At 67.2% G+C, this 57671-nt stretch carries 52 protein-coding genes and 5 pseudogenes (1 of these 57 running past the window's edge); 26 read left to right on the forward strand and 31 right to left on the reverse strand.

Going from position 1 to position 57671, the window contains the following annotated elements; translation table 11 throughout:
* Positions 1-843, reverse strand: a pseudogene (locus ACQR3U_RS20170) (sugar transferase); the annotation flags it as partial.
* A gap of 495 nt (positions 844-1338) precedes the next feature.
* On the opposite strand from ACQR3U_RS20170, the pseudogene ACQR3U_RS20175 reads away from it, so the two are divergent.
* Positions 1339-1521, forward strand: a pseudogene (locus tag ACQR3U_RS20175) (MFS transporter); the annotation flags it as partial.
* Here the strand turns inward: ACQR3U_RS20175 and ACQR3U_RS20180 are convergent.
* Positions 1515-2945 (reverse strand): sensor histidine kinase, encoded by a 1431-nt coding sequence (locus ACQR3U_RS20180; protein WP_230811343.1) that lies wholly within the window; start codon positions 2943-2945, stop codon positions 1515-1517. The pseudogene ACQR3U_RS20175 and the gene ACQR3U_RS20180 overlap by 7 nt on opposite strands.
* Positions 2942-3649 carry a response regulator transcription factor gene (locus tag ACQR3U_RS20185; RefSeq protein ID WP_230811342.1) on the reverse strand — a complete coding sequence of 236 codons (708 nt, stop codon included), beginning with the start codon at positions 3647-3649 and terminating at the stop codon, positions 2942-2944. Before ACQR3U_RS20185 ends, ACQR3U_RS20180 begins: the two co-directional genes overlap by 4 nt.
* Before the next feature lie 133 nt (positions 3650-3782).
* On the opposite strand from ACQR3U_RS20185, the gene ACQR3U_RS20190 reads away from it, so the two are divergent.
* The 4 genes from ACQR3U_RS20190 to ACQR3U_RS20205 are packed head-to-tail and all read left to right on the forward strand — an operon-like array spanning position 3783 to position 7639.
* Positions 3783-4625 (forward strand): polyphosphate polymerase domain-containing protein, encoded by an 843-nt coding sequence (locus ACQR3U_RS20190; protein WP_019290963.1) that lies wholly within the window; start codon positions 3783-3785, stop codon positions 4623-4625.
* 28 nt (positions 4626-4653) lie between these two features.
* The gene (locus ACQR3U_RS20195; protein WP_006553093.1) at positions 4654-5331 is read left to right on the forward strand and encodes a DUF4956 domain-containing protein; all 678 of its coding nucleotides are present in this window, start codon (positions 4654-4656) and stop codon (positions 5329-5331) included.
* Positions 5331-6800, forward strand: coding sequence for a CotH kinase family protein (locus ACQR3U_RS20200; RefSeq protein WP_230811341.1), 1470 nt, complete (start codon positions 5331-5333; stop codon positions 6798-6800). Before ACQR3U_RS20195 ends, ACQR3U_RS20200 begins: the two co-directional genes overlap by 1 nt.
* Before the next feature lie 41 nt (positions 6801-6841).
* Positions 6842-7639 carry an enoyl-CoA hydratase gene (locus tag ACQR3U_RS20205; RefSeq protein ID WP_033096272.1) on the forward strand — a complete coding sequence of 266 codons (798 nt, stop codon included), beginning with the start codon at positions 6842-6844 and terminating at the stop codon, positions 7637-7639.
* Positions 7640-7888: 249 nt separating this feature from the next.
* On the opposite strand, the gene ACQR3U_RS20210 is transcribed toward ACQR3U_RS20205, so the two are convergent.
* Both ACQR3U_RS20210 and ACQR3U_RS20215 read right to left on the reverse strand, forming a co-directional pair.
* Positions 7889-8176, reverse strand: coding sequence for a hypothetical protein (locus tag ACQR3U_RS20210; protein WP_230811340.1), 288 nt, complete (start codon positions 8174-8176; stop codon positions 7889-7891).
* Between the two features lie 44 nt (positions 8177-8220).
* Positions 8221-8382 (reverse strand): annotated as a pseudogene (locus ACQR3U_RS20215) (PaaI family thioesterase); the annotation flags it as partial.
* Between the two features lie 583 nt (positions 8383-8965).
* Between ACQR3U_RS20215 and ACQR3U_RS20220 the strand changes: the two are divergent.
* From ACQR3U_RS20220 to ACQR3U_RS20230, 3 genes are all read left to right on the forward strand, one after another.
* On the forward strand, positions 8966-9838 hold the full coding sequence (locus ACQR3U_RS20220) for an alpha/beta fold hydrolase (RefSeq protein WP_219129464.1): 873 nt from the start codon (positions 8966-8968) through the stop codon (positions 9836-9838).
* 53 nt (positions 9839-9891) lie between these two features.
* The gene (locus ACQR3U_RS20225) at positions 9892-10653 is read left to right on the forward strand and encodes a DUF899 family protein (RefSeq protein WP_033096275.1); all 762 of its coding nucleotides are present in this window, start codon (positions 9892-9894) and stop codon (positions 10651-10653) included.
* Between the two features lie 82 nt (positions 10654-10735).
* The gene (locus ACQR3U_RS20230) at positions 10736-11263 is read left to right on the forward strand and encodes a hypothetical protein (protein ID WP_230811339.1); all 528 of its coding nucleotides are present in this window, start codon (positions 10736-10738) and stop codon (positions 11261-11263) included.
* 22 nt (positions 11264-11285) lie between these two features.
* Here ACQR3U_RS20230 and ACQR3U_RS20235 read toward each other — a convergent pair whose 3' ends face one another.
* The gene (locus ACQR3U_RS20235) at positions 11286-11765 is read right to left on the reverse strand and encodes a DUF6194 family protein (protein ID WP_230811338.1); all 480 of its coding nucleotides are present in this window, start codon (positions 11763-11765) and stop codon (positions 11286-11288) included.
* 54 nt (positions 11766-11819) lie between these two features.
* Between ACQR3U_RS20235 and ACQR3U_RS20240 the strand changes: the two genes are divergently transcribed.
* Positions 11820-12605, forward strand: coding sequence for a MerR family transcriptional regulator (locus tag ACQR3U_RS20240; RefSeq protein WP_230811337.1), 786 nt, complete (start codon positions 11820-11822; stop codon positions 12603-12605).
* On the opposite strand, the gene ACQR3U_RS20245 is transcribed toward ACQR3U_RS20240, so the two are convergent.
* On the reverse strand, positions 12526-14472 hold the full coding sequence (locus tag ACQR3U_RS20245; protein WP_230811336.1) for an APC family permease: 1947 nt from the start codon (positions 14470-14472) through the stop codon (positions 12526-12528). The two genes, ACQR3U_RS20240 and ACQR3U_RS20245, sit on opposite strands and share 80 nt — an antisense overlap.
* A 423-nt stretch (positions 14473-14895) precedes the next feature.
* Between ACQR3U_RS20245 and ACQR3U_RS20250 the strand changes: the two genes are divergently transcribed.
* Together ACQR3U_RS20250 and ACQR3U_RS20255 are read left to right on the forward strand one after the other, a co-directional pair.
* Complete coding sequence (locus ACQR3U_RS20250; protein ID WP_039584961.1) at positions 14896-15570, forward strand: PaaI family thioesterase; 675 nt, start codon at positions 14896-14898, stop codon at positions 15568-15570.
* A 223-nt stretch (positions 15571-15793) separates the two neighbouring features.
* Entirely contained in the window at positions 15794-16183 is a 390-nt protein-coding gene (locus ACQR3U_RS20255) for a hypothetical protein (RefSeq protein WP_230811335.1), read from the forward strand.
* A 427-nt stretch (positions 16184-16610) separates the two neighbouring features.
* Here ACQR3U_RS20255 and ACQR3U_RS20260 read toward each other — a convergent pair whose 3' ends face one another.
* Both ACQR3U_RS20260 and ACQR3U_RS20265 read right to left on the reverse strand, forming a co-directional pair.
* Positions 16611-16760 (reverse strand): hypothetical protein, encoded by a 150-nt coding sequence (locus ACQR3U_RS20260; protein ID WP_006553103.1) that lies wholly within the window; start codon positions 16758-16760, stop codon positions 16611-16613.
* Between the two features lie 105 nt (positions 16761-16865).
* On the reverse strand, positions 16866-18401 hold the full coding sequence (locus tag ACQR3U_RS20265) for an amino acid permease (RefSeq protein ID WP_006553104.1): 1536 nt from the start codon (positions 18399-18401) through the stop codon (positions 16866-16868).
* Between the two features lie 219 nt (positions 18402-18620).
* Here ACQR3U_RS20265 and ACQR3U_RS20270 point away from each other — a divergent pair, with 219 nt between their 5' ends.
* Positions 18621-19127, forward strand: coding sequence for an Lrp/AsnC family transcriptional regulator (locus ACQR3U_RS20270; protein ID WP_006553105.1), 507 nt, complete (start codon positions 18621-18623; stop codon positions 19125-19127).
* Positions 19128-19217: 90 nt separating this feature from the next.
* Here ACQR3U_RS20270 and ACQR3U_RS20275 read toward each other — a convergent pair whose 3' ends face one another.
* The 7 genes and pseudogenes from ACQR3U_RS20275 to ACQR3U_RS20305 all read right to left on the reverse strand — a co-directional run bounded on the left by ACQR3U_RS20275 (position 19218) and on the right by ACQR3U_RS20305 (position 26593).
* A complete protein-coding gene (locus tag ACQR3U_RS20275; protein ID WP_230811334.1) occupies positions 19218-20303 on the reverse strand; it encodes a Glu/Leu/Phe/Val family dehydrogenase in 1086 nt (361 codons plus the stop codon).
* 35 nt (positions 20304-20338) lie between these two features.
* Entirely contained in the window at positions 20339-23797 is a 3459-nt protein-coding gene (locus ACQR3U_RS20280; protein WP_230811333.1) for an indolepyruvate ferredoxin oxidoreductase family protein, read from the reverse strand.
* Positions 23798-24014: 217 nt separating this feature from the next.
* Positions 24015-24186, reverse strand: a pseudogene (locus tag ACQR3U_RS20285) (ANTAR domain-containing protein); the annotation flags it as partial.
* Positions 24187-24513: 327 nt separating this feature from the next.
* Positions 24514-24927 (reverse strand): SPW repeat protein, encoded by a 414-nt coding sequence (locus ACQR3U_RS20290; RefSeq protein ID WP_024101985.1) that lies wholly within the window; start codon positions 24925-24927, stop codon positions 24514-24516.
* A 172-nt stretch (positions 24928-25099) separates the two neighbouring features.
* Positions 25100-26098: a zinc-binding alcohol dehydrogenase family protein gene (locus ACQR3U_RS20295; protein WP_039584970.1), complete on the reverse strand. Its 999-nt coding sequence runs from the start codon at positions 26096-26098 to the stop codon at positions 25100-25102.
* Between the two features lie 4 nt (positions 26099-26102).
* Positions 26103-26345 carry a hypothetical protein gene (locus ACQR3U_RS20300; RefSeq protein ID WP_230811331.1) on the reverse strand — a complete coding sequence of 81 codons (243 nt, stop codon included), beginning with the start codon at positions 26343-26345 and terminating at the stop codon, positions 26103-26105.
* Between the two features lie 50 nt (positions 26346-26395).
* Positions 26396-26593 carry a hypothetical protein gene (locus ACQR3U_RS20305; protein ID WP_006552608.1) on the reverse strand — a complete coding sequence of 66 codons (198 nt, stop codon included), beginning with the start codon at positions 26591-26593 and terminating at the stop codon, positions 26396-26398.
* Between the two features lie 148 nt (positions 26594-26741).
* Between ACQR3U_RS20305 and ACQR3U_RS20310 the strand changes: the two genes are divergently transcribed.
* Positions 26742-26894, forward strand: a complete 153-nt coding sequence (locus ACQR3U_RS20310) for a hypothetical protein (RefSeq protein WP_019290944.1) — start codon at positions 26742-26744, stop codon at positions 26892-26894.
* A gap of 19 nt (positions 26895-26913) precedes the next feature.
* The gene (locus ACQR3U_RS20315) at positions 26914-27288 is read left to right on the forward strand and encodes a hemerythrin domain-containing protein (protein ID WP_230811330.1); all 375 of its coding nucleotides are present in this window, start codon (positions 26914-26916) and stop codon (positions 27286-27288) included.
* 41 nt (positions 27289-27329) lie between these two features.
* Here the strand turns inward: ACQR3U_RS20315 and ACQR3U_RS20320 are convergent, their stop codons facing one another.
* The gene (locus ACQR3U_RS20320; RefSeq protein ID WP_024101989.1) at positions 27330-27809 is read right to left on the reverse strand and encodes a DUF421 domain-containing protein; all 480 of its coding nucleotides are present in this window, start codon (positions 27807-27809) and stop codon (positions 27330-27332) included.
* A complete protein-coding gene (locus ACQR3U_RS20325; RefSeq protein ID WP_230811329.1) occupies positions 27809-28330 on the reverse strand; it encodes a hypothetical protein in 522 nt (173 codons plus the stop codon). The genes ACQR3U_RS20320 and ACQR3U_RS20325 overlap by 1 nt, the downstream gene beginning before the upstream one ends.
* A 194-nt stretch (positions 28331-28524) precedes the next feature.
* Between ACQR3U_RS20325 and ACQR3U_RS20330 the strand changes: the two are divergent.
* The 3 genes and pseudogenes from ACQR3U_RS20330 (at position 28525) to ACQR3U_RS20340 (ending at position 32908) form a co-directional block, all read left to right on the forward strand.
* Positions 28525-29438: pseudogene (locus ACQR3U_RS20330) on the forward strand (manganese catalase family protein).
* A gap of 122 nt (positions 29439-29560) precedes the next feature.
* Positions 29561-30853: an ATP-grasp domain-containing protein gene (locus ACQR3U_RS20335; RefSeq protein WP_230811328.1), complete on the forward strand. Its 1293-nt coding sequence runs from the start codon at positions 29561-29563 to the stop codon at positions 30851-30853.
* A gap of 12 nt (positions 30854-30865) precedes the next feature.
* On the forward strand, positions 30866-32908 hold the full coding sequence (locus tag ACQR3U_RS20340; protein WP_230811327.1) for a CocE/NonD family hydrolase: 2043 nt from the start codon (positions 30866-30868) through the stop codon (positions 32906-32908).
* Between the two features lie 89 nt (positions 32909-32997).
* Here the strand turns inward: ACQR3U_RS20340 and ACQR3U_RS20345 are convergent, their stop codons facing one another.
* The 3 genes from ACQR3U_RS20345 to ACQR3U_RS20355 form a co-directional block, all read right to left on the reverse strand.
* The gene (locus tag ACQR3U_RS20345) at positions 32998-33456 is read right to left on the reverse strand and encodes a DUF6098 family protein (RefSeq protein ID WP_230811326.1); all 459 of its coding nucleotides are present in this window, start codon (positions 33454-33456) and stop codon (positions 32998-33000) included.
* An 81-nt stretch (positions 33457-33537) separates the two neighbouring features.
* Positions 33538-35058: a sugar transferase gene (locus tag ACQR3U_RS20350; protein ID WP_230811325.1), complete on the reverse strand. Its 1521-nt coding sequence runs from the start codon at positions 35056-35058 to the stop codon at positions 33538-33540.
* A 356-nt stretch (positions 35059-35414) separates the two neighbouring features.
* Complete coding sequence (locus ACQR3U_RS20355; RefSeq protein ID WP_269601402.1) at positions 35415-36509, reverse strand: glycosyltransferase; 1095 nt, start codon at positions 36507-36509, stop codon at positions 35415-35417.
* Between the two features lie 198 nt (positions 36510-36707).
* On the opposite strand from ACQR3U_RS20355, the gene ACQR3U_RS20360 reads away from it, so the two are divergent.
* The 5 genes from ACQR3U_RS20360 to ACQR3U_RS20380 are packed head-to-tail and all read left to right on the forward strand — an operon-like array spanning position 36708 to position 43540.
* Complete coding sequence (locus tag ACQR3U_RS20360) at positions 36708-38504, forward strand: alpha/beta fold hydrolase (protein ID WP_230811323.1); 1797 nt, start codon at positions 36708-36710, stop codon at positions 38502-38504.
* A complete protein-coding gene (locus ACQR3U_RS20365; RefSeq protein WP_230811322.1) occupies positions 38501-39898 on the forward strand; it encodes an O-antigen ligase family protein in 1398 nt (465 codons plus the stop codon). Before ACQR3U_RS20360 ends, ACQR3U_RS20365 begins: the two co-directional genes overlap by 4 nt.
* The gene (locus ACQR3U_RS20370; protein ID WP_230811321.1) at positions 39781-40863 is read left to right on the forward strand and encodes a glycosyltransferase family 4 protein; all 1083 of its coding nucleotides are present in this window, start codon (positions 39781-39783) and stop codon (positions 40861-40863) included. The genes ACQR3U_RS20365 and ACQR3U_RS20370 overlap by 118 nt, the downstream gene beginning before the upstream one ends.
* Before the next feature lie 12 nt (positions 40864-40875).
* Positions 40876-42423 carry a flippase gene (locus ACQR3U_RS20375; RefSeq protein ID WP_230811320.1) on the forward strand — a complete coding sequence of 516 codons (1548 nt, stop codon included), beginning with the start codon at positions 40876-40878 and terminating at the stop codon, positions 42421-42423.
* A 7-nt stretch (positions 42424-42430) separates the two neighbouring features.
* Complete coding sequence (locus tag ACQR3U_RS20380; protein ID WP_269601404.1) at positions 42431-43540, forward strand: GH39 family glycosyl hydrolase; 1110 nt, start codon at positions 42431-42433, stop codon at positions 43538-43540.
* Here the strand turns inward: ACQR3U_RS20380 and ACQR3U_RS20385 are convergent, their stop codons facing one another.
* A complete protein-coding gene (locus ACQR3U_RS20385) occupies positions 43541-44623 on the reverse strand; it encodes a GNAT family N-acetyltransferase (RefSeq protein WP_230811318.1) in 1083 nt (360 codons plus the stop codon).
* Between the two features lie 165 nt (positions 44624-44788).
* Between ACQR3U_RS20385 and ACQR3U_RS20390 the strand changes: the two genes are divergently transcribed.
* Entirely contained in the window at positions 44789-45910 is a 1122-nt protein-coding gene (locus ACQR3U_RS20390) for a GH39 family glycosyl hydrolase (RefSeq protein WP_230811317.1), read from the forward strand.
* A 16-nt stretch (positions 45911-45926) separates the two neighbouring features.
* On the opposite strand, the gene ACQR3U_RS20395 is transcribed toward ACQR3U_RS20390, so the two are convergent.
* From ACQR3U_RS20395 to ACQR3U_RS20435, 9 genes are all read right to left on the reverse strand, one after another.
* On the reverse strand, positions 45927-47126 hold the full coding sequence (locus ACQR3U_RS20395) for a MalY/PatB family protein (protein WP_230811316.1): 1200 nt from the start codon (positions 47124-47126) through the stop codon (positions 45927-45929).
* A 42-nt stretch (positions 47127-47168) separates the two neighbouring features.
* On the reverse strand, positions 47169-47816 hold the full coding sequence (locus ACQR3U_RS20400; RefSeq protein ID WP_230811315.1) for a phosphate signaling complex PhoU family protein: 648 nt from the start codon (positions 47814-47816) through the stop codon (positions 47169-47171).
* A 73-nt stretch (positions 47817-47889) separates the two neighbouring features.
* Positions 47890-48048, reverse strand: coding sequence for a hypothetical protein (locus ACQR3U_RS20405; protein ID WP_019290929.1), 159 nt, complete (start codon positions 48046-48048; stop codon positions 47890-47892).
* Positions 48049-48166: 118 nt separating this feature from the next.
* Positions 48167-49663, reverse strand: coding sequence for a hypothetical protein (locus ACQR3U_RS20410; protein ID WP_230811314.1), 1497 nt, complete (start codon positions 49661-49663; stop codon positions 48167-48169).
* Between the two features lie 92 nt (positions 49664-49755).
* Positions 49756-50550, reverse strand: a complete 795-nt coding sequence (locus ACQR3U_RS20415; RefSeq protein ID WP_230811313.1) for an N-acetyltransferase — start codon at positions 50548-50550, stop codon at positions 49756-49758.
* 129 nt (positions 50551-50679) lie between these two features.
* Positions 50680-51336 (reverse strand): hypothetical protein, encoded by a 657-nt coding sequence (locus ACQR3U_RS20420; RefSeq protein ID WP_019290928.1) that lies wholly within the window; start codon positions 51334-51336, stop codon positions 50680-50682.
* Between the two features lie 108 nt (positions 51337-51444).
* Complete coding sequence (locus tag ACQR3U_RS20425) at positions 51445-51771, reverse strand: SelT/SelW/SelH family protein (RefSeq protein ID WP_193902629.1); 327 nt, start codon at positions 51769-51771, stop codon at positions 51445-51447.
* Positions 51772-51988: 217 nt separating this feature from the next.
* Positions 51989-52150 (reverse strand): hypothetical protein, encoded by a 162-nt coding sequence (locus ACQR3U_RS20430; protein ID WP_019290926.1) that lies wholly within the window; start codon positions 52148-52150, stop codon positions 51989-51991.
* An 83-nt stretch (positions 52151-52233) separates the two neighbouring features.
* On the reverse strand, positions 52234-53361 hold the full coding sequence (locus ACQR3U_RS20435) for a glycosyltransferase family 4 protein (protein WP_230811312.1): 1128 nt from the start codon (positions 53359-53361) through the stop codon (positions 52234-52236).
* A gap of 176 nt (positions 53362-53537) precedes the next feature.
* Between ACQR3U_RS20435 and ACQR3U_RS20440 the strand changes: the two genes are divergently transcribed.
* The 3 genes in view from ACQR3U_RS20440 to ACQR3U_RS20450 are tightly spaced (at most 5 nt apart) and all read left to right on the forward strand, a layout consistent with a single transcriptional unit that may run on beyond the window.
* Complete coding sequence (locus ACQR3U_RS20440) at positions 53538-55526, forward strand: hypothetical protein (RefSeq protein WP_230811311.1); 1989 nt, start codon at positions 53538-53540, stop codon at positions 55524-55526.
* Positions 55527-55531: 5 nt separating this feature from the next.
* Complete coding sequence (locus tag ACQR3U_RS20445; RefSeq protein ID WP_230811310.1) at positions 55532-57016, forward strand: archaeosortase/exosortase family protein; 1485 nt, start codon at positions 55532-55534, stop codon at positions 57014-57016.
* Positions 57001-57671 carry the 5' end (the start) of a glycosyltransferase gene (locus ACQR3U_RS20450; RefSeq protein WP_230811309.1) on the forward strand. 805 nt of this gene lie beyond the right edge of the window, so 671 of the gene's 1476 nt are visible here — the first part of the coding sequence; it begins with the start codon at positions 57001-57003; its stop codon lies off the right edge, out of view. The genes ACQR3U_RS20445 and ACQR3U_RS20450 overlap by 16 nt, the downstream gene beginning before the upstream one ends.

Raw genomic sequence — 57671 nt, forward strand, 5'->3', positions numbered from 1 at the left:
CCCCGTCGCGACCACCAGATCCGTCTCGAGCGGTTCGAGCTGCCAGACCAGATCGTGCAAACCGTCGCTGCCCAGGGTTTCGGTGGCGGTGACCACCACCGTGTCCGCCCCCGACAACTCGAGCGCTTCGACGACGGAGTGCTCGTCGCCGTAGACGGTGATCTCCCGGCCGTCGACATCGATCACATCACCGGGCGCACCCGAATAACGCGGCACGCAGACACCGACAACGCAATAGCCCTCTCCGTCCTGACGGGAGAAGGTGCGGGTCATGTGCCGCACCGCCCGGGCACCGCCCACAACGAGTACCGACGTCTGGAACTCACCCCGAGCACGCTTGCGCGCGATCACTTTCCGCCACACCCACCGCGACAACAGCAGACCGGCAAGACCCACCGGCAGAGCGATAGCAAGGAAGCCACGCGCGATCTGCTGGTTGGTGATGAGCGCGATGATGGCGATGGTGCCGAACACGGCGAGCGTCGCCGAGATGACCCGCTGATACTCGTCGTAGCCGGCACCGATCACGCGACGCGACCGCGTACGGAAGACGCTCAGCGCGCCCAGCCAGGCCACGATGAGGACGGCAGATACCACCGTGTAATCGAGCTGACCGCCACCTCCGGCGCGGAGTAGATCCTCGTAGCCGAAGCGGACGGTCTGCGCCAGGATCACGGAGAGGACCACGGTGATCGCGTCCGTGAGGCACAGCCTCTTCACGTACACGTTCTGCCACTTCCACCGGTTGACACCGGTGCCGGGCGACGCGTCCGCGGGCGCACGGTCAGGTGCGCGCCGCGGAGCGTCGGACGGGTCGAGCCCTCGATCATCGACCGTCGTCATCCCGCAGTCCTCCCCATGAATGTGTCTCCTCCCCGAGACAAAACTATTTCCCGACGAATCCGGCCCCGGCGCTGGAACCGGACTCGAGCGAGCGTTACCCGAACTATCCCTGAGAAATAGCTGAGCGTTACGTGTGAATCGAAGTCTTGTCGCAGATCAGCCGGGAAATCCAGACCCTGTTCGGTAGCCGGTCATGGGATCGTGTCGTGTGTTCGGTTGAATCCCTTGGTCTTCGAGTGCATCTACCTGGTCGTAGTCCGAACGATGGGAATACGAGAAGTGATGATAATCACGTTTATGTGACGTTCTTTCCAACCCGGGACCCGATCGATTTCCCGAGATCGACGAGAGCCGGGCGCCGAATAGTGTTACTTCGAGTTTCCGAAACATCAAGCGCCCCCTGCCAGGTGGTGAGGACACCACGCGGCCCGCGCAACCCGACCGCCATGCCGATAGCCGGAGATGTGGCCGGGATAGGCTTCGGTATCGCTAGCGAGAGGCTCGTCGATCATCGCCGGGGCTCCTGCCCCGTTCATCGCGGTGTGGCTGGTCGACCGCTTCAGTGCCACCGCAGTCATCGTCTATCTGGTGATCACCATGTCGATCACCGTGATCGCCGTGGCCACCAGTCGCGAGACGAAGGGCGTCGATCTCGACAAGCTCGACGATCTCTACTGAGCACGCCTCATCGAGAAGTGGCGTGGAAGTAGGCGGGGGATGCGTACACGGAAGGTAGAGCCGACACCTTTCTCGGACTCCACCTCCACCTTCCCGCCGTGCGCCGCGACCAGCGCAGCAACGATCGACAGGCCCAGACCACTCCCACCCGACGCGCGGGTGCGGGAGGCGTCGGCGCGGTAGAAGCGTTCGAAGACGCGCTCGCGGTCGTCGGGATCGAGACCGGGGCCGGTGTCGGCGACTTCCAAGATCGCATCGGAGTCCGAGGTACCCACCCGCACTGTGACATCGGCGTCTGGTGGGGTGTGGGTCAGGGCGTTTGTGACGAGATTGCTCAACACCTGACGCAGACGGGCGTCGTCGCCGAGAACCTCGGGAGTGCCTGGGCCGTCGATGATGTCGAGGGTAACGGTCCGTTCGGGTGCGACGGCGCGCGCGTTGTGCACCGCGTCGGCGGCGACCGCGAGCAGATCCACCGGGGAACGGTCGAGCGGACGTTGTTCGTCGAGTCGCGCAAGCATCAGCAGGTCTTCGACGAGCAGACCCATACGGCGGGCCTCGCGTTCGATGCGGTCCATGAGCATGACGGTGTCGGTACTCGCGCCCTGCCGGTACAACTCGGCGAAACCGCCGATGGTGGTGAGCGGGGTGCGGAGTTCGTGGCTGGCATCGGCGACGAAGCGACGCATCTTCTCCTCCGAGCGTCGCGCCGACTCCTCGGATGCTGCGGTTGCTGCGAAGGCTGATTCGATCCTGCCGAGCATGGCGTTGAAGGTCACCGACAACCGCCCGATCTCGGTTCGGGGATCGCCCTCGGGCACCCGCTCGCTGAGGTCGCCTTCAGCGATCGCGGCGGCGGTGCGCTCGACCTCGTCGAGGGGACGCAGGCTCATCCGCACGACGACACCGCCGCCCACCGCCAGTGCGACCAGCACGACCGCACCGATCACCGTCTGCAGCAGGACGAGGCTGTCCACCGTCTCGTCGGCCTCGGCCAGGCTCATCCCGACGGTGGTCACGACACCCGACGTGTTCTCGGTGCTCATCACCCGCCAGTGCGGACCGTCGTCGCCCACGGATCCGACGGTGACGGGCCTACCGGTCGGATCCTCAGGCACATCCGGTGCGGTCGACTCGTCGTTGACGACGAACAGCACTTGTCCGTCGGCGTCGACGACCTGCACGTAGAAGGGGCTCGGTGGTCGCCGGGAGGTGGGGGCGTCCAGCGGTGGCGTCGGTGGCGGCTTGTCGGGTCGCGCCCAGGTCCGTGCGGCCTCCTCGAGGTCCCGGTCGACGCGCGACAGCAGAGAGTTCTGCAGAGCCGAGGTGACGGCAACACCCGACGCGAGCAGACCGATGCCGGCCAGGAGCACCAGGGCGGCCACCAGCGTCCAACGGAGTGGCAGCGCCCGCAGCCGGTTCATGTGCGGGGTTCCCGCATCACGTAGCCCACCCCGCGAACGGTGTGGATGAGGGGGACGTCGCCGATGTCCACCTTGCGTCGCAGATACGACACGTACGACTCGACAACCCCGACCTCACCGCCGAAGTCGTAGTTCCACACGTGCTCGAGGATGCGGGGCTTGCTCAGCACCGTCCCGGCGTTGAGCATGAAGTACCGCAGCAGCGTGAACTCGGTCGGCGACAGCGACACGGGCTTGCCGGCCTTGAACACCTCGTGGGTGTCTTCGTCGAGTTCGAGGTCGGCGAAGGTGATGCGGGAGCTGCGTTCGGTCTCGGACACCTTGCCGGCGCGGCGCAGGATCGTGCGCAGCCGGGCGATGACCTCTTCGAGGCTGAACGGTTTGGTGACGTAGTCGTCGGCGCCGAGCGTCAGGCCCGCGACCTTGTCCTCCACCGCGTCTTTCGCGGTCAGGAACAGCACGGGCGCGTCGATGCCATCGGCGCGCAGGCGACGCAGCATGCCCATGCCGTCCATGCCGGGCATCATCACGTCGAGGATCACCGCGTCGGGCCGGAAGCGACGCGCCTTGTCGAGTCCTTCGGCGCCGTTGCTCGCGGTCTCCACCTCGAAGCCCTGGAACTTCAGGCTCACGGACAGCAGTTCGACGATGCTCGGCTCGTCGTCGACGACGAGCACGCGCGCTTCGGGAATCCGGTCGGTCACGACTTCGATTGTCGCGGGTAGGGCTGGCACCGCGCTCGAGATTTCCTGGCAGGTTCCTGTGAGCTTTCCGATTGTCAGGAAGTTGCCAGGAGAACTCCACGGAACCTCGAGATCACGAGTGTGTGCTGTGGGGGTGAACAACGGCTATCAACAGACCGCGAGCAGACTGCACGCGTTCAACCGGTACGAGATCAAGTATTTCGTCGACGAGATGAAGGTGCCCGAACTACGGCGCGAGCTCGCCGCCCGGATGGACACCGATCCGTACTCCCCACACGGGGGCTATCCGGTGACGTCGCTGTACTACGACACCCCGGATCTGCGGTTCTACTGGGAGAAGATCGAAGGCTTGAAGTTCCGCCGCAAGGTACGCATGCGGCTGTACGGCGACCCGGCCGCATGCACCGACGACTCTCCCGTGCAGGTCGAGATCAAGCAGCGCGTCAACCGGGTGACCCAGAAGCGTCGCACTGCCCTCCCGTACGGCGTCGCCCTGCGATGGCTGAACGGACGCGAGGACATCGAGTGCGACGACTCGCAGCGGCCGTTCGTCGACGAGGTCTCCGGTCTCGTGGGGAATCTGGATCTGCGACCGATCGTGACCACCGGCTATCTGCGCGAGGCGTTCGTCGGACGCGACGCCGACCTCGGCCTGCGCGTGACGATCGACCACAAGGTGCACGGCCGCGACCGCGACTTCCACTTCGCGTCCGGCGCAGAGAACCGCTTCATCATCCCGCCGAAGCTGGCCGTCGTAGAGCTCAAGGCCAACGAACGGGTGCCCTACTGGGCGACCGATTTGACGGCCCGGCTGGACATGTCGGTGATCCGGGTGTCGAAGTACTGCCAGTCGGTCGAGGCGTTCGGGCTCGCACCCCGGTCCCGTTTCGGTGCACCGGAACTGGTGTCGCCGGACGGCTCCGACGCGCGGGTACCCACCGATCTTCTGTCCACCGAACCGATTCCGGCTCGCTGACCTTCCCTTCTCCGAAACAAGGACGGATATGAACTTCGATTTCCAAGATCTCAGTGGCACGTTCACGACCTTCGACATCGTGGTGTCGCTGGCGTTGTCGTTCGTGCTGTCGAGCGTCATTGCGTGGGTCTACCGCTACACGCACAAGAACGTCTCCTACAGCCAGTCCTACGTGCAGACGCTGGTGCTGGTCGGTATGGTCATCGCGCTCATCATGCTGGTGGTCGGATCGAACATCGCCCGGGCGTTCGCTCTCGTCGGCGCGCTCTCGGTGGTGCGATTCCGCAACGCCATCAAAGAAACTCGCGATGTCGGGTTCATCTTCCTGGTGATGGCCATCGGCATGACCACCGGTACCCGCTTCTACGTGCTCGCCATCGCAGCGACCGTCGCGATCTGCCTCGTACTGCTGATCATGAACAAGTTCAACTGGTTCACGCTCGATGTGCAGCGTCAGGTGGTCAAGGTGCAGGTGCCGCCGGAGCCGGCCTACACCAGCACCGTCGAGGACATTCTCATCAAGCACTGCAGTGAATACGAGTTGGTGTCCACCGAATCCGTCCGCGCCGGCGCTCTGGTGGAGCTGTACTACACGGCGCAGCTGAAGAAGGGCACGAGCTCGAACGACCTGATCGCGGCACTGAGCGCCGTCAATGCCGGCCAGCGGGTGAGCGTCCTGACCGGATACGACCAGACCGACCTGTGATGACTGCACCCACCCCGCGGCGCCGTCTGCGGCACCGGATACCGACCTCGCTGCGGCGGCACTGGAAACTGCCGGTGGCGTTCATCGCGTTCGTCGCGATCGTGGCCACGGCCTTCGGAGCGACACGCGTGCGGCCCTACATCACAGGCGACCCGACGATCATCTCCTCGGAGATCACCGAGAACGTCGCCGGCACAGTCGATCTGTTCGACACCTCCGTCACACACGAGTTGTCGCTCGAGGTCGGCGACGCCGAGTACGACGACATGATCTCCGCATACGAGAAGGACGGCGACAAGGAGTGGGTGGTCGCCGATGTGGTCATCGACGGCACCCACATCGACGACGTGGGTGTGCGCCTGAAGGGCAACTCGACGCTGCGCGGCCTGCAGGGCGAGGGTTTCGATCAGGCGCAAGGCCCGCCCGGGATGGAGGGCACGGTTCAGGCGGATCCGGAGGATCCGACCTCGTTGCCCTTGCTGATCCGTTTCGACGAGTACGTCGACGGTCGCGCGTATCAGGGCATGACAGAACTGTCGGTGCGGCCCGGCTCGCCGGTGATCAACGAGGCGATGGCGTTGTCGCTCACCGCCGAGACCGATCAACCGACCCAGCGGTACGCGTACACGGTGTACTCGGTCAACGACAGCGCCACCGCGACACGACTGGTGCTCGAGCATCCCGATGAGCAGTACGCCAACTCGCTGTTCGACTCCCCCGGCTATCTCTACAAGGCCGATGCGTCGTCGCGGTTCGAGTACGTCGGCGACGACCAGTCGGACTACGCCGACCAGTTCGAGGAGATCAATGCCGCCGACTCCGGGACGCTGCAACCCATCATCAGCTTCCTGAAGTGGATGGACTCGGCCGACGACGCAGAGTTCGACGCGCACCTCGCCGACTGGGTCGACGTCGAGTCCTTCGCTCGGTACGTCGCCACACAGAACCTGCTCGTCAACTTCGACGACATGGCCGGACCCGGTCAGAACTACTACCTCTGGTACGACCTCGACACGAAGAAGCTCTCGGTGGTCTCGTGGGATCTGAACATGGCCATGCAGGGTGATACTTCCGCCGGCCCGGACGACTCCATCTCCATGATGGGCGGCATGGGACCGGGCGGTCGCCCGCAGGGCATGGCGGGCGCCGCGCCACCGGAGGGGACGCCTCAGGCCATGCCACCTGGAATGCCTGGAGGTGAGAGTCGCGGACCAGGCGGCGGCAATACCTTGAAGACCCGTTTCCTCGACTCCGACGCCTTCACGGAGATCTACCACCGGGTGTATCAGGAGCTGTCCGAACAGATCTACGGCAACGGTCTGGCACTCGAGGTGCTCGACGCGGTGGCGGCGTCGGTGCCGACCTCCGACGGCCTCACTGCCGAGGCGCTGCAGGAGAGCGTCGACTCGATGCGCTCCTGGATCGGGGAACGTACGCAGGCACAAGTTCAGTGGATTCAGCCCCGCTGAGCGAGGTCGGATCCACCGAAGTTACGGATACTGTCGGGCCCATGACTTCCGAAGAAATCCTGCTCGTCGAGCAGCGCGATTCCGTCCGCATTCTCACCTTCAACCGCCCGGAGGCGCGGAATGCGCTGAGCTCGGCGCTCATCGATGCCCTGCGCACCGAGATCGCTGCAGCGGAGGCGGACGACGAGACGAACGTCGTGGTCCTTACCGGCACCGACCCGGCCTTCTGCGCCGGACTCGACCTGCAGGAACTCGGGGAAGGTGGAGGCAACCTGTCGCTGGTGTCCGGCGCCGACCTCCCCGTCGGTCATCCGTGGAAGCCCATCTCCAAGCCGATCATCGGCGCGGTGAACGGCGCCGCCATCACCGGTGGTCTCGAAATGGCACTCGCGTGCGACTTCCTCATCGCGTCCGAGCGCGCCCGCTTCGCCGACACCCACGCGCGAGTCGGCGTCCTGCCGGGTTGGGGACTCACCCAGCGCCTGCCCGCGGCGGTGGGTCCGGGCTTCGCGCGTCGCATGAGCCTGTCCGGCAACTTCGTGGGTGCCGAGGAGGCGCTGCGTGCGGGTCTGGTGACGCAGGTCGTCGCGCATGACGAACTGCTCGGCACGGCCGTGGAGGTCGCGCGGACGATCGCCGGCAACGACCAATCCGGTATGCGGGCGTTGCTCGCGTCGTACCGCCGGGCCGAGGAGCATGTCGTCGAACCGGCCCTACGGGTGGAGCAGCAGACCTCGGAAGAGTGGATGCGGGAGTTCTCGCCGTCGCGGGTCGCCGAGCGACGGGCTGCGGTGATCGAACGCGGAAAGTCCCAGAACGCCGTGAATCCCAAGTCCTGAAACGCCCATGATCAAAGGGCATTTCGGTCTAATCGGACACTGTTATCACAGAAATATAACAACTAGTGACGGCAGGTAACAGGCTTTGAGGCCTTCGCGAAGTATGGGACGGAAGTGAATCGATCTTGCGGATCCATTCACTTCCCGCGCCCGTTCGCGGGCGTGCCCATCCACAACAACATGGAGGTATTCCTATGCTGTTCGGATCTCTCGCACTGACCCTCGGTGGACTCCTCGCCGCCCTCGGCATCATTCTCTGACAGCCGGACCGATCGACTCCGCGCCCGCACCACCCCCTGCGTGCGGGCGCGGTTCGGTCCATTCGGACGGATCCACTTCCGGAGTCCGGAAAACTGTTTCCTCGTCACACTTTTCGGACATCTTCTTCTCGAGTTCGTCCTTCTCGCGCTGCGCGATCTCGGGGTCGACGTCCTCACCCGGGACGGGTCCGGGATCTGTAGCCGGCGCGCCCTGACCGGGATCGGCCGCGTCGATCTCGTTGGAGCCGGTGTGCTTGATCGGGAGAAACGGTTCCATGCTTGCCATGAATACGGATTCCCGACACCGATGCGCGCAAACAACTACTCCGGCAACGGAACGTTCTGCAGTCGCAGCTGACCGCGAGCGAGGACCTTGCTGGTCGTGGTGTCGGTGATGATCACCAGCCACAGTTGCTGAGTCCTCCCCTGCTGCAACGGTTCTGCCGTGACCGACGCGCGGCATCCCGTCGTCGAACGCAGGAAGTGGCTTCCTCGACGACGAAGCCGCTCGCCTCGACGAATCGGCTCGGCGACTTCTGCCCGTAGTCCTCGATCGTCGGACGAGCCTCGGTAGTTCCGGTCATCGCCCTGCTCCAGTGGGGGGACAAATACTGTGCAGATCCCGACGGCCCGTCACTGCTCATCGAACACCGCGACTGTGGCGCTTCGGTCGAAGCGGTCGTGCAATGCGCCCACGGCCACGGTCCGCTGCGGCCGAGCGAGTCGCAGACCCGGCCGGGTCCGACCGCGCGAAAACTCCCCGAGGGCACGAAAACATAACGAAGTGAATTTTCGGTCCGCGGCAGTGTTTCGCACCGAGGCGGCGGGTACTCCTCGGTCAGCGTCCCGGTGCGGACGCAGTCCGGATAACCGAACGACAGGAGGAACACATATGCACTTCGGATCTCTTGCGCTCCTCGGCGGACTGCCTGCGAAACCGGGCATCGCCCACTGAGCCAGCGCACACCGCGTCCGCATCCGTCATGGGTGCGGACGCGGTCGTATGTGCGATGAATTTCTCGGGCGGCGCGGGTCGGTATGGTCACCGACCCCAGAAGGAGCCGACATGCCCGAATTCGTCACCCACTCGATCGACGTCCCTGGCGCGACTCTCGTCTACGACGTCCGCACCGTCCCCGGCGACGCCACCCCGCTGCTGCTCGCCGGATCCCCGATGGACGCGAGCGGCTTCACGAGCCTCGCCTCCTTCTTCGACGACCGGACGGTGATCACCTACGACCCGCGCGGCACGGGCCGCGGTACGCGCACCGACACGTCGATGCAGTCCACTCCCGCTCTGCACGCCGACGACCTGCACCGGATCCTCGTCGAACTCGATCTCGGTCCCGTCGACGTCTTCGCCAGCAGCGGCGGCGCAGTCAACGCCCTCGAACTCGTCTCGCGCCACCCCGAGCAGGTGCGCACGCTGGTCGCGCACGAACCGCCGATCATGGAACTGTTGCCCGATCGCATCGGGGCCGAAGCGGTGCGCGACGACATCCGCGACACCTATCAGCGCAGCGGCCTCGGACCGGCCATGGCGAAGTTCATCGCCCTGGTCGGCTACGGAGGTGAACTGACCTCCGACTATCTCGACCGGCCCGCTCCGAGCCCGTCCGACTTCGGACTGCCCAGCGAGGACGACGGGACCCGCGACGACGTGCTGCTGGGTCAGAACTGGATGTCGTGCACGGGCTACCACCCCGATCTCGACGCTCTCGCGAACGCGTCCACGCGCATCGTCGTCGCAGGTGGTCGCGAGTCGGTACGCCAGCTGTGCGGCCGCGCCTCGGCAGCGCTCGCCGACCGGCTCGGCACAACTCCGACGCTGTTCCCCGGCGATCACGGTGGCTTCATGGGTGCCTCAGAGGGTATGCCCGGCGATCCTGAAGCTTTCGCCGCCGTGCTCCGCGACGTGCTCCAACCGAGCCGCGTGTAATCCGTCCGATCCGCTCCCGCGCGCGTCGCGGTTCCCGCTTTCCGGAGGTCACCATGACCGAACCGCATTCCGGCCGTCCACCCGTGGTCGACCTCGCGACCTGGCAGGCCGCGCGCGACGAACTCCTCGTTCGCGAGAAAGCCCACACCAAGGAAGGCGACGCCATCGCCGCGGCTCGCCGACGACTCCCGATGGTGGAGTTCGACGGAACGGTCGAGGTGGTCGGGCCCGACGGCCCGGTCCCCTTCCTCGACCTCTTCCAGGGTCGCAACGAACTCGTCGTCTACAAGCACATGTGGTACGACGGTGCACCTCCGCAAGGGCAGTGCGAGGGATGCACGACCACGGCCTGGCACGTCCGCGACGCCGTCTACCTCAATGCTCGCGGGGTGTCGCTCGCATTCGTCACCACCGGCCCGTGGGAGGAGGTGGCAGCGTTCGTCGAGTTCATGGGCTACACGCAGCCCTGGTATTCGGTGCGCGACCTCGACGAACCCGTGGGCGGAGCGATGGGTTATCTCACCTCCTACCTCCGCGACGGAGACCGGACCTTCCTCACCTACTCCACGACGGGTCGCGGCACCGAACGGGCCAACAGCTCCGCCGGCCTGCTCGACATCACCCCGTACGGACGCGGCGAGAGGTGGGAGGACAAACCCGAGGGCTGGCCGGAGGGCGACGATCCGTGCTGGTTCTGGCGCACCGACGCCGACGGCAATGCGACATGGGATGAGACGAGCCGGCCGGTGCCGCAGTGGACCCGGCCCGGCGCGACTCCCGTCGAAACCCTCGACAGGCAGGGCAGCTGGCACTGATCATCTGCGACCGGCACTGATCACACCGGCGGTTCCGCTCGCGCCTACCGTGGAACGAGGTGTTCCCGACGAAGGAGTGTGCGTGGCGGAATCGTCCGGGTCGAATCGTCCCGAGTCCGAATGGAACGGCCGGGATTGGTACGTGAACTTCGGTGAGCGCAGCCCGTCACGGAATTGGGACGACGGCCGCCGTTACGGCTTCGTCGCCGCCGGCGGTGGCCGCTGGTATTCGGATTCCTTGCAGGAGTTGCCCGTCGGTGGCCGCGTCTTCGTTTACATCCCGAAGAGCGGATACGTCGGCATCGGCGTCGTGACCGGCGCGGTGGTTCCGGCCGACGAGGCGACGCTCGTCGTCGACGGTCGCGCGGTGCCGTTCCGCAGCCTCGACCTGAAGGCGCCGTACATCCACGAGAGCGAGAGCACGGACCCGCACGAGGACCACCGCGAGTGGATCGTGCCGGTGCAGTGGACGCACACCGTCGCGCGCGAGGATGCCTTCCGCATCCCGGGCCTGTTCGCGAACCAGAACTCGGCATGCCGCCTGCGTCACCGCTTCACCGTCGACACCGTGACGTCGTTCTTCGAGAGCAATCCGGATCGGGATGGGTGAGAGCAGAAGCTTTTTCGCACGATCACTCCGTGTCGCGCAATGCGCTCCTGCGTTCGACCCGGCGCCGATCGGCCAGGTGGGCGTCGCGCAGCACTTCGAGCAGACGCGGCGTGGTCCGCTCGCCGGGTTCGACGACCGCGACCCATCCCAGTGAGCCGTAGAGCGGATGAGGGATGAAGACGTCGGCCTCGGCGAAGTCGATCGTCGAGGGGTCGACGGACCGGGGTGGGTAGCCGAGCAACTCGGTGAACAGCTGCGTCCCGGCATGTACGTTCACCCGCCATCGACCCGGCTCGTCGAGTCGCGAATCCTCGTCGTTCGGATAGTTCTTCGTCACGATCGTCGCGTAGGGCTGCCGATTGTGCGGGACCTCGCCGTCCGGGGCGTAGTAGAAGAAATGGTCGCCCCACCAAATCTCGGGGAGCCCGTTCCCCTCCTGTGGTGCGAGCTCGAGGACACCGCTGAAGCTTCTGATCTGCGCGAGGATCTGTTCCATGGTCATACTTCGAGTGTCACCTTGAAGTCCTTATGGAGGGTTCGAGCAGTGGAGCACACGATGACGACGGGGCGTCTGGCGGCAGCCACCGGATACTCCGTGCAGCAGGTGCGCGATCTCGAACGCCTCGGAGTGATTCCTCCCGCCGTACGAATGCCCAACGGCTATCGCAGATTCGGTCCCGAACACGTCACGGCCCTGCGTGCGTACCGCGCACTGGCTGTCGCGGTGGGTCCCGTCGAGGCGCGCAGTGTCATGCACGATGTGCAGGTCCTCCCCTACGACGAGGCACTCGCCCGTGTCGTCGAACTCCACAGTGGGCTCGCGCGGGCACGCGCCGAGAGTCTCACCGCGCTCCGCGCACTCGACACCATCGTCGACGAGGCCGCCCACGACACGCCTCCACTACCCGGCGACGCCATGAGCATCACCGAGCTGGCGAACGCCATCGGAGTGCGATCGTCCACCCTGAGGTTCTGGGAGAAGGAGGGAATGGTCGCGCCCGAACGGATCGACCGTAACGCTGCGCGGAGCTACTCCCCCGCCGCGGCGCGGGATGCGCGGATCGTTGCCGCACTACGCGCGGGTGGCTACCGCATCCCGGCGGTCCGGGCGGTGATGGCAGCGATCGGAACCGACAATGACACCGATACTGCTAGGGACGCACTCCACGAGCGCCTGCACACCATCGCAGTGCAGTCCGAAACGTTGCTGCGAGCCGGTGCAGACATCGCGAACCTGATCGAGAACCGGACTCCGCGCTCGTCTAACTCGAATCCGAAGAGTGCAACCGCCACGGCACACTCGTTACCATCACCCCGGGCTGGAACAGCAGACGACTCTTGAGTCGCAGCGCGCTCTGATTGTGGAGCAGATTCTCCCACCAGTGCCCCACGACGTATTCGGGGATGAAGACGGTCACCACGTCGCGCGGCGAGTTGCCACGCACCCGCCTGACGTAGTCGAGTACCGGTCGCGTGATCTCCCGGTACGGCGACTCCAGCACCTTCAACGGAATCGTGATGTCGCTGGCTTCCCATTCGCGCACGAGAGCGCGGGTGTCCTCCTCGTCGACGTCGACGGTGATCGCTTCGAGGGTGTCGGGGTGGGTGGCCGAGGCGTACGCGAGCGCGCGACGTGTCGGGTGGTGCAGCTTGGCCACGAGCACGATCGAATACGTACGACTGGGCAGCAGACCGTCCCATTTGCCGGCGTCGAGTTCGGCCGCCACACGTCGGTAGTGGTGGTTGACGGCCCGCATCGTCACGAAGACGATCACCATGGCGAGGATCGCGATCCACGCGCCGGCGAGGAATTTCGTGATGAGCACGATGATCAGGACGGTCCCCGTCATCGCCAGACCCACACCGTTGACGACGCGCGCACGCTGCATTCTCCGGCGGTGACGCGAGTCGGTTTCGGTGGCCAACAGCCGCGTCCAGTGACGAACCATTCCGGTCTGGCTCAACGTGAAGGAGACGAACACTCCGACGATGTAGAGCTGGATGAGATGGGTGACCTCGGCGTCGAACACCCATACCAGCACGATCGCTCCGAGAGCCAGGAAGACGATGCCGTTGCTGAACGCGAGCCGATCGCCCCGGGTGCGCAGCTGGGTCGGCAGGTGTTTGTCCTGCGCGAGTACCGACGCGAGAACCGGGAACCCGTTGAATGCCGTATTCGCGGCGAGGACGAGGATCAACGCGGTCACGGCGGTGACGAGGTAGAAACCGAGCGGGAAACCGGTGAAGACCGTCTCGGCGACCTGCGCGATCAGTGTCTTCTGGTGATAGTCGGCCGGTGCCCCGCTCAACTGTGTCGCGGGATCTGCGGCGACGACGACCCCCAGTCGCTCGGCGAGGACGATGATGCCCATCAGCAGCGTGATCGCGATGGCGCCCAGCAGGAGCAGGGTGGTGGCAGCGTTGTGCGATTTCGGTTTCCGGAAGGCCGGCACCCCGTTGCTGATGGCCTCCACTCCCGTCAGGGCCGCACATCCCGACGAGAACGCGCGGGCGAGGAGGAAGGCGAAGGCCAGCCCGGCCAGGTGGGATTGTTCGGCGGCGAGTTCGTAGTGCGACGACTCGGCGCGCAGAGGGACGTCGGACACGACGAGACGCACGAAGCCCCAGACGAGCATCACCCCGACACAGAACATGAAGGCGTAGGTGGGCACGGCGAAAGCTGTTCCGGCTTCGCGGAGTCCGCGCAGATTGACCGCGGTGAGGAGTGTGATCGCGGTGATGGCGAACAGCACTTTGTGGTGTTCGACGAAGGGGACGGCCGACCCGATGTTCTGGGCGGCCGACGAGATCGACACGGCGACCGTCAGCACGTAGTCGACGATCAGCGCGCTGCCCACCGTCAGGCCGGCGATCGCACCGAGGTTCTTCGTCGCCACCTCGTAGTCGCCGCCCCCCGACGGATAGGCATGCACGTTCTGCCGGTAGCTCGCGACCACTACGACGAGGACGACGGCGACCGCGAGACCGATCCACCCGGAGAATGCGTAGGCGGACAGGCCCGCCACCGACAACACGAGGAAGATCTCCTCCGGCGCATAGGCGACGGACGACAGAGCGTCGGACGCGAAGACCGGCAGGGCTATCCGTTTCGGCAACAGCGTGTGGCCGAGCGTGTCGCTTCGCAGCGGCCTTCCCAGCAGCACTCGCTTGGTGATGCTGTCACGGCCCTTGCGGATGGTTACGGCCACGACCACCGACTCCTGTCCGGCGCATACCCGCGCACGCAGAAGCGAACGGTACGCTCGTATTACGCCGCTCGCCAGAGGTGCAGACCGGGCGAATTTCACCCCGCCGATCACCCATCGGTGAGGTTGGCAGGTGACACAATCGTCGATAGCGTGGAGACGTTGTTGCTCCTCGCAACAAACCGTGCCGCGTCTCCTCCCCTTTTCGACTCGGCACGGACGGACCCCGTCGGCCCCTCCCCTCGTTGAGCCGACGGGGTTCTCTCATCGATTCCCCCCCATGCGGTGGCTCACACATTTTCGTACAGAGCGGTCCGTCTGGCGGATCTTGCGGCGATCCCGTACAGCGGCAGCAGAACTTGACTCGTCCACAGTGCGCGCGGTCGACTACTTTCTTTCACTACGCTCACGATCCGGAGAACCCTGATGACCGATTCCATCCTCGAGCTCTACGTCAACGACGGATTGTCCGACGAGGAAATCGATCAGCAGAGGGCCACCTACGGTCCGCTCACCGGAGACGTGCGCGAGCTGATCCAACTCGCACTGCAGACGCGTGTGGATGCCGACGACGTCGCGCGGGCGCGGGAACATCTCGCAGCCGCGCGCGAGATCCTCGAACGCGACCGGGAGGACGGCCCGTACGGCACCCGGTTCAACGATTCGGGCCGATTCCGTAACTGGGGAAACGCCGCAATAGGCTTGCGCAACGCGATCGCCCCGATCGGCGGCATCCACGAGGACGACGACGGACGCGTGTGGACGGACATCCACCTCGGTCCCGTCTACGAGGGGCCGGCCGGGCACGTGCACGGCGGGGTCTCCGCACTGCTGCTCGACCAGATCCTCGGCGACGCCGCGCGCATCTCGGGATATCCAGGGATGACGGGCACGCTCGCCATCCGCTACCGCAAGCGCACTCCCCTCGGCGCTCTGCGCGTGGAGGCGAAACTCGACCGCGTCGAGGGACGTAAGGCGTTCGTCGTGGGGCACATCGCCGACTCGGAGGGGATCTGCGTGGAAGCGGAAGGCATCTTCATCGCTCCGGTGTGGATGGTTCAGCAGCGTGACTCGTTCGCGGAGATACCGAGACCCGAATAGGCTCACAACGCCCATGGTCGACTATCAGGGTTGTGAGCCTCACCTGTGCGTTGTGAACCTCCGGACGCCGGAGCCGACGATCAGGTGCTTGCTCTGACGACCGTCACCCTGCAACGCCTGAGCTGATGCTCCTGTTGTGAGGGTCACGACTTGCGACTCGGTAGGTCCGGCTCCTCCGCCAGTACAGTTGATCGATATCCGGCAGGAGCGAGAGGAGTCGACCGTGCAGAACGCCGTGTTCTACTCGCTCGTCGCGATGTGTTCGTTGTTCGCCGCGTCGACGTGGTGCCTCTCGCGCCCCCACCTGCTGTCGAGCTCGGCCGCGTTCGTGGCCTCCGGGCTCTGGGTGCTGATGAACGGACCTCTCGAGGGTCGTGTGCTGTACTCGGTGACGCCGAATCACGGACTGACCGAGGCCGACCTGCTCTCGGGAGTGGGCGTGTGCATCGCAGCCTGGGGTTTCTGGACGACGCGGAACCGTCGGCGACGGCGGCGTTCGCAGCGACCGGCGTCGTACCGCAGGCATCCCGACGGGTCCAGAGCCATGCCGACCCCCGTCTTTCCGGCGGAAAGCGACGTCGAAGCGGGCCCCATCCGCCGCAAAGCAGGGTGAACGTCTCGGTTCGACCCCGAGAAGATTCTCAGGTCTCGTTTCAGTATCGACTCTGGACGAGTGCCCAGCTGTCACCTAAGCTCCAAAGCGGCCACGGCGTAGGTGGCCGTGTCTCCCTAGAGTCCTCCCCGACACAGGAGATACAGCGCGAGGCCCCCGCCGGCTCCTCCCCTCGAATCGCTGGCGGGGGCCCTTCCCTGTCGGCCTCCCCGACGACAGGGGCAGATCGATGGTAATCAGGTCCCGATGTCCGATTCGTCCTGCGTTCGGACGAAACGCCGAGTAACCCTTGTGACCTTCGTCTCTGCGGCGCTGTTCACAGCATAGAGCAATCTGCTCACTCGCGTGCATAGGTCTTTCTCGAGTTCACCGAAAGATCAACTCGCAGAGTCCGTTCTGCCGCTTTCGCGCGCTTCGCACTCTTCCGTCAGGCACGATCCGCCAGCTCGGCGTGCCCGGCCTGACGAGCACAATGCGCGCAGCAGAAGACGGCATCCGCCGACTCCACGCCGTGCCCGAGGATGCGGCAGTGACAGTGGGCGCACTGCGGCGCCATCTCCTCCTCTTCCGGCGTCACGATCGGACGGTGTCTGCTTTCCTTCCGGTCGGGTACCCGGGAACCGCCGGAACACACGAGCCCGCCCACACCGATTCGGTGCGGTCGGGCTCGTGGACGACGGATCTATACCGGTTCAGGTTCCCTCGCTTCGTGCTTCGCGGCTTCCTGCTGCGCGGCCTCGAGCTTCAGGCGTTGTCCGAGCACCGACTTGCGGCGACCGTAGACGAAGTAGATCGCCACTCCCAGGACCATCCAGACGGTGAAGCGGATCCACGTCTCGACCGAGAGGTTGAGCATGAGCCAGCCGCAGGCGAGGACCGCGAGGATCGGGACCAGCGGCACGAGCGGCACCCGGAATCCGCGGGGCAGGTCGGGGCGGGTACGGCGGAGCACCATCACGCCGACGCAGACCAGGACGAAGGCGAACAGCGTGCCGATGTTGACCATCTCCTCGAGCACACCCATCGGGAACACCGCGGCGAGGACGGCCACGACACCACCGACCATCAGGGTGATGCGCACGGGCACACCCTTGTGGTTCGTGACGGCGAGCTTGCGGGTGACGAGTCCGTCGCGGGACATCGCGAACAGCACGCGGGTCTGGCCGAGCATCATCACCATCACGACGGTGGTGAGGCCGGCGAGGCCACCGATGTTGATGGCCATCTGCGCCCAGGTGATGCCGTGTGCCTCGAAGGCCGTGGCCAGCGTGGCACTGCCGTCACCGACCAGCTCGCTGCCGGTGCGCAGGTCGGTGTACTTCACCATGCCGGTGAGCACGAGCGTGACGCCGACGTACAGGACGGTGACGATCGCCAGCGAACCGAAGATGCCGCGGGGCAGGGCCTTCTGGGGGTTCTTGGTCTCCTCGGCGGTGGTGGCGACGACGTCGAAGCCGATGAAGGCGAAGAAGACCAGGCTCGCTGCGGCGAGGAGGCCGTACCAGCCGTAGGTGCTGCCGCCCGCGCCGGTGAGCGCCGAGAACAGCGACTGATGCAGACCGGATGCGGCGCTCTCCGCCTCTTCGGCCTGCGGGACGTACGGCGAGTAGTTGGACTTGTCGATGTAGAAGATGCCGACGACGATGACGAGCAGGACCACCGCGACCTTGATGGCGGTGACGACGGCGGAGACCCGCGACGAGACCTTGGTGCCGATCGCGAGGATGATCGTGATGGCGCCGACGATGAGCAGCGACCCCCAGTCGACCGTGATCGGTCCGAGGTCGATCGACGCGTCCCCGCCGAACATGCCCCCGAGATACATCGACCATCCCTTGGCGACGACGGCGGAGGCGAGGGCGAACTCGAGGATCAGGTCCCATCCGATGATCCAGGCGACGAACTCACCGAAGGTGGCGTAGGAGAAGGTGTAGGCGCTGCCGGCGACCGGTACCGCAGAGGCGAACTCCGCGTAACACAGTGCGGCGAGACCGCACGCGATCGCGGCGAGGACGAACGCCAGCGAGATGGACGGTCCGGCGAGATTGCCGGCGGTGCGGGCGGTGAGGGTGAAGATTCCGGCTCCGACCACGACGGCGACGCCGAACACGGTCAGATCCTTGGCGGTCAGTTCTCGTCGTAGCCGCGAACCGGGTTCATCGGTATCCGCGATCGACTGTTCGACGGATTTGGTCCGCCAGATGCCGACTCCGGGCATTGTGTGCTCCTCGGGGTGATTGCGGCGCCCGCCACGCCCGGTCCGGGCGAGGGGTAGGCATGTCGCTCACTTCGCGCGCATTACGTTGCAGCAAGCAGTGTTTGCGTGAGCATTTGATGTAGCAATCATGGCACTGGCTCGTGAAGTGTCAATATCTTTCTGTTCGGCTGAGCATTATGCTCGAGTGGTGACGCGCATCACAACGGAAAGGGTGTCATCGTGTTCAGTCTCGACCGGCTCGACGCAGCTCTCCTCGGAGAGCTCACGCACAACCCCCGGGCAGGAATCGTCGACCTGTCGGCGAAGCTCGGCATCGCCCGCAACACCGTGCAGTCGCGCATCAGAAAACTCGAGGAGTCCGGTGCCGTCACCGGATACCGACCGGTCGTCGACCTGCCGAAGCTGGGTGTGCCGCTGCAGGCGTTCATCGGCGCCGAGCTCGTCCAGGCACAGATGGGGCATGTGATCGCCCAATTAGGCCGATTCCCAGAGGTATTGGAAGTCCACGCGACAACGGGCCGGGAGGATCTCCTGATCCGGATGGCGGCGCAGTCCCAGGAGGACCTCCTGTTGGTCCTCGAACGGCTCCACGCCATCGAGGGCGTCGCGCACACCACCACGACGCTCGCGCTCACCACACCGATCGAGTACCGGACGCAGCCACTCGTCGAGCACATCACCCGCAATGCGGGGCACGGGCGTTCCTCGTCGGCCGGAAACTCCTGAAGACACGAGAAGGGGAGGCACCTCGCGGCACCTCCCCTTGTTCCCCTGTGCGGATCAGTTCCCCTGTGCGGATCAGTCCCCCTGTGCGGATCAGGCAGTATCGATGCGGCGCTCGGCGATCCGGTTGGCCGCTGCGCCCGGCGTGACGCCGAGAGTGCTGGAGACTTCGAAGATCTCGGCGGTGCGCTCGAAGATCGACTCCACTCCTGTGCGGACGACGTCGGCGGCGGATCCGTCGACCTCGCCGGCGACCTGGATCAGTCCGCCCGCGTTCGCGACATAGTCGGGTACCCAGACGATTCCGCGCTTGCCCAGCAGGCCCTCCACCTCGGGCTGCGCGAGCTGGTTGTTGGCCGCACCGCACACGAGACGTGCGTCGAGGTGGGCAGCGGTGATCGAGGTCAGCGTGCCGCCGAGAGCGCACGGGGCGTAGACGTCGGCGGACGAGGCGACGACGTTGTCGGTGACCTGCGCCGGGAACTCGTCGACCACGCGGGCGACCGCGGCGGGGTTCACGTCGGAGACGATCACCTCGGCACCGTCGGCGACGAGCAGCTTCACGAGTTCGTAACCGACCTTGCCGAGACCCTCGACACCGACCGTGCGACCCGCGAGAGTCGTTTCGCCCCAGACCGTCCGAGCGCCGGCACGCATGGCCTGGAAGACACCGAGCGCGGTCAGCGGCGAGCTGTCGCCGGATCCGCCGGCGGCGACGGTGCGCCCCACGGCGTGGGCGGTGTGCCGGCCCACCACGTCGAGGTCCTCCGCGCGGGTTCCCACGTCGGCGGCGGTGATGTAGCGACCACCGAGTGACTCGACGAATCGTCCGTAGGCGGCGAGCAGTTCGTCGTTCTTGTCCATCTTCGGATCACCGATGATGACGGCCTTGCCGCCACCGAGGTTCACACCGGACACCGCGGCCTTGTAGGTCATGCCCCACGACAGTCGCAGCACGTCCTCGAGTGCCGACATCTCGTCCGCGTAGGGGTAGAAGCGGGTGCCGCCGAGGGCGGGTCCGAGTGCGGTGGAATGGATCGCGACGATGGCGCGCAATCCGGTGGCCGCGTCGTGATGGAAGACGACCTCTTCGTGGGGACGGTCGGTCAGGCGGGCCGAGCGGCCGAACACGCCGTCGGACGTGGTGAACTCGGGGAGGTCGAGGGCAGAGGTGGTCATCGGTGGGTTCCTTTGCAGCAGAGGGTGTTCGTGCTTCAGAAGTCGGTGTCGATGCCGAGCTCGGCGAGGCGGGCCCGGTACTGCTCGACGGAGCGGAGCTTGACGTCCTCGTAGCCGCGCACCATGTCGGGCAGGGCCGCGATCTCGGCGGCGCGGTCGTAGGAGTCGACGTCCAGGCCGGCGGCGAGCCGCTGGATCGTGGCGGTGTAGTGGGCGAGCAGAGCACGCTCGACGCGGCGGACGTGGGCGTAGCCGAAGGGATCGAGCTTCGTGCCGCGCAGACGCTTCGCCTTGGCCAGAGCCTTCAGCGCGACATGCGATTTCGGTCCGAAGCCGACCTTCTTCTCACGGCCGAGTGCGCGCAGCGCCGGCGGATGCAGGCGGTAGGTCAGCTTGCGCCCACCGGGGACCTGGCCCTGCACCTCGTCGAGGAAGGCCGGGTCGACGAGCATGCGGGCGACCTCGTACTCGTCCTTGTAGGCGGTGAACTTGAACAGTCCGCGGGCGACGGCCTCGCTGAAGTCCGTGCGGTTCGTGACGCGGCGCTCGGCCTCCCAGGCTGCCTGCACCTGCCCGATGTAGCGGGCGGCGAGGGCTTCGCTCTGGAAGTCGATCAGCGACGCGGTGCGGATCCGCACGAGCCGCTCGACCTCACCCGTGAAGGTGGTGCCGGCGAACAGACGCTCCGGTGCGACGGTGGCAACGCGCTCCGGGCGGGCCGGTTCGGTCGCGGCGGCGAAGGCCGCGGGATCCGCGACGGCCACCCGGCCCCAGCGGAAGGCGGCGATGTTGGTCGCGACGGCCACACCGTTGATCTCGATGGCCTCCTCGATGGCGTCGGCGGGGATCTCGAGTCCGCCGAGCTGGTGGGCGGCGCCCACGACGAGGAAGTTCGCGGCCGAGGTCTCACCGAACAGCGCCTGGGCTGCGGCGAGGGCGTCGAACGAGACGGTCGTGCGGGTCGCGGTGTCGAGGCGGGCGAGCAGGTCGTGCTCGTCGGGGTGCCGGACAGAGCGGTCGTAGACCATGTCGCCGGTGGGGACGCGGCTCGTCGACGCGACTGCCACGGTCTCCTCACGGTTCGCGTAGGCGAGGTTCTTCGGCTCGGTCGCGGTGAGCAGGTCGAGCGCGAGCAGAGCGGTGGCACCGCCCGGACCGACGCGGTTGCCGGGCTCGAGTCCGTCGGCGGCGAAGCGCAGGTGGGAGACCACCGGGCCGGCTTTCTGGCTCATGCCGATCTGGTCGAGCGACTCGACCTCGAATCCGGCGCGTAGCGCGGCCGTTGCGAGCACCTGGTTGACGGTGACGATGCCGGTGCCGCCGATGCCCGCGAGGAAGACGTTGCGGGTGCCCTTCGGGGTGTCGATGGCGGCGTCCGGGATGCGCGGCGGGGTCGGAGCCTTGCGGCGCTTGGGTTTCTCCGGCGACGTCTCGACGGTCACGAAGGACGGGCAGTCGCCGTCGAGGCACGAGTAGTCGGTGTTGCAGGAGGTCTGATCGATGCGGGTCTTCGAACCGAATTCGGTGTCGACCGGCTGCACCGACAGGCAGTTGCTCTTGACGCCGCAGTCGCCGCAGCCCTCGCACACCGCTTCGTTGATGACGACGCGGGTCGTGCGGGCGGGCAGGGTGCCACGCTTGCGCTGACGGCGCGCGTCGGCGGCGCAGTGCTGGTCGTAGATGAGCACGGTGACGCCCTCGATCTCGCGCAGCAGCTTCTGCGCCTCGTCGAGCCGGTCGCGGTGCCAGACCTCGGTGCCGCGGGCAAGGGTGCGCTTGCGGAGGCGCTTCGGTTCGTCGGAGCAGATGATGATCTTGCGGACACCCTCGGTGGTGAGCTTGTGGGTCAGCGCCGGGATCTTCAGGGCGCCTTCGGCGTCCTGCGCGCCGGTCATCGCCACGACGTCGTTGTAGAGCAGCTTGAAGGTGATGTTCACGCCGGCGGCGACGCACGCCTGGACGGCGAGCTGACCGGAGTGGAAGTAGGTTCCGTCGCCGAGGTTCTGGAACATGTGGCCGATGTCGGTGAACGGCGCCTGGCCGATCCACTGCGCACCTTCGCCACCCATCTGGGTCAGGCCGGTGACGGCGCTGTCCTTGCGGCCGGACAGGGTGACGAGGGTGTGACAGCCGATGCCGCCGCCGCCGATCGAACCCTCCGGCAGTGCGGTGGATCGGTTGTGCGGGCAGCCGCTGCAGAAGGTAGGGGTGCGCTGGGTCGACAGCACCTCGAGCGACAGCTGTGGCAGGGGTGCGGGGCCGAGTTCGACGTGGCCGCGGAGCACGCGACGCAGCGGGCCGCGCAGGCGACCGGCGGTGAGCTCACCGTCGACGGGCACGAGCGGGCGGCCGTCGGCGTCCTTCTTGCCGACGATCTGCGGGGCGTTCGCGGTGCCGTAGAGGATCTCGCGGATCTGGGTCTCGACGAAGGCGGTCTTGTCCTCGACCACGATCAGTTCGTCGAGGCCGCGGGCGAATTCGCGGACGATCTCGGGACCGATGGGGTACGGCATGCCGATGCGCAGCAGGCGGATGCCGGCGCGGTGCAGCGCGGCGTCGTCGACACCGAGGTCGAGCAGGGTCTGGCGCAGGGCGTCGAAGGTGGTGCCGGTGGCGGCGAGGCCGACGCGGGCCTGCGGCGGGTCGACCTCGATCACGTCGAGGCCGTTGAGGCGGCCGTATTCCTGGACGATCTTCCAGCGCGGGCCGTAGAGGTCGGCCTCGGCGATGACGCTGTCGCCGGGCGCGGCCATGGGGCGCTGCTTGTAGACGAACGGCCGTCCTTCCCATTCGATCTCGGGGACCGCGATGGGCAGGTCGGAGATGGAGCCGTCGACGGACCAGGCGCCGTCGGCGACGTCCGCGACGATCTTGAGGGCGACGAGGCAGCCCGAGGCACGCGACAGCGCGACGCCGTGCAGGCCCATCGTGACGATCTCGGCGGCGTTGCGCGGGAACAGGACCGGGATGCCGAGGGCGGCGAGGGATCGCTCGCTGACGGCGGGCACGGTCGACGACTTCGACGCGGGGTCGTCACCCACCATGAGCAGCACGCCGCCGTTCGGGTTCACGCCGTACATGTTGGCGTGACGCAGCGCGTCGGTGGCGCGGTCGAGGCCGGGGCCCTTGCCGTACCAGACACCGACGACGCCGTCGTGAGTCGGTGTGCCGGCGCCGAGCTGTCCCTGGCTGCCCCACACCGCGGTGGCGGCGAGTTCCTCGTTGAATCCGGGCACGAAGGTGATGTCGTGCTCGGCGAGGACCTTCGGCATGCCGTGGAGCATCTTGTCGAGACCACCGAGGGGGCTGCCCTGATATCCGGAGACGAAGGTCGCCACCCGGCGACCGTCCCGCATGGCCCGTACCTGCTGTTCGACGAACAGCCGGGCGATGGCCTGCACGCCGGTGAGCAGCACGGTGCCGGAGCCCGAGCGATATCGGTCGTCGAGGTCGTAGGGAAGTCGTTCGCTCTCCCGGATTACGGTCTCGGTCATTGCGTACCACCCGTCCTTCGTCGCGGCGTCCGATTGTGTCTGCGCCACTTCGATCGCGTCATTTGGTACAGCAATAGTTGATTGAGCTAGGCGAACTCGTCAACATAAGATTTTCCAGCGCATCATTTTGATCAGATGTGATGCACGACACACTGAATGGATGCGCACGGTGCTCAGTTCCGGGCGATCCGGCGCATCCGCCTGGGGAGGATTCGCTCTACCGTTCACGCGGAGGTCGGGCGGTCTCGACCACTTCGACGGCAAGGTCGCGCACGAGTTGGTTGCGCTCCTGGGACAACCTGCGCAGCATTTCGAATGCGCTCTCCGCGTCGAGGCCGAAGCCGTTCCATGAGAACGCCCTTCGCCTGCCCGATGACATCCCTCGAAGCACCCAGACGGGCCGCTCGGGAAGCGAACGCGGGCCATCGGTCGTCGTGCATCTCACGAGCGAGTTCCTCGATGGATTCTCGCACTTGTCGTTCGAACCTCACCGAGTCCGCACTACGAGCGCCGCGGCCTTCACCGGTGTCCATACTGCATCGTGGCATCGAAACGGCGACGGGGTTGCAGCGTTCGACCGAGGGGTATTGCCCTCGGTAGCCGGAATCGGTGTCCGGACGCCGCACCCGGTGAGGTGCTGCCGGTTCAGACATGCAGCCGGCAGCACCGTCCGGGTCCCGTATACCCGGGTTACTGCATCCCGGGCTACTGCACCGTCAACGCGAACGGTCCATCAGGCCGGTTCCCATCGCAGCCGCGGCCACGCCCAGGACGAACACGATCGCACCCACGATGACGTGGGACCAGATCATGGACGTACTGGTATCTACTCCGCTGACCAGCCACGGCGAGACGAACAACCACAGACCGAGCAGCGGCGCGACGAACGCCAGGCCGTGGGTGCGGCCGTAGGCCGAACCGAGCGCCATGGCGAGCAGTGCGACCGCGAGGCCGCAGATCAGATTGGTGGTGGCGAGTGCCGTCTGATCGGCGAAGCCGATGATCCAGGCGGATGCCGCCGCGTACAGACCGGCAACCATCATCAATCCGTCGGTGACCTGGACTGTGGGCTGTTCGCCCATCCGGTCGTAGCGTTCGCGCATCTCGACGATGTCGGGATGGGTGTGCATTGCAGAATGAGCCGATGATGTCGACATTGTCCTCATCTCCTCGTGGGTGAGAAGTCCGAGGGGCCCTCCTGGGTCCGACACTATTATCGTCGTCCCGGGCGGGATGTTCCCGTAGGGTAGAAAGTCCCGACTTGGTGATCTCGGGCGGAGCGCACCGTATCGATCCGGACCATCAGGGGACGAGGACGGCAGCGCCGCGCACGCGGTCGCCGGCGAGATCCGCCAGCGCGCGATCGGCGTCGTCCAGCCCGTATCGCATCGTCGCGACCCTGATGCGGTGCTGCCCGGCGAACGCGAGGAACTCCCGGGAATCCTTACGGGTATTGGCGGTCACCGACCGGATCTCGCGCTCGTAGAACAGGTGCCGCTGGTAGTTCAGCTGCGGAACGTCGGTCAGGTGGATGCCGGCGATCGAGAGGATGCCGCCGCGGTCGAGTGCTTCGAGTGCAGGCGGCACGAGGTCGCCGACGGGTGCGAAGAGGATGGCGGCGTCGAGGGGCACCGGTGGTGCGTCCGCGGCTCCCTGCACCGACGCGGCCCCGAGTTCGCGAGCGAGATTCCGCGCATCCTCACTCCTCGTCATGACGTGCACCTCGGCACCTCGCGCCAGGGCGACCTGCGCCGCGATGTGGGCGCTGCCGCCGAAGCCGTAGATGCCGAGCCTCCCGCCGTCGGGAACCGAGGCGCGCTTCAGCGCGCGGTAGCCGATGATGCCGGCACAGAGGAGCGGAGCGAGTTCGACGTCCTCGTATCCGTCGGGCAGCGGGAGGGCGTACGCCGCCGGTACGGCGACGAACTCGGCGTACCCGCCGTCCTCGTCCCAACCGGTGTATCTCGAATCCGGACACAGGTTCTCGTCGCCACGACGACAGTAGCGGCACTGCCCACAGGTCGAACGCAGCCAGGCCACGCCGACGCGGTCGCCGTCGGCGAACCCTTCGACCGCCTCCCCCACTCGATGGACCACCCCGACCACCTCGTGCCCCGGGACGACACCCGCCCGGTGGACGGGGAGATCGCCCTCGGCGACGTGCAGGTCGGTGCGGCACACACCGCACGCCAGCACGCGCACCAGAAGATCGTTCGGTCCGGTCTCGGGAAGCGGGACGGATTCGAACCGCAAAGGGTGACCGGCGACGGGGCCGGGCTCCACCACGCGCCACGCTCGCATCGACTCAGGCAGAGCCCGCCGGACCCCCGCCCTCCGGACCCCCGCCCTCCGGACCCCCGCCCTCCGAAGCTCCGCCGCCCGGACCTTCGGTGTGCCAGGGCCGCACATCCGGATCGTCGTCGGCCGGCGGCTCCGGATCGCGTGCCTCGTCGGCGCGGGTCGGACGGTTGGCGCGGATCATTCCTTCGGTTTCCTCTGCGAGCGCGTCGTCCTTCTTCGGACCGTGCTTGTCGCTCCCTCGTTCCATCTCTCTGCTCCTTCCGATGGTTCGCCGAGAATCCGTCTGTAACGCAGCGGCTACTCGGTTGCGGGTGGGACGTGGTCGGGGTCGTAGTCCTCGACGCCGGCGGCAATGCGTTCCTGCTCCGTGCGGTACTCGAGATAGTCGTCGTCGACGCGGTCCGGCGACTTGCCGTGCTCGCGCCGATCCTTGGGCGCGGACTCGGTCGGGTCGATCACGTCGTCGAGATCGGGAGTGTCGTGCGGTCCGGTCATGATCTTCCTCCGAACATTTCTCGGTGAAAGGCGGTCTCCCTAGGACTACCCCCGCCCGGCTCCCCGAACCACCTACCCCGGCAGGATGCGAATCCCCGTCGGTCGCCGGAGTGTTTGCCCTCGCCGGTAGTGGTGAACCCCTTGGTACATGAGCAGCACAGACGGTTCTGCCGATCCGTACGACGCAGCCGAAGATCCCGACGCCGATCCCGACAACCTACTCTCCAAGGCTCCGCAGCAGCCCGACCAGGCGGAGGGCGAGGACGAACCGGACGAGACCGGCGATACCGGACGATCCTGACCGTTCGAAGGAGACATCGATGACCGAAACCGCCCACGAGGGACCGAATTCCGGCGGCACGGAAGCCGTTGAACACGACAAGGAGGAGCACTACGAGATCGTGCAGGTGATGAAGCAACTCGAGGGCGCGGAAGCATCGAGTGCGGAGTTCACGACGTTGGTGAAGAAGTTGCAGGATCTTCTGCGCCACCACGCGAACGACGAAGAATCCGACCAGTTCCCGGCGTTGAGGACGCATCTCGGCAGGACACCCTCGTGGAGGTCGGCACCAAGGTACAGGCCGCCAAGAAGCTGGCCCCGACCCGGCCGCATCCGTCCGCGCCGCATTCCGAACTGTTCCATAAGACCGTCGGACCGGGGGTCGGCATGGTGGACCGACTGCGCGACGCACTGACCGGACGCAATACCTGAGCATCAGGACGGCGCGGCACCCCGTCACGCCGGGTCGGGTTCCTCCGGCGCGCCGTCCTGAGCGCTCGTCCGGGCGAAGAAGGAGATCCTCCCGTTCGTCTCGAGCACCGCGAGGTCGATGTCGGCGAACCGCCGGATGCCCTGTTGACGCGCGGCGGCCATGAGGTCGTCGAGGGACAGACGTTCCCGTTTCAGGTTCTGCAGGTCGGGTTCACCGTCCTGGACGATCACCACGGGGACCCCGTGCGTGATGCCGCGCATCCGCGGAAATCGGGCGTTGATCATCGACAGGGCCAGGGTCAGCACCGCGAAGACACCGATGGTGAGGACCGCACTCGTCATGGACACGTCGTCCTGCGTGATCCCCTGCTGCACGAGATCGCCCATGGCCACGAACAACACGAGTTGGAACGTGCTCAGTTCGCCGACACTCGATCGGCCGACGAGGCGGGTGATCCCCCACAGGAACAGGAACAGGACGAGCGCGCGGATCACGATTTCCATCAGGGCACCAGCCAGGTATCGAAATAGATTGTCACTGCCGATTTCTCGTCGTCCATCACCGAGACGGAGCCCGATTCGCCCCATTGCCTCCCGGCCCGGATCCGCACGTCGAGCGCGAAGGTGAACTCGTCGCCGGGTGGCGGGTCGAAGGTCAGGTACGCCAGCCCCTCGCCCGCGGTCTCCGAGGACGGCTCGGGCAGCCGGCCCCGCATCTCGAGAACCTCGAAATAGGACGTGTCGATCGCCAGGACGATCTCCCCGTCGAAACCGCCGTCACGGCGCACCGTCACCGCCCAGGGAACGTCGAGACCGGAGCGCGCGATGCGCGGATAGGTCAGTTCGAGTTCGTACCCGCCGCCCTGCGCAGTGGCCGTCGAACTCCGCACGCCGAGAAAACCCAGCACCCCGGCCACCAGCACGATCACGAGCACGGTCGCTGCAGCGGTCCGCAACCACGCCACGCCCTTGCTGCGAGCCACCTTCCCGACGTCGTCAAGGGTGGATTCCGGCCTGTTCTCCATCCCTCCACGTTGACACACAACCGGTGACAAACGGTGGATATCCCCAGGCGTTTGAGCTGCTCGAGCAGGGTAGCCGCACATAGCACCACGGGCCAACCGAGGCGGCGTCGAGACCAGGCGCCACGGGGTGTGTGCACAGTCGCGCCTTCTCGCGCGACAGGTCTTCGCACGACAATCGGCATTCGAGGAGCAACATGTTTCGTCACACAGACCATCTGCAGTTCGACGTCAAGCCGGAGAAGCCCGATCCCGTCTACGCCCGCAAACTCCAGGAGTTGATCGGCGGCGCGTACGGCGAGATGACCGTGACCATGCAGTACCTGTTCCAGGGCTGGAACTGTCGAATGCCCGGCAAGTACAAGGACATGATCATGGACGTTGCCACCGAGGAGATCGGGCACGTCGAAATGATCGCCACCATGGTGGCGCATCTCCTCGAAGGCGCACCCGCCACGGAGTCCACCAAGAACGCCGCCGCCGATCCGGTGGTCGCAGCGGTACTCGGCGGCATGGATCCTCAGCAGGCCATCATCTCCGGTGGCGGACCCACCCTCTCCGACAGCAACGGTGTGCCCTGGAACGGCCGCTTCATCGTGGCCAGCGGCAATCTTCTCGCCGATTTCCACGCCAACGTCGCCGCCGAAGCGCAGGGCAGAGTGCAGACAGCCCGGTTGTACAACATGACGGACGATCCGGGCGTCAAGGACATGCTCCGGTTCAACCTCGCCCGCGACACCTACCACCAGAACCTGTGGCTCGCGGCCATCGAGGAACTGAAGGCCGACGGTATCGAGCCCAGCCCGATCGCCCCGAACGCACTGTTCGACGAGGAGCACTCCGAGCACGCGTCCAGCCTGTGGCACCTGTCCGACGGCGCGGCCGCCGATCAGGGTCGCTGGGCGCACGGCACCGGCCCCGACGGCACGACACCCATGTCGTTCCTCGCCGACCCCGTCCCGCTGGGCGATGTGGCGGCGCACCGCCGCCGGACCCGAAGCTGTACGCGACCTACGACGGGTCCCAGGGCAAGCCCCGTTCTGCCGCAATGGGAACGGAGAAAGGACTCGTGGGCAAGGTCAAGGACGCCCTCGACCCCGAGACTCCCTGACCCCTTCCGATACAACCGCCCCGACTCGCGAGCCGGGGCGGTTGCGCGTGAAAGTACCTTTCCTGCGGTTTGTTTCGATACCGGTTTGTTTTGTGATGCGAGGGATCGGGAAGGCTTCATCTATGAGCACCAACATCTTCGTCCTCGGACTCACCGATATCCAGCGCAAGGAGCTCGAGACCGTACGCGGCGCCGAACAGCTGAGCTTCCACGGCCTCCTCGATTACGAAAGCCTGGTGGAGCCGGACGAATACGTGTTCGACGATCTCCTCGACGCCTGCCGGCGCGAACTCGACGACTTCCCTGGCAGCGTGGACGGGATCATCGCCCACTGGGACTTCCCCACCAGCGTGCTCGCCCCCATCCTCGCCGCCGAACGGAACATCCCCTCGCCGCCGCTGCGCAGCATCGTCGCCACCGAGCACAAGTACTGGAGCCGACTCGTCCAGAAGGAATCGGTCCCCGAGTGCCTCCCGCAGTTCAACTCGTTCGACCCCTTCGACGACAACGCCCTCGACAGCATCGAGCTCGACTTCCCGTTCTGGGTCAAGCCCGTGAAGTCGCATTCGTCGCAACTCGGATTCGAGATCCACAACGAGCAGGAATTCGCCGAGGCCCTCGTCGAGATCCGCGAGAAGATCGGACTCGTCGGTAACGCTTTCGACGAGGTTCTGCGCCGCGTCGACCTCCCGGACGAGATCGGGAAGAGCTCGGGCACCACCTGCCTCGCCGAGCAGGTCGTCAGCGGTACCCAGGCCGCCCCGGAGGGCACGATGTTCCAGGGACAGTTCAACGTCCACGGCGTGTTCGACATGCGCAAGGACGCCGCCGGGCACAGCTTCGAACGCCTCGACTACCCGGCGAGCACCGTGCCCGAAGAAGTGCAGGCACGCATGATCGACATCACCGAGCGCTACCTGCGCCAGGTCGGCTTCGACAACGGCTGCTTCAACTCCGAGTTCATGTGGGACGAGGAGAACGACAAGCTCTGGCTGATCGAGGTCAACACCCGGATCTCCCAGTCGCACAGCGAATTGTTCGCCAAGGTCGACGGCAGCTCCAACCACGAGGTGGCCATCGACATCGCCCTCGGCCGGCAGCCCCGCATGCCTTACCGGCAGGGCGAATACGCCGTCGCAGCGAAGTGCATCATCCCGCACTACGAGGACGGCATCGTCACGTCGGTGCCCTCGGAAGCCGACATCGCCCGTCTCCGCGAACGGATCCCCGGCGCCCTGGTGTGCATCGACGTCGCTCCCGGTGACCGGCTCGCCGATCTGCCCAACCAGGACGCCTACCGCTACGAACTGGGCACGATGTACATCGGCGCCGACAGCGTCGAACAGCTCGAGCAGCGCTATCACGAAGGCCTGGAGACACTTCCGTTCGCCTTCGATCCGGCACCCGAGGACTAGGAGAAGCACTACATGCGCACGATCACAGACCTCCCCCATGAGGTCCGTGTCATCGAGAACGTCTTCATCACGATGCGCGACGGCGTTCGGCTCGCGGCGCGGGTCTGGCTGCCCGTCGACGCCGAAGCACATCCGGTACCCGCTGTGCTGGAATACATCCCGTATCGCAAGCGGGACTCCACGCGCGGACGTGACGCGTTGAACCACCCCTACATGGCCGGCCACGGCTACGCCTGCGTGCGGGTGGACATGCGCGGCAGCGGCGACTCCGACGGGGTGCTACGCGACGAGTACCTCGCCGACGAGCACGACGACGCCTGCGAGGTCATCGAATGGCTTGCGGCGCAACCGTGGTGCGACGGTTCGGTCGGCATGATGGGCATCTCGTGGGGTGGCTTCAACAGCCTGCAGGTCGCGGCACGCCGGCCACCCGCCCTGAAGGCCATCGTCAGCGCTTCCGCCACCGAGGACCTGTACGTCGACAACATGCATTACATGGGTGGTTGCCTGTTGTCCGACAACCTGTCCGAGGCGACGGTGATGTTCGCCTTCAACAGCCTGCCTCCCGATCCCGCGATCGTCGGCGACCGCTGGCGCGAGATGTGGCACGAACGTCTCGAGGGCAGCGGCCTGTGGATCGAGAAGTGGCTCGAACACCAGCACCGGGACGATTACTGGAAGCGTGCCTCCGTCAACGAGGACTACTCGTCCGTGCGATGCCCGGTCCTCGCCGTGGGTGGCTGGGCCGACGGTTACACCAACGCCATCTTCCGGTTGATGGAACATCTCGACGTTCCCCGCCAGGGACTGATCGGACCGTGGGGCCACAAGTACCCGCATCTCGGGGTCCCCGGCCCGGAGATCGGTTTCCTGCAGGAGGTCGTGCGGTGGTGGGACCACTGGCTCAAGGGCGTCGACACCGGGATGATGGACGAACCGATGGTGCGTGCCTGGATGCAGGACTCCATCGAGCCGAACCCGTCCTACGCGGAACGTCCGGGCCGTTGGGTGGCCGAACCGTCGTGGCCGTCGCCGAACATCGAGAACCGCCGCTACACCTTCGACCGGTACGCGCTGCATCCCGACGACGACGGCACCCTCACCGTCGACGAACGGCCCCTGGCACTGCAATCCCCGTTGAGTGTCGGCATGTTCGCCGGCAAGTGGGCGTCCTACGCCGCGACTCCCGACCTGCCGTCGGATCAGCGCGAGGAGGATGGCGGTGCGCTCGTCTTCGAGACCGAGGCGCTCGACACCACGACGGAGGTTCTCGGCCGTCCCGAGCTGGAGCTCGAGGTCTCGTCCGACAGACCGGTGGCGATGCTCGCCGCCCGGCTGTCCGACGTCGCGCCCAACGGCGAGGCGACACGCGTGACCTACGGGTTGCTCAATCTCACGCATCGCGACAGCAGTGAGAAGCCGGAAGCCCTCGAGCCGGGAAGGCGCTACCGCGTCCGGATCGAGCTCAACGGCATGGGCCACGTGTTCCCGGCCGGGCACCGTCTGCGCCTGTCGCTGTCCACCTCCTACTTCCCGCTGGCGTGGCCGTCGCCGACACCCGCCGAGGTGACGGTGTACACCGGTGGTGGTCTGCATCTGCCGGTGCGCCCGTCCCGAGCGGAAGATACGCATCTGCGCGAATTCGGTGAACCGGAAGCGGCTCCGGAGCTCGGGATCACCCTGCTGCAGCCGGGCGAGCACCATTGGCGGACCACCCGCGACCTCGCGACCGGCGTGTCGACCCTCGACATCCTCGACGACCAGGGGTCGTTCCGGATCGACGAGACCGGTACGGTCATCCGGCGTCGCACGCAGGAGTGGTTCAGTTTCGGGGGTAACGATCCCAACTCCGTCCGCGGCGAGACGCAGACCGTGCGGCGCTACGAGCGGGACGACTGGCGCACCGAGGTCCGTACCCGCACGATCCTCACGTCCACTCCGGAGGAGTTCGTGATCAACGCGGAGCTCGACGCCTTCGAACTCGACGACGATCACGGCGATCGTCGCGTCCACTCACAGAGCTGGCAGCGCCGGACGCCGCGAGATCTGGTGTGACGCACACGCGAGATCCGGTGTGACACGCACACGGAAGCCCACCCCGCGATATGCCGGGGTGGGCTTCCTGCGTTCTGCGCGAACGGTTCTCAGTCGCTCCTGTGCGAATCACCGTCGACGTCGAAGTGCTCCTCGTACCACCTCTTCGCCTCGTCGAGCACATTCCTGCCGAGCCGGGCATGGGGCCGGACGCCGACGAGCAACGGTTCGTGGCCGGGACCGCGCCCGACCATCCTGCCCGTGAGGATCCAGACGAACCGACCGTCCTCGTCGCCGAACCCGGTGCACGTGCAGACACGGCGGGCGACCCAGTCCTTGACGGGCCGGCGCCACCACGGCTCCGGAGCGAGGGTGGTGGCGACGAGCCCGGGCAGGGTCACGTTCGCCTCGCGATCGCGGCTCGGCCCGTCCTCGGCATCCGCCGCCGGACCCTTCGAATACCGCAGGTAGAGCAGCGGATCCGTCGCGAGGTCGGCGAGCTGGTCGAGCGAGGTGATCAGCGGGATGTCGTCGGGATCGGGTTGGAAACCCCGCACGGACGTGTTCACCTTCGACTCCTCCTGCAGATCCCAGGGCGAAGTCGAAGGGTTCCCTGCCCACCGGCTACGAAACCCCGCACTGCGGTGGGGTCAGTAGGCGCCGTCGCTCGCGAGCACCGCGCGCACCGTCTTCACGACGATGAGCAGATCCTGCACCATCGACCAGTTCGCTACATAGAACAGATCGAGGCGGATGCGGTCGGCCTCGGACAGATCGGATCGCCCGGAGACCTGCCACAATCCCGTCATGCCGGGTCGCACCAGGATGCGGCGCGGAACGAAGCCCGGGATCTTCTCGCCCTCACCCACCGCGAGGGGACGCGGCCCCACGAGACTCATGTCGCGGGCGAGGACGTTGAACAGCTGTGGCAGTTCGTCGATGCTGGTGCGGCGGATGAACCGTCCCACCGGCGTGATCCGCGGGTCGCGGGCCGACTTGTAGAAGGTCGCGTCCTCCTGACCGGTCTGCGCGCGGACCGTATCGACCATCCGGTCGGCATCGACGACCATCGATCGGAACTTCCACATCCGGAAGACGGTGCCGCCCAGGCCGACGCGTTCCTGCCGATAGAAGACCGGACCGCCGTCCTGGAGTTTGGTCAGCGCGGCGACCACAAGCATGACCGGCGCCGCGATCGTGAGGGCGAGGACCGCGCACACGAGGTCGAAGGTCGTCTTGGCGATCCGATGCGACCCGCGGTACTGCGGCTCCTCGACGTGCACGAACGGCAACCCACCCACGGGATGCATCGACAGTCGCGGCAGGGCGATGTCGGTGACGCCGGGAGCCACCACGAGATCGACGCGATACGGCTCGAGTTCCCATGCGAGCTCGCCGATATCACCGTTCCCCCAGTGCGTTCCGGCAGCGATCGCGACGGTGTCGGCGCCGGAGAGCTTGACGGCGTTGATCACGTCGGTTTCCGCACCGAGTACCGGGATCTCCTGTCCGGCGACGGTGATGGTGCGCCCGCTCTCCCCCGTGTACCCGGTGGTGCACACACCGACGACGCGGTATCCGGCCGAGGTGTCGCGGACGAACGATCCGACCATCGCATCCACCGCGCGTTCGGAGCCGACGACGAGCACCGAGGTCCGGAACTCGCCCCGCACACGCCGGCGTTCGATCGAACGACGGCACCATCGACGTCCGAGCGGCAGAACGACCAGGCCGACCGGCATGGCCAGCAACACGTAGACCCGGATCGTGTCGAGGTCGGTGGCGAACGAGTCGACGAGGAACGAGGCGATCGCGAGCAGACCGAAGGTCTGCAGGGTGGCCCTCGTGACGAGCCGGTACTCCTCCTCGCCGCTGCCCACGATCGGCTTCTTGCGAGTTCCGTTGAGTGCCAGAATCGCAAGCCACAGGCCGGCCACCACGATCGCCGAGGCGAGTCCCCGGGTCACCGAGGACCCCGGGTCGACCGGTCCACCGATCATCGTCCCGGCCCCCTGCGCCAGGACGACGGTCGTGACGACGATCGTCGTGTCGGTGATCGCCAGCGACCGGAGATAGGTGCGCTGCCATTGTCTGCGCGGGACACTTCCGTGACCGTCGCTCGTGTCGTGGGTCGGCGCGTTGCGGCGCGCCAACTCGGGTCCGATCCCCATACTTCTCCTGCTTGCCTACTCCACGCGAAGTGGCCCCGACAGCCAGATGAACGATTCGGTGATTATGTCCGTCTTCTCGAAGGAACGCGAATCCTGTTTCAGTGCAATGGATCACAGTGACGCGGGTGATTCCAGCCTGAAGCGAAGAAGCTACGCGTAACTCGAGTTACTTGTGCGCGTAGTTACTTCAGCAAAGAACACATTCATGAAGCGGCGACGAACGCAGCTCGGCCGGAGGCAGTGAGCCATGACGATCCCCCATCGAACCCCATCAGCAGGCCCCGACCCAGGAGAAAGGTACAACAGAGACGAACCGGCGACAAGAGTTCGCCTACTCGTCGGTAGTATGATGTGAGTCACGCCGTTCCGATCCCTTCCCCGACCCAGTCGCGGATGTGCTGCTGGAAGTTCTCCGAGGACAGCGCGACGACGGCCTCGTTACGGCCCTTCGGCACACCGTCGATCGCGGCGATGCACTCGGCGACCGCCTCCACCCTGTCCTCGCGGAAACACAACCCGTCGACCCCCTCGGCAACCGTCTCACCAGCACCTCCGAGCGCGTTGACGACCACACGCGCCCCTGCCGCACGTGCCTCGACGGGCATGATCCCGAAGTCCTCCACCGCAGGAAAGACGTAGACGTGGGCCTGCTGGTAGAGCGCGTAGAGCAGGGCGTCCGACGGTCGAGCGAGCACGTGGACCGGCACCGTCGCCTCGTCGGCGAGCTGCCGCAGCCGGCCCTCCTCCGGCCCCGATCCCGCGATCACCGCCGGCACCCCGGCGAGGTCGGCTGCCCGGATCACCCAATCCAGTCGCTTGTACGGCACGAACCTCGACGCCCCCAGCACGAAGGTCTCCGGAAGCCCCTCCAGCAGGGCGGATTCGGCGGCGGACAGTTCGTCACGCCAGTCGGGCACCGACGAGATGCGGGCCGTCTCGACGGGAGGGAAGATCACACGCGCCTCGACACCCCAGGCCCGCTCGATGCGGCGACGCACGAAATCGCTGTTCGCGGCGAAGTGTGCACCCTCCCGCGCGCGACGCCGATCGAGGGCACGCAACGGAGGTGCCGCGCACCGCACCGCGGCCGAGGCACCCCGATCGTCGAGTTCCGGATTCCACAGGTAGCGCGCCGGAGTGTGTACGTAGACGAACTTCTCGAACCCGCTCGGTGCGCCCCGGAAGGTCACGTGGTGGGCGAAACAATGCGAGCTGACCAGGGCGAAGTCGTACGAACCGGGTCGGCGACGCCAGACGTACGGCATGGCCGACAACGCCAGCGCCTTGCTCCTACGCAGAGGTGTGCGTGCCAGACCGCTCTCGTGCACCGTCCGCCCCGGATACCGGTCGGCGTCGTCCCACAGGCACAGGACGTCGGCGTCGGGAAAGGTGCGGACGAACTCGTCGAGAACCTTCTCCGAACCTCCGTCGCGTGCGATCCATTCGTGCACCAAGATTCCAGGCACAGCCATCCCTCCGAAGACCCCGAGCCGATCTGGAGGGTACTTTATGACCTTGCCGACGCCGAGAGGTAACGGGTCGGCACAATCCCTCGATACGAATGCGTCCGAACGGCAAGAAGATTCAGGGTCCGAGACGGGGCGGGAAATCACCCCCTCTTTCACCCCCTCGACAGTGGAGGTCACGGAGTGGATGTGCGACACGCGTCGTGGTTCGGCGACCCTGCGTCCCCGATTCTCGGGCACGTCCACCTTCCCGCCGACCGCCGCGCGCGCGGCGCGGTGGTGCTGTGCCCACCCCTCGGCAAGGAACACCTCGACACCTATCGAGGCGTCAAGGCTCTCGCCGAGCAACTCGCCGAGCGGGGACTGGCGGCAGTGCGCTTCGACTACACGGGCACCGGAGACTCGGCCGGCGATCAGGATTCGCCCGACGCGGTCGCGGCATGGCAGCGCAGCGTCGTCACCGCAGTGGAGACGGCCCGCGCGAGCGGCGCCGAGCACATCACCGTCGTCGGACTGCGCGCCGGCGCACTGATCGCGGCGGCGGCACTGCCCGAGTGCGGACGGGCCGACGCCGTCGTGCTGTGGGATCCGATCGTCTCGGGCCGAGCGATGTTGCGCGAACAACGCGCCCTCTACCGTCTCGCCCTCGGCGCCGACGATCCCGAAGACCCCCGGGTTTCGATCGTCGGCGGGGTTCTCGCCCCCGAAGCTGCCGACGCGCTCGGCGCCCTGAAGATCGATCCGAGGTCGCTGAACGGCACACGAACCCTGCTCGCGACCCGACCCACAGCCCGCGAGACCGCCGCGGTGTCGGCGCTCGCCACCGCACTCGGCGGTGACGAGCTCTCCCTCGACGCCCACGAATCCTTCGTCACCCCCAGCACACTCCACTCCGCGATCCCGACCGAGCAGCTCACCCGGATCGCCGACTGGGTAGTTGCGGACGCGCCGGCCGCCACCCGCGAGGTCCACTTCCCCGAGTGCGGCCGCGCGGTCGTCGCGACCACCGACTCCGGGCTCCCGATCCACGAGAGCGTCGAATATCTCGGCCCGAACGAGATGTTCGCGCTGCGCACGCACGGGGTCGCCCCCGAATGGTTCGACACCGAGGGGTTCGGCACCGAGGGGTTCGGCACCGAGGGGTTCGGCACCGGCAGGTTCGGCGCCCCGCGCCGGTCCACCCCGACGGTGTTGTTCTTCGGCACCGCCTACGAGCACCGACTCGGCCCGAGTCGTCTCTGGGTCGAGCTCGCACGCGAGTTCGCCGCGCACGGCATCTCCACTATCCGGTTCGACCGGACCGGGGTCGGCGATACCGGCACGGCACACGGGGCGACGCCCACGCCGCTGTACTCCGACGACTCCGACCGCGACGCCCTCGATGCTGTCGCCGCCCTCGGCATCGATCCGCAGGACCTCGTGGTGATCGGCCTGTGTTCGGGTGCGTGGTACTCGTCGTGGGTCGCCCTCCGGGGTGCAGCACACTCCGCCGTGCTCGTGAACGTGATCCTGTGGTGCACCCACCGCCGGAAGTCGTTGCGCGCAGATCTCGGTCCGAACGCACCCGATGTTCCGGCGATCGCAGCCCCGGCGGAACCGCAGACGATCTCCCTGCGAGCCCGCATCAAACCGTGGGCGCAGAAGTACCTGCCCTATCCATTGTGGCTGCTGCTGGGCCGAATCGGCGTGACCCAGGTTCCCGAGGTCGGGTTGGAGGCACTGCGTCGCGCGGGTGTGTCGACCACGGTCGTGCTGTCCGCCGAGGACCACCGGTGGTTCCTGACCCAGCGCGGAGAGGAAGGACTTCGCCGCCTGCGCCGACGGGGCTTCACCGGGGACATCCTCACCAGCGAGGTCGGTGAGCACAGCGGTCGGCAGCGGGACGGGCGCGAGTTCCTCCGCACGGCGGTCACCTCGACCGTGCTCTCCCGTTTCGGGTCCCGCACCGCGGACCCTGCTGCAGACGAGTACGTCTCATGACTCCTGTGCTGATACTCGCCGTTCCGGTCGTGCTCGTGCTGGGAGTGTTGCTCTGGCGGCGACCCCAACGCGGGTTGCTGGCGATCGCCGCGCTCACGCCGTTCCACGGCCTGCTCGCGATCGTCCCCGGCGGTGAATCACTGTCGCCGTGGAAGGAGGGGCTGCTGCTCCTCACCCTCGCCGCGACCTTCGTCAGCCCCTACCGACGGCGGCTGCCGGCACCGTCCTATCCGTGGTGGCCGGCCGTGGTCGCATGGGTGGCAATCGGAGTCCTGTCGGCGTTGCTCGTCTCGGGGCTCGCCGGCATCATCGCCATCAAGATTACCTACTTCTACCTCGTCATCCCGGTGATCCTGTGGCGTGCACCGTTCGACGCCCGCGACCGCGACCACCTGGTGTCGATCCTCATGGGCACGACGGCCGTCACCGCCGTCGTCGGACTCGCGCAACAGGTGATCGGCGGTGAGCGACTCGCCGAACTCGGCTACCGCTGGGACGAGCATCTGCGCATCAGCGGCGGAATCCTGCGCAGTTTCAGCACGTTCACGACACCCTTCGCCTTCGGCCTGTTCGTGATGATCGGACTGATCGTGGGGTGCTCGGTCTCCTTCGCCGATCCGCACCGGCTCCGCAACAGACTGTTCCTGTGCGCGACACCGATCATGGTGCTGGGCATGGGTGTGACGATCGTGCGCGCCAGCTACATCGGTCTCGCCGTCGCATTGTTGTGGCTGGCGGTCCACCGCTACCGCACCCTGCTCCTCGGTTTCGGCGCCACCGCGGCGCTCGCACCGCTCGTCCTCTTCGCCGTGCCGAGTTCGATTCTCGCTCCACTGTTCTCCTCGTCGAGCCTCGGTGAGCGCGGGGACGGCTGGTCGCAGACCCTGTCGTCGCTGTGGGTGCACCCCTTCGGTCAGGGTCTCGGCGCGACCGGCTCGGCTGCCGCCGACACGGTGGCCCAGAGCAACCCGATGCTGTCGGAACTGTCGTACACGGCGGCCGTGCAGTTCGGGTTCATGCCCTATCAGCCCGACAACTACTACATGAAGCTCGCCGTGGAACTCGGCCCGATCGGCGTGTGGCTGTTCGTCCTCGTACTCGTGTGCGCCGCGGTCTCGACGCTGCGTGCATCCCGGGTGCTGAGCGGGCAGGACGCCGCACTCGCACTCGGGGTGAGCGGCACGATCGTCGCGGCGGCGGTCGCCTCCACCGTGGCGACCTATCTCGAGATCTTCCCTCTCGACGTCTATTTCTGGCTACTGTTAGGAACTGTCGGATGCGCACTGACGCAACACTGGTCACCTCACCGAAGCTCGCTCACCGCATCGGATTCGGCGCCCTCGCACTCCGTCCGTCCGGTAGTGGAGTCCAGACCTACGTCCGCGAGCTGCTGACCGCGCTCGACCCGTTGTTCCCCTCGGCTGCGCTGCGCGCGACGGTGCAGTGCGATGCCCTGGGTGAACTGCCCCCTCACGTGACCCCGTCGGTACGACCGGTCGCCGACGGGGTGCGGCGGATGCTGTACGCCAAGATGCCCGTCCGCGGGGTCGACCTGTTCCACAGCCTCGACGTCGACCTGCCCGTCCTGTGTTGCGGTGTCACCGTCTCGACGTTCCACGATCTCGCCGTCTTCGACACCCCGTGGGCGTTCAGCAAGTACCGCGCCGCCGGTGAGCGCGCACTGCTGCGCGATGCCATGCGACGGGCCGACGTGCTCGTCGCGGTCTCGAACTTCACCGCCGAACGTCTCCACGCGCTGTGCGGCCGCGACGCGGCGGTCACCCCGCTCGCCCCCGCGGCGTGGGCGAAACCTCCCACTCCCGAGGAGATGCGGGACATCCACCGGGTCTACCGGCTGCCCGAACGGTTCGTCCTGCAGGTCGGCACCGTCGAACCCCGCAAGGACGTCGCGCTCGTCGCCGACGCGTGCCGTATCCTCGACGTCCCGCTGGTGCTCGCCGGAGCCGGATCCACCGGACCCCACGCACCGGCCGGTTCGATCGGTCTCGGTTACGTTCCCACCGCACACCTTCCCGCGCTGTACGCCGCAGCGACCGCCGTCGCATACGCCTCACGCTACGAGGGTTTCGGGTTACCGCCGCTCGAGGCGATGGCGTGTGGTGGGGCGGTGGTGACGAGCGCTGTCGGTGCACTGCCCGACGTCGTCGACGACGGAGCGCTGCTCGTCACCGAACACACCGTGACCTCGTGGACCGCGGCCCTGCGCGTCGTCGTCCACGACCGTGATACCGCGGATACGCTGCGTACCCGTGGACGCGAGGTCGCCGCGACCTCGACATGGACGCGCACCGCCGAGCTCACGCGCGATGCCTACCGCTCCGCGGGCCTGAGAATCTGACGAGGCCGTCGCGTGGGTAGACATTCGCTGGCCGACCGGATGGCCGAAACCGTCGTGATGGAGCGGATCGTCGCGGTGCACGACCCCGGCGGTACTCTCCACGAACCGCAAACCCCGGAGCTCGACGGGCGGGCCGCGCGACGCAACACCGTCGTGATGCTCGGCAGCCGGTTGGCCGTCGCCTCGATGGGCTGGGCCGGTTCGATGATCGTCGCCCGCGCGTTGGCACCGGACGACTTCGGCAAGTTCTCCTTCGTCTTCGGCCTGCTCGGGTTGCTGTCCGTCGTCACCGATCTCGGCGTGGGCCGAGTGGTGCTCGCCAAGCTCGTCGAGTGCAATCCGTGGGAGGTCTCCTACGTCACCACCGCGTTCATCGCGTTGCGCGGTGTGCTCGGTCTGCTCGGGTACGCGCTGGCCATCGGGTACGTGCTGCTGCTCGGATACTCGTCCGATGTCGTCTGGGCGACGGTGATCGCCGGTCTCGTCGTGGTGATCGCGACGCCCAACAACGCCCTGTCGGTGATGTACCAGAGTCGACTACGCATGGCATCGGTCGCGGTCGCCGAGACCTTCGGCCAGCTCGCGCAGCTGATCGCCACCATCGCCGCGGTGCTGTGGAATCCGGTGCTGCTCGTGCTCGTCGTGCCGGCCGTGATCAACGAGGTCGTCGGCGCAGGCATCCTCGTGCGCGGCGTGCGAGCAGGCAAGGCCGGTCCCCTGCCCGCCGCACGTGCCCAGTTGTGGCGGTGGCGCGAGATGCTCGTCGAGGCCATCCCCCTCAGCATCGGTTTCGCTCTGCTCACCCTGCTGTCGAAGATCGACGTGCTGATGCTCGGGCGGATGGACACTTTCGACTCGGTAGGTCTCTACACCGTCGGATACAAGTTCGCCGACCTGCTGTCGATGGTGTCGTCGACCGTCGTGGGTCCGGTGACCACGCTGCTGGTCGCCACCTGGCCGGCGCAGAGCGAGATGTTCCGGCAGCGCACGCGGGAAGCGGCGATGCTCCTCGCGGTGCTGGGCGCGACCGCTACCGCGGCCTTCTGGTCGTCGGCGGACGGCGTGCTGTCCCTCCTCTACGGCGAGCGGTTCGCCGAGGCAGCCGGCGCCTCGCGCATGCTGGTGCTCGGCAGCGCTCTGTCGATGCTCACCGAACTCGGTCTCATGGTGCTCATCGCGACCGGACGCCACCGCGTCTACCCGTGGGTGGCACTGGCCGCGCTCGCCGGGAACATCGGTGCGAACCTCGTCCTCATCCCCCGCATGTCGTTCGACGGGGCGGCGCTGGCGACGGTGCTCACCGAGGCTGCGATGCTCGTCGCGATCTGGATCGTGGTGGTCCGGAGCGTCCGGATCAGGGGTCTGTTCCCCTTCACCCAGACCATGGCGATCGCGATGCTGGGTGTTTCGGTGGCCGTGTGGATGTCGCTCTTCGCGGAACGCTACGATCTTCCCTGGCCCGTCACCGCTGTCCTCTCGGCTGTCTGTGTTCTGGCCGGAACCCATGTCCTTCCCATCACCGGCGGGCTCGGCCTCGCCGGTCTCGTCAAGTCCCGTTGAGGTTGCAGTGTCCCTTTCGCGGTCGATGCCGCGTCGCGTGTCGCGGTCCATGCCGCTCCGCGCCGTTCTCACCCTTGTCGGTGTGTTCGCTCTGTCGTGTACCCAGAGCACCGAGGCACGCGACTGCCGAACAGATCTGACCGCCGACAGTCTCGGGGTCGCGACGGGAGCCGGTCTCGACTCCCTCGACGCCGACGACCTCGACGCGTACATGTCGAAGGTCGCCGACAGCGGCGCCGGCTGGATCCGGTTCGACATGGACTGGTCGATCATCGAACCCGCGCGCGGACGCTTCGACTGGAGGGGCACCGACCGGGTCGTCGCCGCGGCCGACGCGCACGACCTGCAGGTGCTGGGCCTGCTCACCCACACTCCGCACTGGGCGCGGACGTCGGAGGCCGACCCCGGCGATCCGCACGGGATGCCTGCCGACCCCGGCGAATTCGGGCGCTTCGCAGGCGACGTCGCCGATCGCTACTCGGACAGAGTCACGCACTGGGAGATCTGGAACGAGCCGAACCTGACGGCCTTCTTCACCCCGCAACCCGACGTCGACGCGTACGCCGACCTGCTCGTGGCGGCGTCGGAGGCGATCCGCAACGTCGACCCCGGGGCGGTGGTGATCACCGGCGGCCTGTCCCCCGGCACCGACAACGGCTCCGACATCGCCCCGACGACCTTCCTCACCGAATTGTACGACCAGGGCGTGTCGCCGGCCTTCGACGTAGTGGGCATGCATCCCTACAGCTATCCCGCTCTCCCGTCCGACGCCTCGACCTCCGACTGGAACTCCTTCTACCGCATGCGCGAGATGCGCACCGTCATGGTCGAGCACGGGGATTCCGACAAGCCCATCTGGGCAACGGAGTTCGGGGCACCGACGGGCACGGACACCGACGCGGTCGGGCCCACGGAACAGGCCGACATCCTGCGCGACGGGATCACCGAGCAACGCGCGTTGGGCTTCGTCGACAAGCTGTTCGTCTACAGCCTCCTCGACCGGGGCACCGAGGTGGCCGATCGCGAACAGAACTTCGGGGTCCTCACACACGACGGGTCGCCCAAGCCGGCCTGGGACGTGCTGCGCACGGCCGCGGTCATTCCCGGTTGCCTCTGATCAGCAGCGGTTCGACGTGAGAGCATCGCGCGCCGCCAGGCGCAGGGGACGGACGAGGTCGGCTCCGAGATCCGCGGCGCGGAGGGTCCATCGGTGGTGCGGTCGCGAGGTCGGGACGGCGACGATCCGCCCCACCCGGTAGTCACCGTTCGACCACTGCTCCTTGAATTCCGATGTGCCGAGCAGATAGTCGAAGCGGTCGATGCCCAGCTCGTCGTGGCGGTCGGCGAGGTGGCGCTGCAGCAACTGGCCGGGCTGGTAGCGGCGTGCCTCGGGATGGAAGCGGCTCAACCACATCTCGGCCGTGGTCCCGGTGCGGAACATGATCTCGTGTGCCGTCCATCGGTCGCCGACGAGCAGGCCCACGATGAGCAGCCGGCCGGCGCGGGCCTCGGCGTCGAGCAGCGGCCGGGTGAACGCGGTGAACGGCGGCGCACAGAAGTTGTCGCGCCCGCTGTGTGCGTCGGCGACCGCGGCGACCGCGGTGATATCGCGCCACCTCTGCGCGAGATGGTCCGGATCGCGCACCACTTCGACGGAGACCGGGGTGCCTTCGCGTTCCAGCGAGCGTTCGAGCCGAGACAGTGTTCTCAGTGTGCGCCGACCACGCAGCGCTTCGGCGCCGGCACCGGTGGCGACATCGACGGTCAGACACCGCTCGGTTCCGGCGATGTCGATGCTCCAGCGAGGCGAACCATGCAGCATCTCGACGAGTGGGTCGGTGAGATCGACGTGGTCGAGTTGCAGTGCCATGTTCCGATCGGCGATGCCGTCGAGCAGGTCGGCGAACGCGGCCTCGTCGGTCGCGAGGAAGGTTCCTATCGTGGCGAGGCCGTGAGCCGGGAGTCGTAGAGCGGTGACCCCGAGACGGGTGCGGGCGTGCAGGGGCGCGAGTCCGACGAGGCGCCCGTCGCGCCGAACGGTGCACACGGCCGATCGGCCGCGCCCCATCCGATTCCAGGCCAGTACGTAGGAGGGGCGGGTCGCGACGCGCCGACCCACCTCCTGGGCGAGATCGTCCCATTCCGCGGAGAGCCGGACTGCGGATGTTTCGTCGTGGATCTCGAAATTCACGGTGCGCATGCACCGGAACCTTCGGTCCACGAATCCCGCATCTTCCGGCCTCCTGCTCGTTACAGTGAATTCGCGGCGTCGGTCTGCCGCTCGCTCCACCGCAAGAATCGCAGGTCGGCGGCGCGACGTTACGACCGATGCCTGAATTGTCCGAATGGTACATCAGGAGAGTCGATGGGTCGTCTCGCACACATTGCACTGGCCACAGCCCTCTCGTGCACCCTCGCCGCACTCGCAGCGTGCGCTCCACCGCCCCAACCCCCTCCGCCGACCACCTGCGCGACCGACGACATCGGCATCGCCGCCGGCGCACCGCTGATGTATCTGCCGGACTCCGAACTCGACCGCGAACTCGACACGATCCGGGCGGTCGGCGCCCGGTGGCTGCGCGTGGACATCGACTGGTCGGTGATCGAACCGAACCGCGGACAACAGAACTGGTCGGTGCCCGACCGTGTGGTGGATCGTGCTCGGGCCCGCGGACTCGAGGTGGTCGGCATCGTCGCGTACACCCCGGCCTGGGCGCGCGTCGCGGGCGGCGGCGACACTCACGGATACCCCGCCGACCCGGCAGCCTTCGCCGGTTTCGCCCGGCAGGCGGCACAGCGCTATTCGACCCGCGTGACGCACTGGGAGATCTGGAACGAACCGAACCTGACGAACTTCTTCCGTCCCCGTCCCGACGTCGGCAAGTACGTCGAGTTGCTCGCCGCGGCCGCTCCGGCCGTCAAGTCCGTGCAACCGAATGCCCGGATCCTCAACGGCGGACTCGCACCGGCGGTGGACAACGGTTCCGACATCTCCCCCGTCACCTACGTGCAGCAGCTCTACGCGCGCGGGGCGCACCAGTACTTCGACATCCTCTCCGTCCACCCCTACAGTTATCCGGCACTGCCGTCCGATGTGAGCACGCAGAGCTGGAACACCTTCTACCGCATGCGTCTGATGCGCGACACCATGGTGCAGTACGGCGACGCCGCGACACCGGTGTGGGCCACCGAGTTCGGCGCCCCGACCGGCACCGCCTCGAACGCGGTGAGCACGCAACGGCAGGCCGACATCATCGCCGACGGTATCGCAGAGGCCCGCCGGCTCGGCTGGGTACAGAAGGTTTTCGTCTACTCGATGCGCGACCGCGGGACGAACAAGGCCGACGTCGAGCAGAACTTCGGGCTGCTCTACCAGAACTTCTCGGCCAAACCCTCACGCGCCGTGGTCGCTTCGGCGACCTCCGGATGCGCGGCCGCGAACGACACACTCGAGTCCACGAACACCCCGGCCGACGCGGTGTGGTGACGGGGTGTGCTGACGATCAGGCACCGAGCGCGTCGGTGATCCCGTCGAGGATGCGATCGAGGATCGGCCCCGACGTCGCGAAGTTGATGCGCAGGAAGTTGCGTGCGCCCGACCCGAACCGCACCCCACCGTCGGCGAGGACACGTCCCCGAACGCGGACGGTCGACACCGGATCGTCGATGCCGAGCGGCCCGGTGTTCAACCACGTCAGGTAGGTACCCTGCGGCAGGTGGTGCCGCAGATCCGGAATCCGGTCGCGCAGAACCTCGTCCACCCGTCGACGGTTCCGGTCGAGGACCTGCAGCAGGTCGCGCTGCCATGCACCGCCCTCGCGCCACGCGGCGAGCGTCGCGACCACGCCCGGCACCGAGACCGTCCCGTACAGGTCGAACGGCTCCGCGTCCCGGCGCTTCAACAGGGCCTCGGAGCCGTAGTGCACCACCGCGCACCGCATCCCCGCGAGATTGAACGCCTTGCTGGCGGAGGTGAGAGTCACCGTGCGGGCAGCGGTCTCCGGCCCGAGCGAGGCGAACGGGATATGCCGGTGCGGTTCGTAGATCAGTTCGGCATGGATCTCGTCGCTGACGACGAGCATGTCGAACCGTTCGGCGAGATCGGCGATCCGCTCGAGTTCCTCACGCGTGAGCACCCGTCCGGTGGGGTTGTGCGGGTTGACGAGCACCAGCACCCGCGGACGACGACGCGCCGCCAACGGCTCGAACACATCGAAGTCGAGCACCCACCCGTCGCCCCGGTCGACGAACGGAAAGTCGATCTGCTGCAGACCCATCCGTCGCACTGACGCGAGGAACGGCGGGTAGTTCGGTGTCTGGATCGCCACCGCATCGCCGCGCGTGGTGCTCAGGTGCAACACGAGCTGCAACGCCTGGATGAGATCCGTCTGCTCGCGCACGGCTCCGGGACCGGGTTCCCATCCGTAGCGCGTTCGCATGCGCTGTGCGAACTCCTCGCGCAGCGGCGTCCCGTGGGACCAGTCGGGATAGCCGAGATCGCTACGGTCGACCAGCTCGTGCAGCGCACGCGCGATCGGCGGTGCGACCGGGAAGTCCATGTCGGCGACCCAGGCGGGGGCCAGTCCGTCGGCGGCCGCCCGTGCCCACTTGGCACCGGACCGCACCGACAGAGCATCGAAGTCGAGGTCGTCGAACCCGGGCACCCCAGGACCGCCGACCGAGAGGCGCTCGTCGCGGGTCATGGTGAGAGAATCGCACGGTTCGCGGCAGTGCGCGCGGCGAAGTCAGGCAGCTGGTCGTTGGCCCGTGACGAAGAAGATCAACCGATCGGCGACGTCGACGGCCTGGTCGCCGAACCGCCCGTAGAAACGCGCGAGGAGTGCGGTGTCGACCGCGGTCCGGATGTCGCCGTCCCATTCGGGGCTCTCGAGCAGGGCGAGCAGTCGCGAGTGCACCGCATCGAGTTCGGTCTCGATGGCGTGTGTGCCCTTGATCGTCTCGAGGTCGAAGTCGGTGAACGCGTCGCGCAGGATCGCGACGATCTGCGCGGCGAGTTCGGCCATCCGGCGAAGATCGTCGCGCAGGAGGTCGTACACCAGCGACTCGGGATGGCGACGCCGTACGACCCGCGCGATGTGCAGGCTCAGTTCGCCCATCCTGGTGAGATCGCCCGTGATACGAACCGCGGAGAAGACCAACCGCAGGTCGGCGGCCACGGGACCCTGCAGGGCGAGGATCCGCACCGCTCGCTCGGCACAGTCGGTGTCGAGTTCGGCGATCCGTGCATCGAGATCGAGGGCGGCCTGGGATGCGTCGAGATCGGTGTCGAACAGGGCGCGAGTGGCCAGGTCGAGCCCTTCGGCTGCGACCGCGGCGAGCTCACCGAGACGTTCGACCAGGTCGTCGAGCTGTCCTCGGAACAACTCCCTCATGTCTCGCTCCCTCCGTCGCCCGGTTCACGGCACGTGTACCCGGCTGGTCCTCTGTGCAGTCCTGGAGATGAGCCTAACGGCGCGCGTCGACGACACTCTCGGTGGCGACGTCCTCGGAGGGCGATGCGGAGCCCGCACCGTCTTCCATGCGGGCGAGATGAGCCTTGATCCATTCGGTGCTTCCCGGCGTCGCGGTGCTGTGCTGCGGTGTGCCGGCAATGCAGATAGACAAATCATTTTCCTCGTCGTGACGCCGATGTGCTCGGCTGCGCAGGCCAAACCCATCCCCTGGAGTGACCGCCATCACTATAGCCTGTCGGTGCGACGCTTCAACTCGGGCGGGAACACGGTCAGTAGCGCGACGTCTCCCGAGATTCGCCGTAACCGTTCTGCTCGGGATGAGCGTGCCCGTCCCGGTAGCTCTGTTGGTCGGCGTATCCGTAGTCGTGCCCCTCGTCGTAGCGGTACTGCCGGTAGGCCGAATCCTGGGGCGGGACGAACAGCGACTCGGGTTGCGACGGCACCGGCTGCGGAGCCCGGTGACGGTCGTCGGGCACTGGTCGCGGTGCAGGCGCCGCAGGTGCAGGTGCAGGTGCGGCGGCCGGGACGGGAGCCGGGGGCTCGGGAGCCGCCTCCACGGCCGTTTCGCGGCGCCGGGCCGGAAGCACGGGCACCAACTCGCGTCCTGCACCGAGCAGGACGAGACGCGTGGGCACCTCGATTTCGGCCAGGGCACGCAGTGTGTCCTCCGCTGGCGCTCGCTCCTCGGCCCCGGCCTGCAGCACGATCACGGCGAGCGCGAGCCCCTCGGTCTTCGCGCGGGTCCACCACTGTTCCCCGACTCCGCAGCACACGATCCGGTCGCGGGCATCGCCGAAGGCGTCGGTCTCGACGGTCACGCCCTCGCCGGTGAGGAGGAGGATGTGGTCGCCGAGCGAAGCGCGCTGTCCGAGCATGACGATCGTGTCTAGAGGAAGCGTCTCCCGATCGTCGCGCTCGATCTGCACAGCTGTCCGGTGGCGGCGCGCGACCCGCCGGGCCCAGGCCGGGCTGTTCGACGCTCCGAAGCGTCCGTTCAGCGCGACCAGCAACTCGGCGACGAGGACGAACACGGCGAGAAAGGCGACCGCGGCCTCGGCGCGCGGCATCGGGGACACCTTCGTCCCGGTACCGGCGGGCATCGACAGCACCTGGAGGTATTCGAGGCTCGCGCCCGAGCGTGCCTGCCGGAGCTGCTCGAGCCGCGCATCGAGTTCGGCCTGCACCACCGGATCGGCTACGCCCTCCTCGTCGGTGGCGATACTCGCGGCGAGGTCGGCACGCAGACCGGCGACGACCGCGTCCAGCTCGGCGATGCGCGCGTCGAGGGCGACGCGATTGCGTTCGGTCTGCGCGCGGTCGAGCTGCGTGACGACCGTCTGCGCGAGCCGGTCGGCGTCGGCCTGCGAGTCGTCGCGGGCGGTCACGGTGAGCAGGGTGGGCGACGAGCCGTAGCCGACGTCGATCCTCGACGGCAGCTTCGCGGGGTCCTCGTTCGTCTCGGCTGCGATCGCGGCCACGACCGCCGAGTCCTGCGACAGCGCGACATAGGGAGCGATGAGCTGCCCGAGGGTCGCGTCGTTGCCGGACACGGATGCCGACGAGCGGATCTCCGCGACGAGCGACGACTCGTACACCCCGGGGCCGCTGTCACGGACGAAGAAGACCGCGACCGCGGCGAGCGCGGCGACGAGTGCGGCGGGCACGGCCACGCGAGCGAGATCGCGGGCATGCCCCACAAGATCGACGGTGGGAGGAACACCGAGCTCACGACGCAGTTCGGCGTCGCGGATGCTTCGTTCGGACACGATGCACAGGCCTTTCGCTGTCGCCCCGGGGAGTGGGCACGTCGCCAGTGTGTCGCGACGAATCGGGCAAATGTTACCGACCCGAACGTCCGTCAGCTGCCGAGCAGCCAGCGCGGACGGGACCACATCTGCCAGGTCTCGGCGACGCGCGCTCCGGCCGCGAGATAGAGCGGGGTGACACGCGGCCTGGTGAGTCCGCACATCGCGACCGGGCCGCGCTGCGTGTGGGTGTGGGCGGCGCCGGCCCGAATCAGCCGGTTCGCGTATCCGCGACGTTGCCGGCCGGTGCGGGTGCCGAGCGACCACACCGTCCGGATCGGTCCGCTGTCGACGAGCAGGGTGCAGGACTGCAGAACTGCAGCCCCGTCGTCCGCATCCGCATCGTCGAAGATCCCGATCACCTCGACGCCGGTGGTGCGGGCGACGACGTCGGCGTAGGCGACCGCGGCGGTCCCCGGGGCGATCCCGAAGGTCGCGGCGGCGAGTTCGCGGGCATGCACCATGTCGTCCTCGCCGAGAACCCGAAGGCCCGGATCGATCGGAGCGTCGTGGGCGACGAGGTAGGTCAGGTCCAGCGAACCTGCACACACCCAGCCGTGGTCGGCGAGAACCTGGGCGGCGCCGAGGCCGTCCCCGGCGAGCAGGACGATCGACGGGTGACCGGCCTCCGTCAGCGTCTCGTAGACATGCTGGGCGTGACCGGTAACGTCGCCGCCGTGGACGAGCGCGAGATTGTAGTCGGGGTCGGGGGCTGCGGTGATGCCGATCCACCAGCCGTCACCCTCGGACCAGTGGCCCCCGGACGTCAGCGGCCGCATGCTCGCGCCGTACGCACGTCGCAGTTGCAGCGACGATGCGAGAACCGTCGCGATCGAGGCGGCGTCCACCCCTTCTCCTTCCACTGCCACAGAAATCGACCCCGGACCACATCTACAGGGTCGGCACGAAAACGGCATCGGCGGCACCCGATGGGTGCCGCCGATGCCGTCACGTGCGGATCGGAGTGTGGACTCCGATCAGAGGTAGGCGCCGATCAAGTCGCGCAGGAACTTGATCGCGAACTGGAGCGGGTCGACCGGCTCCGGCTGCGACTGGGGGGCCGGCGGAACATTGTCGGCCTGGGGCGCGGCCTCGCCCTGCGGTGCGGGCGCGGACTCGGCCTGCGGCGCGGACTGTGCCTGCGGAGCCGACTCGCCCTGCGGTGCGGACCCGCCGCCGCCGACCGTCACGGAGATGCCACCGGTGAAGGGGCGACCGGACGCGTCGAAGATGTTCTCGTACTGCGCACCCGAGGCGTCCTGGCAGCCCCAGAAGACGTTGTAGGTGCCGTCGGTGATCGACTCCGGGCCGGCCTGCGAGGGTGCGCCGTCCTTGATGTACAGCGCGCTCGAGGTGCTCGTGTTGGTCACCGAGAAGCTCGTGCCGGCGGGCTGCGCGTCGATGCGGCCCGACGGATCGGCCGTGTCGACGGTGCCCGGCTTCAGGACGTAGGTGACGCAGGTGACGCCGCGGTCGACGTCGGCGCGCGTCAGATCGAAGTCGACGACGATGGCGCCGTTCTCCGCCTTCGCCGAGACGCTCGGACCCGCAGCGGACGAGACGCCCGGAACGACCAGTGCCAGCAGTGCGGCACCGGAGGCCGCGACTGCAGCCTTCTTCGCAACAGAATTCATCGATTTTCCTCCCCGTATTTCGATGTCGGCGACCACTTTCGTGAGCGGCACGCCGTCGACCGTGCCCGACGCGCGTAGAACGCGGGCACATATACGAGAACGTTACCGCTAGATGTCGTTGCTGTCGCGACGAGGTGGGGCATCGGCCCGGGCGGCCCGATCCACATGCCCGAGATCACGATCCGGCTCCACGAGATCACGCACTCGCTGCTCGAGCACGACGATCTCGGGAAAGCCCTTGTCCTCCTTGCGGTCCCACACGACCGTGTCGTCGACAACGATGCGGAACACTCCCCCCGTCCCGGGAACGAGCGCGACCTCGCCGAGAGCGGTACCGAAAGTGTTCAGCATTTCCTGCGCCATCCATCCGGCGCGCAGCAGCCACTTGCACTGCGTGCAATAGGTGATCGCGACGCGGGGAGCCTGCTCGGTCATGAGCGACAGGATATCTCCGCCGGAAACAGGCCCGAGAATAGGTGAAGCCCCGGCAATCGTGGTGGTGGATCGGCCGGGGCTTCTGCACGGACCGGCGATGGGGGGTAGCCGACCCGTGCGGCCGTCCTCACATGGGGGACAGGAGGACGACGCGGAACCGAGTCTAGACACGAGAAATTGTTACTCGCGAGTATCGCGCAGGCGGACGCCCGGCGTGTCAGGAAGCGACGGGAGGATTCGCAGGATCGCGCTGCTCCCGCTGCATCTCGACGAGCTGTTCCTCCCTCTCGGAGACGAACAGGAACCGACCGACCGCGAGCGCGCCGAGAGCCGAGAGGCCCAGCCACGCCGCCAGCGCCGATGCGATCCACACCCACATGGCTCACAGTGTGCGCGAATCCGCCGGGAACACCAAACATCGGCGATCACAACATGGTTGCAAAAGCAATACTCGAGGACGCCTCACGATGTGACGCCCGTCGCCCACAAGGCGTTCACCATGGCCGGCAACGTGACTTCGATGTCGTGGCGCTCCTCCACCCGGCGACGCGCGGTGACGGCAATGTCGTTCCGCAGGTCGGGAGCGGACATCAGTCGCCGCAACGCCTCTGCCAGAGCCTTCGCATCGCCGGGCGGAACGAGCAGACCCGCGCCGTCGGCCAGGTGCTCGGCGGTCCCTCCGTGATCGGTGCCGACGACGGGCACACCGTGCGCCATCGCCTCCAGTGCGACCAGCGGCCCCGCCTCCGGCGAGGTGCTCGCGGAGACCATCACGTCCCACACCGCGAAGACCTCGGCGGGATCGACCCGCCCCAGGAACGACACTCGTCCGCGCAGGTCGGGGGCGTGTGCGCGACGCCGCAGTTCGTCGAGGAAGGCTTCGTCGCCGGGGAACGGTTCCCCCGCCACATCGAGACGGATCCCGGGCACCTCGGCCACCGCCTCGAGAAGGACGCGGTGTCCCTTCCATTCCGTCACCGACGCGAGGATGCCCACCCGCACGGTCGAGGCATCGGGAGTCGAGTCCTCGGGAGATGTCGACCGGGACGGAACAGGCGGGATCGGGACGCCGTGCGGTGCGACGACCACCGGATATCCGCATTCACGGACCGGCACGGCCGAGGCCCGCGAGACGGCGACCGCTCCACCCACGGCACCCCTGCCCATCCGGGCGACGATGCGCTGCTTACGGGAGGACAGAGTGTCGTGCACCAGCCACCCGGTACGTTCACGGTGGGACGTGCCGAGCACGGCGAGCCGCAGGGACGGCAATGCGAACAACGAGTTGCACACGACCCGCGGCCGCTCCGCGGAGAGCACGCGACGGAGCCTGCGCGCTCCCACCAGCCACCGCAGCGGAAGACCCGCCAGGCCCGCGATCCGCCCGACTCCCCTCTGACCCCACATGCCCAGCCGGGGCAACCGGACACGGACGCATCCGGCCGGGAGGGCGTCGGCGAGCGGCCCGTCAGGGCACGCCACCACGACCCGACGCCCCTGCGCGAGAGCGACGTCGACGAGCATCAGCATGACCTTCTCGGCACCCGACCGCTCACCGGTGTGCGCGACGAACAACAGCGGATCGCTCACGGCGCCGCAACCGTCCGATACCTCGCTGCTTCCGCCACGGGGCCTCCTGATTCGTCCGATTCGAGTCGTCGGCTGAAATCGAGGCCGGACGTCGTTCCGTTACAACAGCGCAACGTCACACCGAATTGTCGCCGCGTCTGCAATATTCTCGTGATCGGACGCAATACGCTGCTCGAGTGACATCGCCCAGAACCGGTCGCCGTTTCCGTCGCACCCTCGTGCTGGCTCTTGCCGCCTCGATGACGTTGTGCGCGAACCCGCTTACCGCTGCAGCACAGGATCTCGAACCGACGGAACCGACTCCTCCGGGCGAGGTCGCATTCCCGACCCGCAAGCTCGGGCTCGGGCCGAACATCGAATTCCGTGGCAATTCCGATGTCGTCACACTCGCATTTCCTGTCCCGGCCGGAAATACTCCCGCCTTCCTGGACACCACCGCCGAACTGCCCACGAATGTCGCGCGCGGATGGATCGACGTCGTCTCGGACGGGCGCCTGCTCACCCGCGTGGAACTGCCGCCCGGTGGCGCCATCGTGCCCCTGACGATTCCGCTCGCCGGGGCGAAGGTGGAGAACGGCGCCGCGGTGGTCTCGCTCGATCTGCACCTGGTCGCCGTCGACAACATCTGCCCCGACGACTGGACGCTGGGTTCGGTACGTCTGCGCGACGGTCTGGTCCGGTACGCGGGCACACCCGCGGCGCCGCAAGCGGTCGCCGACTACCTCCCGCCGGTCCTCGATCGCCTCGAGTTGTATCTGGCCGAGGACCCCACGGACGCCGAAGCGGGCGTCGCCCTCGACCTCGCAGCGACCGTGAGCGCCCGGTATCCCGGGCGGCAGGTGCCCGTGGACGTACGTGAACTCCCGGCGAACGGCCTACCCCCCGCAGCCGACACCCCGCTCGTCCGGCAGATCGTCGTCAGCGAGGGCGACCAGACGGGTGCGGAGGTCGTGCCGGTGCCCGACGGGCCGCCCGCCCTGTACGTCCGAGGCGACGCCCAGACCCTCCTCGACCAGGTAGGCCTGGTGAACAGCATCCTGTCCGGTCTTGCCGTCGGTTCCGACGTCGCCGTCGGCACCTTCGACGTCCCGCCCATCCTCGCTCCGGACTCGACCACCCTGTACGACCTACGAGTGTCCGACCTCGAGACGAGCGGTCTCGGCCTCGCCGACGTACACCTCTTCCTCGACCAGACCGAATTCGGGCGGCCGGTGCGCGATGTGCGCATCGACCTGAAGGGCACCTACACCCCGCTCCCCGCCACCCAGGGCGGGTCGATCACCGTCTCCGTCGGCGACATCATGCTCGATTCGTGGGCCGCCGACGCGAGCGGCGTCATCGACCGTGTCGTCACGGTTCCGAACTCGGCCCTCGGGCGGCTCACCGACATCAGTGTCGAACTCCGCACCACCGGCGCGCAGCAGCAGTGCGGTCTGCAGCAACCCGTCACCCTGCGCATCGACGGCGGCAGTCGTGTCTTCAGCACCCTCGCGGATCCGCCGCTGCCCGTCGGCTTCCCGTCGCTGCCCCAGACGCTGATGCCGAAGGTCGACGTCGCCACCTCCGATCGCAGCCTCGTCGACGTCGACCGTGCCGTCGAGCTCGTCGCCGGGCTCCAGTCGCTCACCAGCCGTCCGCTCGACCCCGAATGGGTGACGATCGACGAAGCGCTCGCCTCGTCGGGACCGGCAGTGATCGTAGCCGCGAACGGTCTCCTGCCCGAAGATCTGCAGTCGCAGCTGCCGCTCGTCCGCACCGAGGACCGCCGGTTCGAGGTCCGCAACGCCGACGGCGAGAGCACCAGCCTCACTTTCGGCACCGAGGTGGACTTCGCCTCGTTGCAGGTCGTGCGGGACGACGGACGCACCGTGCTGGTCGCCACGTCGACCGGTGCTCCCGAGGAACTCGATCGGACGCTCGACTGGCTCGCCGCCGAGCCCGGTCGCTGGTTCGAACTCGAGGGCAGCGTGCTGTTCACCGCGCCCGACCGCGAACCGATCACCCTCATCGATCCCCGCACCCGGGACGACGTCGACGCGGCGTCGTCGGAATCGGACAGCACGGTGACCGCAGTGGTCGTCGCGGGGGTCGTCCTGCTCGTCGTCGGTGCGGCGGGCGCCGCGGTGTGGTCGCTCACCCGTCGGCGCCGTCCGCAGTCGCGGTGAACACGATGACCACGACAATCGAGCATCCGTCGTTCATCGAGCGGTTCTTCACGAACGCGATGCTGCACACCACCAATCGGTGGATCGCGATAGTCGCCGCAACCCTGATCGGCTTCCACTCCACCTGGCTGCAGCTGCTCGACGAGATCCGCACCGGCACCACGGGTGGTTACGTCCTCATCGTGCCGCCTCTCGTCGCGATCGTTGCGATCGGCATCACGCGGCAGCGGAAGAACGAACTGCCGATCCACGACCGGCAGACCGACATCATCACGTCGGTGCTCCTGCTGCTGATCGCGCTCGCGATCAAGGGGCTGCTGATGCCGCGCTACGCGACGAACTATCAGGTGATGCACCTCGACGTGCTCGCCGCGTGGGTGTTCGTGTGCGGGGCGTGCGTCGCGATGTTCGGCCTGCGCGTGACCGCGGCGTACTGGCAGGCGTGGGCGATGCTCTTCCTGAGCTCGCCCGTGCTCTACCGGATCGTGCTCGTCGAGGCCGGGGGCACGAAGCTCGCGGCGGGACAGGTCACGCTCGTGCTCGCCGCCACGGCTGTCGGACTCGCGACGCGGCGCACCCGGGCCCGCGGATTCTTCTACGGCTCCGCAACATTCGTGACCGGTTTGGTGGTGCTCGTCCTGGTCGATCAGCGGTGGCCGGACGCACCCATCGCCGTGTCGCAGTACGTGCCGGCGGTGGTCGCGACGGTGGTCGTCGGGGCCGGTGCCTATCTGTGGACCTACCGCGGGCTCGCGCCACGCACGCTGCCACCGAATCCGGTGTCGGTTCCCGAGGCCGTGCGCGGAGCGATGTGCGTCGCGGTGGCCACCCTGCTCGCCGCACTCCTGCCGCTTCCCGACCAGCGCCTGACGCCGGTCTCGGTCGGGCCCCCTTACTCGGGCACCGCCACCCAGATCGTCCCATCCGGATGGGTGCAGTTGTCGTCCGTCGACTACGACTGGCCCCGCGCATACTTCCGTCAGGGATCGGTGCTGCGCCGGCAGATGCTCCGGGCGGAGGAACCGAACCCGGAATGGGATCGGCTGCTGCGTCCCCGCACCGTCGCCGTGCAGACACTGCAGGTGCGTCGTGTCGGTTCGTTCGCGGTGTACCCCACCGAATCGATGTACGCACTGGGCAAATCACGGGTGAGCCCGAAGGAATATGTCGATCTGGGTCGCGGCGTCACCGCCGAGTACTTCACCGTCGTCGACGACAACTTGCTCCTGACGTGGAGCTTGCTCAGCTTCGTGTGGACCCGCAGCGACACCGTCGCCCAGCGGGTGAGCCTGCTGACGGTGGACAACCACGAACTCGATGCGCCGTTCCCGCAGCCCGAGCCGAACACTGTCGCCAACGCACGCACTCTGATGCGAGTGTTGTTGCGCGGCAACGGCACCGTCGAGGACACCGATCCCGAGTACAAGGACCGTTCCATGCTCATCGAGGTGGGTCGCGAACTCGTGGAGGCGCAATGGCAGGGCGAGTGAACGTCGGCTCGGGACACGATGTTCCGCCCGAAGACACCGTCGAGTTCGACGCCTACCGGACCGCGGCCCTGCACGAAGCGGTGCACGGACTGCGCGAACGCAGCCCCGTCTCGTCGGCGTCGGTCGCGTTCGTGCCGTGGCAGAGATACCTCGGATTCGCACTCGCGGGGGCCTTCGTGCTCGCGCTCGTCGTGGCGACGAAACCGACCCTGATCGTCTTCACCGTGCTGTGCACCTTCGGGTACATCGCGACCCTCGCCGACCGGCTGCTGCTGTTCACCCGCGGCATGGCACGCGACGCGCAGTTCATCGTCGACGACGAGGAAGCTCTCGCCCTCACCGACGACCAGTTGCCGCCGTACACGGTGCTCGTCCCCGCTTACAACGAACCCGAGGTGGTGGGCGAGCTGCTCGCCGCGATGGCCGCGCTCGATTATCCGGCCGACAAGCTCCAGGTGTTGTTGCTCCTCGAGGAGGACGACACCGTCACGATCGAGGCCGCGGAGAAGGCCGGGCTCGGCGAGAGCGTCGAGATCCTGCTCGTCCCGGCCGCCGACCCACGGACGAAACCGAAGGCGTGCAACTACGGTCTGCACTTCACCACCGGTGAGATCGTCACGATCTTCGACGCCGAGGACCTCCCCGAGCCCCTGCA

Source organism: Rhodococcus sp. IEGM1339, from assembly GCF_050321925.1.
GTDB lineage: Bacteria > Actinomycetota > Actinomycetes > Mycobacteriales > Mycobacteriaceae > Rhodococcus > Rhodococcus pyridinivorans.

Bases quoted from the DNA above. Each gene is read 5' to 3' on its own strand.
- ACQR3U_RS20310 (WP_019290944.1), top strand. From the start codon at position 26,742: ATGAGCAGCACAGACGGTTCTGCCGATCCGTACGACGCAGCCGAAGAT.
- ACQR3U_RS20350 (WP_230811325.1), bottom strand. From the start codon at position 35,058: ATGGGGATCGGACCCGAGTTGGCGCGCCGCAACGCGCCGACCCACGAC.
- ACQR3U_RS20400 (WP_230811315.1), bottom strand. From the start codon at position 47,816: ATGAGGGAGTTGTTCCGAGGACAGCTCGACGACCTGGTCGAACGTCTC.
- ACQR3U_RS20210 (WP_230811340.1), bottom strand. From the start codon at position 8,176: ATGGAACCGTTTCTCCCGATCAAGCACACCGGCTCCAACGAGATCGAC.
- ACQR3U_RS20250 (WP_039584961.1), top strand. From the start codon at position 14,896: ATGACCGATTCCATCCTCGAGCTCTACGTCAACGACGGATTGTCCGAC.
- ACQR3U_RS20295 (WP_039584970.1), bottom strand. From the start codon at position 26,098: ATGCGAGCGTGGCGCGTGGTGGAGCCCGGCCCCGTCGCCGGTCACCCT.
- ACQR3U_RS20205 (WP_033096272.1), top strand. From the start codon at position 6,842: ATGACTTCCGAAGAAATCCTGCTCGTCGAGCAGCGCGATTCCGTCCGC.
- ACQR3U_RS20275 (WP_230811334.1), bottom strand. From the start codon at position 20,303: ATGACCACCTCTGCCCTCGACCTCCCCGAGTTCACCACGTCCGACGGC.
- ACQR3U_RS20180 (WP_230811343.1), bottom strand. From the start codon at position 2,945: ATGAACCGGCTGCGGGCGCTGCCACTCCGTTGGACGCTGGTGGCCGCC.
- ACQR3U_RS20365 (WP_230811322.1), top strand. From the start codon at position 38,501: ATGACTCCTGTGCTGATACTCGCCGTTCCGGTCGTGCTCGTGCTGGGA.
- ACQR3U_RS20420 (WP_019290928.1), bottom strand. From the start codon at position 51,336: ATGAATTCTGTTGCGAAGAAGGCTGCAGTCGCGGCCTCCGGTGCCGCA.
- ACQR3U_RS20425 (WP_193902629.1), bottom strand. From the start codon at position 51,771: ATGACCGAGCAGGCTCCCCGCGTCGCGATCACCTATTGCACGCAGTGC.
- ACQR3U_RS20225 (WP_033096275.1), top strand. From the start codon at position 9,892: ATGACCGAACCGCATTCCGGCCGTCCACCCGTGGTCGACCTCGCGACC.
- ACQR3U_RS20325 (WP_230811329.1), bottom strand. From the start codon at position 28,330: ATGGAGAACAGGCCGGAATCCACCCTTGACGACGTCGGGAAGGTGGCT.
- ACQR3U_RS20335 (WP_230811328.1), top strand. From the start codon at position 29,561: ATGAGCACCAACATCTTCGTCCTCGGACTCACCGATATCCAGCGCAAG.
- ACQR3U_RS20195 (WP_006553093.1), top strand. From the start codon at position 4,654: ATGAACTTCGATTTCCAAGATCTCAGTGGCACGTTCACGACCTTCGAC.
- ACQR3U_RS20200 (WP_230811341.1), top strand. From the start codon at position 5,331: ATGACTGCACCCACCCCGCGGCGCCGTCTGCGGCACCGGATACCGACC.
- ACQR3U_RS20280 (WP_230811333.1), bottom strand. From the start codon at position 23,797: ATGACCGAGACCGTAATCCGGGAGAGCGAACGACTTCCCTACGACCTC.
- ACQR3U_RS20320 (WP_024101989.1), bottom strand. From the start codon at position 27,809: ATGGAAATCGTGATCCGCGCGCTCGTCCTGTTCCTGTTCCTGTGGGGG.
- ACQR3U_RS20340 (WP_230811327.1), top strand. From the start codon at position 30,866: ATGCGCACGATCACAGACCTCCCCCATGAGGTCCGTGTCATCGAGAAC.
- ACQR3U_RS20300 (WP_230811331.1), bottom strand. From the start codon at position 26,345: ATGGAACGAGGGAGCGACAAGCACGGTCCGAAGAAGGACGACGCGCTC.
- ACQR3U_RS20220 (WP_219129464.1), top strand. From the start codon at position 8,966: ATGCCCGAATTCGTCACCCACTCGATCGACGTCCCTGGCGCGACTCTC.
- ACQR3U_RS20315 (WP_230811330.1), top strand. From the start codon at position 26,914: ATGACCGAAACCGCCCACGAGGGACCGAATTCCGGCGGCACGGAAGCC.
- ACQR3U_RS20385 (WP_230811318.1), bottom strand. From the start codon at position 44,623: ATGCGCACCGTGAATTTCGAGATCCACGACGAAACATCCGCAGTCCGG.
- ACQR3U_RS20430 (WP_019290926.1), bottom strand. From the start codon at position 52,150: ATGTGGGTGTGGATCGCATCGGCGCTGGCGGCGTGGCTGGGCCTCTCG.
- ACQR3U_RS20370 (WP_230811321.1), top strand. From the start codon at position 39,781: ATGCGCACTGACGCAACACTGGTCACCTCACCGAAGCTCGCTCACCGC.
- ACQR3U_RS20265 (WP_006553104.1), bottom strand. From the start codon at position 18,401: ATGCCCGGAGTCGGCATCTGGCGGACCAAATCCGTCGAACAGTCGATC.
- ACQR3U_RS20395 (WP_230811316.1), bottom strand. From the start codon at position 47,126: ATGACCCGCGACGAGCGCCTCTCGGTCGGCGGTCCTGGGGTGCCCGGG.
- ACQR3U_RS20290 (WP_024101985.1), bottom strand. From the start codon at position 24,927: ATGCACACCCATCCCGACATCGTCGAGATGCGCGAACGCTACGACCGG.
- ACQR3U_RS20235 (WP_230811338.1), bottom strand. From the start codon at position 11,765: ATGACCATGGAACAGATCCTCGCGCAGATCAGAAGCTTCAGCGGTGTC.
- ACQR3U_RS20305 (WP_006552608.1), bottom strand. From the start codon at position 26,593: ATGACCGGACCGCACGACACTCCCGATCTCGACGACGTGATCGACCCG.
- ACQR3U_RS20445 (WP_230811310.1), top strand. From the start codon at position 55,532: ATGACCACGACAATCGAGCATCCGTCGTTCATCGAGCGGTTCTTCACG.
- ACQR3U_RS20240 (WP_230811337.1), top strand. From the start codon at position 11,820: ATGACGACGGGGCGTCTGGCGGCAGCCACCGGATACTCCGTGCAGCAG.
- ACQR3U_RS20390 (WP_230811317.1), top strand. From the start codon at position 44,789: ATGGGTCGTCTCGCACACATTGCACTGGCCACAGCCCTCTCGTGCACC.